Source organism: Streptomyces sp. 142MFCol3.1 (assembly GCF_000424945.1).
Lineage (GTDB): Bacteria > Actinomycetota > Actinomycetes > Streptomycetales > Streptomycetaceae > Streptomyces > Streptomyces siamensis.
Genome location: NZ_AUKV01000003.1, coordinates 343,706 through 401,150, shown reverse-complemented (window position 1 = coordinate 401,150; position 57,445 = coordinate 343,706). Strand labels below are relative to the sequence as shown.

The following is a 57,445-nucleotide window of genomic DNA, read 5'->3' as shown; positions in this document are numbered from 1 at the left end:
GGTGGCGGTCGGACGGTGCGGTGGAGTTCCTGGGCCGGATCGACGATCAGGTGAAGGTGCGTGGGTACCGGGTCGAATTGGGTGAGATCCGGGCGGCGTTGACGGCTCATGCGGATGTCTCGGACGCGGCTGTGGTGGTGACCGACGACCAGCGCCTGATCGCGTACGTCGTCGGCCGCGTCGACGACCTTGCGGGTGCCCTCGGTTCCGTGTTGCCGGAGTACATGATCCCCTCGGTGTTCGTCGAGATCGACGCGATTCCGTTGACGGCGAACGGCAAGCTGGACCGGCGCGCGCTGCCGGACCCGGAGGCCGTCGCCACCGACACCTACGTGGCTCCCCGCAGCGCGGTGGAGGAGGGGATCTCGGCGGTCTGGGGTCAGGTCCTGGGCCTGGACAAGGTCGGAGTCGAGGACAACTTCTTCGACCTCGGCGGTCACTCCATCAAGGCGATCGCGCTGGTCGGTGCCCTGCGGGCCGAAGGGTTCGAGGCAGCCGTCAGTGACGTGTTCCGTCACCGGACCGTCGCCGGACTCGCCACCGCGCTCGGCGACGACAGCGGAGCCGGCGCGGGCGGGGCGCACCGGACCGACCGCACGGCACCGGTGGCCGTGGCCCCGTTCGCGCTGGTCTCCGAGAGCGTCAGGGAATCCCTTCCCGACGGCGTCGTAGACGCGTACCCGCTCTCGCAGGTGCAGCTCGGCATGGTCCTGGAGATGCTGGCCGACGACGGCCTGAACAAGTACCACAACACCTCGACGTTCCGGATCAAGGACGGGCGGCCCTTCGACGAGGGCGCCCTGGCCCGTGCGGCACAGGCCGTCGTCGAGCGGCACGAGATGCTGCGCACCTCCATCGAGCTGGCGGACTTCGAGGTCCCGCTGCAACTGGTCCACGCGACCGCCGATGCGCCCGTTTCGGTGCGGGACCTGCGCGGCGGCTCCGCCGAGGAGTTCGAGGAGGCGCGGCGGGACCACATCGTGCGGGAGCGCGGCGACCTGTTCGACCTCGGGCGCGCACCACTGCTGCGGATCTCCGCACTCGTCGAGTCGGACGAGGCCTGGCACCTCGGGTTCACGCACTGCCATGCGATCACGGAAGGCTGGAGCCAGCAGTCACTCCTGATGGAAGTGCTCGGCCTCTACCACGCGTTCGCGGCGGGGGAGGAACCCACCACTCCCGAGCCCGTGCCGGTCCGCTACGCGGACTTCATCGCGGCCGAACTCGCCTCGCTGGACTCCGAGGGCGACCGCGCGTACTGGCGGGGCATCGTGCACGAGCACGCTCCGTGGAGCCTGCCCGCGGACTGGGGCACCGGGCCCGGGACACCCCGGGAGGACTTCAAGCTGTCGGTGGAGTTCCGCGACCTCGAGCCAGAGTTGCGGGCCCTCGCGGCGGAGACCGGCACGTCCTTCAAGGCGGTGCTGCTGGCCGCGCATCTGAAGGTGCTGAGCACGCTCACGCACGAAGAGGCCTTCCACACAGGTGTCCTGTACAGCGCGCGCCCCGAAGTTCCCGGCGTCGAGCGGGTGTACGGCATGTACTTGAACACGCTGCCGTTCGCCCACCGGCGGGGAGCCCGCACGTGGGGCGAACTCGTCCGCCAGGTCTTCGACCGCGAGGCCGAGGTGTACGGGCACCGGCGGCATCCCCTGCCCGCCGTGCAGCGGCTCGCCGGCGGACGCCGGCTGTTCGACGTCATGTTCCGCTACCAGGACTTCCACCAGGTGGACACCGGAACGGTCGACGTGCGGGCAGGGGCCGGAGACAGCTCGAACGAGTTCACGCTGTCCCTCGCCAACGTGCCGGGGCGGCTCGTGCTGCGCGCGATCAGCACCGGCCTGAACCGGGCCAACGCCGAGCGCCTCGCGGGAATGTACCGGGCCGTGCTCGAAGCCATGGCCGCGGGCCCGGACGGCGACGCGCAGGCGGCGGCCGTCCCGGAGGCGGAGCGCGTACAGATCCTCCAGGACTGGAACGACACCGAGGTGGAGTGGGAATGAGCAATCCGCGACAAGGTCCGCGCCGCGTGCACGAGGTGTTCGCAAGCGCCGCCGCCGCCCGCCCCGACGCCGTCGCCGTCGAGGCACGGGACGGATCACTGACGTACGGAGAACTCGACCGGCAGGCCAACCGTGTCGCGCACCGGCTGCGCGCGGCGGGCGTCGGCACCGACGCGGTGGTCGGTGTGCTGCTGCGCCGTCGCCGGGGACTGCTGCCCGTGCTGCTCGGCATCTGGAAGGCGGGCGGTTCCCACCTCCCGTTGGATCCGGCACTGCCCCGCGAACGGCTCACCTACATGCTGCGAGCGGCCGGCGCCCGCCTGGTGGTCACGGAGACGGACCTGGCGGACCGGATCGGCGACGCCCTCACCGGCGTATCCCGGCCGGGCAGGGCGGCCGACGGACCCGAGGCCGGCGCCCCGGCCGCCGACGGCGGGGCGTACGAGGGCGTGCTCCTCGACCTCGAGGCGCCGGGGGAGCGGGAGGAGATCGGCAGGCAGCCGGGCACCGCTCCCGACCTCGGCGCGCCGGACGCCCTGCAACTCGGCCTGGCCTACACGCTGTTCACGTCCGGCTCCACCGGGCGCCCCAAGGGTGTGCAGATCGCGCACCGTTCGCTGCTGAATCTGCTGTTCTCGATGCGCGAGCGGTTCGAGGCCGGGCCCGCGCACACCTGGCTCGCCGCCACCTCGCTCTCGTTCGACATCTCGGCGGCCGAGCTGTACCTGCCGCTCGTCACCGGCGGCCGGATCGTGCTGGCCGGCGACGAGGAGACCGGTGACTCCGGGGCGCTGCTGGAACTGATCGACGGCCGGAGCGTCACCCACGTCCAGGCCACCCCCGCGGGGTGGAAGCTGCTGCGTGCGGCGGGCTTCGCGCACCGGCCGGTCACCGCGATCACGACCGGCGAGGCCTGCCCGCCGCCCCTCGCCCGGGAGTTGTACGGGCACGTGGACCGTCTCGTCGACCTGTACGGGCCGACCGAGACGACCATCTGGGCCACCGGCTGGGAGGTCGAAGGCGGCGCGGACACCGTGCCGATCGGGCGTCCGATCCACAACATGCGGGCCTACGTGCTCGACGCGGCCCTGCAACCCGTACCCGTCGGGGTGGTGGGCGGGCTGTACCTGGGCGGTGCCGGTGTGGCGCGCGGCTATGTGGGGCGGCCCGCGCTCACCGCCGAGCGGTTCCTGCCCGAACCGTTCGGCGGCCCACCCGGCTCGCGCATGTACCGGACGGGGGACCTCGCCCGCCACCGTGCGGACGGCCAGCTCGAATACCTGGGCCGCGAGGACCACCAGGTGAAGATCCGGGGCTATCGCATCGAACTCGGTGAGATCGAGGAGCGGTTGCGGCGCCGCGAAGGTGTCCGGGACGCGGTCGTCGTGGTCCGTGAGGACTCCGGGGGCGAGAAGTGGCTGGCCGCGTACGTCGCCGTGGACCCCGCCTCGGGCCCGGACCAGGAGGCGTTGCGGGGCGGCCTCGCGGCGGAACTCCCCGCGTACATGGTGCCTACAGCCTTCGTCCTCCTCGACGAACTCCCGCTCAGCGCCGCCGGGAAGATCGACCGCAAGGCACTCCCGGCTCCCGGCCGGTCGGCGCTCGTCGCCGACCGCGCGTACGTGGCCCCGCGCACGCCCGTCGAGCGTCTCCTGGCGGACGTCTGCACCGAGGTGCTGGGCGTGCCCGACGTCGGCGTCCGGGACCGGCTGGCGGATCTCGGCGCCGACTCCATGCGGATCGTCCATGTCCTCGCCGCCGCCCGCCGGGCGGGCCTCGCCCTGAGCCTGCGCATGCTCCTGGACAACGGGACGATCGAGGACCTCGCGACCGTGCTCGAGGCCGGAGCGTCCGACGGCGCGTCGTCGGCCACGGCGGACGGAGCGCCGGAAGGCATCGCCCGGACGACGACCGCGCGTACGTCCACCAAGACGCCGCCCACCACGAGGAAGACGACCATGATGACGACAGCCGAGACCCGTGCCCTGTCCGCGGGCGAGGTCGAGCGGGTCATGGCGGAGCACCGCGTCCCGGGCGCGGCCGTCGCGGTCCTGCGGGACGGCGAGGCCGTGGCCGTCGGCGCCCACGGTGTGCGCTCGACGGAGACCGGCGCTCCTGTGACCCTGCGTACCCGCTTCCAGGCGGGCTCCATCAGCAAGCACGTCACCGCGTACGCCGTCCTGCGGCTCGTCGACCGCGGTGTCCTCGACCTCGACGCGGACCTGGACAGCGTGCTCATCGGCCGGACGCTGCCCCGGTCGGCCGGCGGCCGGCCCGTCACGCTGCGCCACTGCCTGTCCAACACCTCGGGTCTCGCCGGGACCAGCCCCACCTGGTGGCGTCCCGACGAGGCGATGCCGAGCCTCGGCGGGATCCTGGACGAGGTCCGTGCGGAGCACGAACCGGGCGCGCAGTTCCGCAAGGACGGCGCCCAGTGGGCCGTCGTGGAACAGGTCCTGGCCGATGTCATGGGCCGGGACTTCGACAAGGCAGTCCAGGAGCTGGTGTTCGAACCGCTGGGCATGCGGGACAGCGCCTTCGGGGTGCCCGGGACCCCGGACGCCGCGGCCGGACACGACCAGCACGGACGCGAACTGTCCGGCGGCCACCGGGTACGCCCGGTGCGGGCCGGCAGCGGCCTGTGGTCCACCGCCGCCGACCTGGCGGCCTTAACGGGGGCGTTGCGCCGCGCGCACCAGGGCCTGTCCGACCTGTTGTCCACACGGCTGGCCGGCGCGATGCTCACAGAGGCGTTCCCCGGCAGCTTCTACGGGTTGGGCACCGTCGTCGACGCGTCGCCGGGGGAACCCGAGTTCGGGCACGGTGGACAGACCGCCGGTTTCCGCGCGCTCACCTCGGTGCGGCTGCGGTCCGGCACGGGCTGCGTGGTGATGACGAACTCCGACAACGGCAAGGAGGTCCACCGGGCCGTCGCCGCCGCCCTCGGAAGGATCATCTCCGCCTAGCGCAAGGTACCGGCAAGCCAAAGAGGCCGACGGATAACGCAGGAATAACGGTCCTCCATAGTTTCTCCACCGAGCCAAGTTCCGCACATGTCAGAACGGGGGGTGCCGAATGGACTTCCAAGTCCTCGGCCCGGTGGAAGCCCGCAAGGGTGGCGTCAGAATCGCATTGTCCGGATCCAAGGTGCACACGGTCCTCGCGAGCCTGCTGCTCGCACGGGGGCGGGTCGTGTCCGACGAGCGCCTGAGCTCCATGCTGTGGGGGTGGGAGCCGCCCGCCACGGCCGGAGCGCAGATCTACACCTACATGTCGCGCCTGCGCAAACTGCTCGGCGACGACGTCGAGATCGACCGGCGCCCGCCGGGCTATGTCCTGCGGGCGCCGCACAGCACGTTCGACCTCCTGGAGTTCGAGCAGCTGGACCGGGAGGGCCGAGCGGCCCTGGGCCGAAAGCGTCACAGGGACGCCAGCACCCTGCTGAGCCGGGCACTCGGACTGTGGCGGGGGGCCGCACTCGGCAACGTGACCGAGTACCTGGCGGGCGCGGAGCTGGCCCGCCTCGAAGAGCAGCGGCTGCATGCCCTGGAGAGCCGCGTGGAAGCGGACCTGGAGCTCGGCAGGCACGAGCAGCTCACCTCCGAACTCACGGGTCTGGTGGCGGAGTTCCCGCTGCGCGAGAAACTCCGTGCGCAGCTCATGACGGCCTTCTTCCGCTGCGGCCAGCAGGCCGACGCGCTGCACACCTATCACGAGGGCCGCAAGGTGCTCGACGAGCAGCTGGGAATCGAGCCGGGTGAGGCGCTCGGCGCCACCTACCAGGCCGTCCTGGTCGGCAGCCTCGGCGCCAGGAGCGCCGGCTCGACCCGGACCGCCGTCACCGTCTCCTACGGGGACGAGGAGCCGTGCGGCCCTTACGAGCCGCGTCCGGACACCCTGCCGCCGGACATCGAGGATTTCATCGGGCGGGGGGAGGAACTGGGCACGTTGTGCGCGCAGTTGGCCGAATCGCGCAAAGGCGGCGGGCCGCGCGCCCTGCTGGTGACCGGCATGGCCGGTGTCGGCAAGACGGCGCTCGCCGTGCGGGCCGCGCACCGCAGCGCCGAGCACTTCCCGGACGGACAGCTCTTCGCCGAGCTCGCCCACCCGGACGGCCGTCCCAAGAAGCTGGCCGAGGTCCTCACGGTCCTGCTGCGAGCCCTGGGCGCGGCGGCCGACGGTCCGGGCCGGGGCGCCGACCTGGACGAGCTGATCCGCCGCTACCGCACCCGGACGGCGCGCAGACGGCTCCTCGTCGTCCTCGACGGCGCCGTCGACAGCCGGGAGCTCGACCTCCTGCTGCCGGGGTCGGCCGAGGCGGCGGTCCTCATCACCGGCCGGGCGAGGCTGACCCGGGTGGCCCAGGCACGGACCACCGTCCTCACCCCCTTCGGCAGGGACACCTCGTACGAGCTGCTGGCGGCCGGAGTGGGACGGCGGCGGCTGCTCGCCGAGCCGGACGCCACGTACCAGGTGCTCGCGCACTGCGGAGGGCTGCCGCTCGCGGTGCGTATCGCGGGCAGCAGGCTGGCCGCCCGGCCGCACTGGCCGGTCTCCTGGCTCGCCGCCCGCCTCGCCGACCCCGACCAGCGACTGCGGGAACTTTCCTACGGGGGACTGGACCTGCGGCGCGTGCTGGTGCCGTCGGTGCGGCAGCTGCCGAGTCCGGCGGGGCGGACACTCGTGCGCCTGGCGGGGATCGGCACGGAGCCCTTCCCCGCCGAGCGCGCTGCCCGGCACCTCGCCGAGCCCGAGTCGGCGGCGGAGGAGAGCCTGGAGCACCTGGTGGACGCGGCGCTGCTCGACATCTGCGGCGTCGACCGCCTGGGCCGTCCGCTGTACCGCTTCCACGAGCTGGTACTGCTCTTCGCACGGCACCTCGCGACTGCACATCGCGAACGGGAAAGGTCGGTCGCGGCCCGCTGACGAAGCGGGTGACGCGGTCCCCGGGCCCGGCTCGGACCGGTCCGGCCCCGCGGCGGCGGGGCCGGACCGGTCGCTCTGCGCCGGAGCGTTCAGTGCCAGTCCTCCTCGTCGGGGCCGACGACCGCCGTGCCGGCCGATCCCGCGCTGGTGGAGACGGCGGCCGCCAGGGAACCCGCCGCGCCGAGTGCGCAGAGCGCGATGATCCAGGCCACCAGGATGTGACCGGCCGTCGTGCTCCGGATGTTCTGCATTGCGACTCCCATGTCTGCGCCGTAGCGGGTGCGTGAGGGGCGACGCGCGGCGCCGCCTCCTTCGTTCGCATTCGAAACTAGGGACCTGTGGCTTCGGACCACTATCGATCCGCCTTCGCCCCGCACACAACGAGGATCGGCGGCGTACCGCGGGACCGGCGGCCTACCGCCGGCGACGATGACGTCCCCCGGCCCCGGTGGCGTCCCCCTCGCCCTCGCGTCGTACCACCGTGGTCGTCGCCCGCTCCCTCCCGGCGCACTGAGCCATCCGCCGGAGCGTCGTGGCGACACCCGTTCCGCCGGCCGCGACACCCTCCCGGAGCGGTTCCGGTCGTCAGGGCATCGCGTCGCGACCCGCGACCCGCGCCGCCGGCTCAGCGGCGACGCAGCGACGTCGCCGCCGCGGCCCGTGCCGTGCTCCCGCGGTCGTGCGCGCCATCGGCATGGGACGGCTGTGCCGTGTCCAGCGCAGGTGCCCGCTCCGTGCTCAGCGCTTCGAGGGCCTGGTCGACCCGGTCCAGCCACGGCTTCACATCGATGCGCGCGAAGCACTCGCGGGCCTCCGCGAGATGGCGCAGCGCACGGGTGCGGTGACCGGACTTCGCGCAGGTCTCGCCCAGCGCCAGCTTGATCTTCCCCTCCACCAGGGGATTGCTGACCTGGGACGCGGCCTCCAGCGCCTGCGTCAGCGTCATCCGGGCCTGCTCCCAGCGTCCCGCCCCGAGGCGCGCCTCGCCCAGCGCCAGCAGCCCGTGCGCGAGCCCCAGCGTGTCGGAGTTGTCCTGCACGATCCGCACCATGCGCAGCAGGGCCTCCTCGGCCCGGACGAAACGCCTCTGGGCCAGCAGGACCCGGCCGAGCCGGTGCGTGGCCAGCGCCACGCTGCGCGAGCCGCCCTCCCCGATGGCCTCGGCGACCCGCACGGACTCCCGGCCCAGCTCGGCCGCCTCGTCCACATGGCCGCGATCGAGCTCGATCTGCGCCATGTTGTTGAGCACATGGGCCTCGGAGGAGAGGTCGCCCACCTCCCGGAAGACCTCCAGGGCCTCCGTGCTGCGCCGCATCGCGCGCGTCAGTTCGCCGCGCATCTCGTCGATCATCGCCATGCTGCGCAGCACGAGTGCGCGTCCGTGCCGCTCCCCGGCCCGCGCATGCAGGGACAGTGCGGCGGCGAAGCAGTCGTCGGCCTCCGGGAACCGCCGCAGGCGCATCTCCAGCGCGCCCAGGATGTGCAGCATCGCGCCCTGCCCCCGGACGTTCCCGGCGGCCCGTGTCGCGCCGAGGGCACGTTCCGCGCAGGCCCGCCAGTCGTCGGTGTGGTCACGGGTCTCGAACAGCACCACCGTCGACATGGTGAGGTCCCACGCCAGTTCGTCCATCCCGTGCTCCGCCGCCTGCTCCACCACGGCGGACAGGGCCAGCCGTTCCGCCTCCAGCCATTTCAGCGGCCGGGCCGCGAGATCACGGGCGAGGTCGGCCGGCAGCGGACGGCGCGCGGCGGTGCCGTGGATGATGCTGAAGTCACCCCCGTAGAAGCGGCGGTGGGCGAGCTCCGCCAGGGAGAGCGCGCTGCCGAAGGCCCGTTCGCGGCAGGCCCGCAGCTCCTCGTCGGGCTCCTCCCGGTGGGCGCGCTCATGGGCGTACAGGCGCAGCAGGTTCTGGAACCGGTAGCGGGGGCCTCCGGTGGCGTCCGCCGCGGTCACGTCCAGGAACTGCGCGTCGACGAGCTGTTCCAGGAGCCGTTCCGCGGTCGCGGGATCCGTGTCGAGCACCGCGGCGCCGAGCCAGGGAGCGAAGTCCGGCACCTCCAGCAGTCCGAGGAGCCGGTAGAGCCGTGCCGCCTCGTCGCTCAGGTACCGGTAGCTCACCGCGAAGCCCGCTCTGACCTGTGACTCGCCCTCGCTCAACTCGTCGAGGCGGCGGCGCTCGTCGCTGAGCAGCGCCACCAGACGCGCCACCGTCCAGTGCGGTTTGGCGGCGAGTCGAGCCCCGGCGATCCGCAGGGCCAGCGGCAGCCGGTCGCACAGCTCGGCGACCCGGGCTACGGAGGCGGGGTCGTCGGCGACGCGCCGCTCCCCGACGATGCGGCCCAGCAGTTCCACGGCCTCGGGCCCGGTGAGCCGGCCCAGCTGCACCCGGCACTGCGGCGGCCAGGCGACCAGCTCGGCGAGCTGTTCCCGGCTGGTGATCAGCACACAGCAGCCCGGACTGCTCGGCAGCAGCGGCACGATGTGGGGGTAGGAATGGACGTTGTCGAGCACCACGAGCACCCGCCGCTCGGCGAGGATGCTGCGGTAGAGCGAGGCCCGCTCCTCCAGCCCCACCGGGATGCGGTCGCCGGGGACGCCGAGCGACCGCAGGAACCGGCCGAGGATCTCACCGGCCGGGGTGGGCTCGTGGTGCTCGTCGTAACCGCGCAGGTCGGCGAAGAGGTGGCCGTCGGGGAAGTGCTCGGAGACGCTGTGCGCCCAGTGCACGGCGAGGCAGGTCTTGCCGAGCCCGCCGACCCCGGTGACGAGGCCCGCCGTCGGGCCGCGAACCTCCTCGGTACGCTCCAGCAGGGCGTCCAGCAGAGCCATTTCCCGCACCCGTCCGGTGAACCCCGGTACGTCCGGGGGTAGTTCGAAGGGCTTGCCCACAGGATCGCGGGGTTCTTCGGGCTCCGTCGCGGCGGGCTCCCGCTCACCGGCGGCCGGCTGCACCTCGTCGTGCAGGATCGCGTCGTGCAGCTCGCGCAGCGCCGGGCCCAGCTCCAGGCCGAGCTCGTTGATGAACAGCCGGCGCCCCAGCCGGAACGTCTCCATCGCCTCGGCGCGGCGGCCGGAACGGTACTGCGCGGTGATCAGATGGTGCCGGGTGCGCTCGCGCATGGGGTGCGCGCGCACCGTGGCGGCCAGTTCCGGGATGATTCTCTGGTGGTTACCGAGCTCCAGTTCGACTCCGATGGCGTCGTCGTAGGTGTTGAGCCGTAACTCCTCCAGGCGGCGCGCCTCGTCCTCCACGGCGGCGCCGGTCACGCCCGCCAATGCGGGGCCGTGCCACAGGCGAAGTGCCTCGGCGTAGTGCTCGGCGGCGTCGGGCAGTCGATTCTCCCGGGCGGCGTGCTCCGCGCCGGAGACCAGCGCGGAGAATTCGAGGCTGTCGAGTTGATGCTCGCTCACCCGCAGGAGATATCCAGGGTGAGCCGTGACGATGACTTCCTCGGAGAATCCAGCTTTCCTGAATGATTTGCGCAAGGCGGCAATGCAAATCGATACCTGGGTGCGTGCCGTGGCGGGTGGTTGGTCGCCCCAGACCGCGTCCACCAGCCTGTCGACCGATACGGTCCTCTCCGGATTGAGCAACAACAGCGCCAGAATGGTCCGGTGGCGCGGCCCGCCCACCTTCACCTGTCCGTCGTCCGCGAGCACGCTCAGCGGACCGAGAATCTTGAAGCGCAACCGCTTCTCCACTTGCCCTCCCCTGCTCCGAAGTCCCTGCCGGAGCTCGCGGGTGCCCCGTGACGGGCCATGGTTGATCCATTCTATGCATCAGCCGATGTGGAATTGTTAATTCCAGCGGAAGGGCTGGATTTGGTTGTTTCTGAATACGTGTCAGTAAGTTTGATGTTGAGTAAAGGGTGTTGTTTTCGGATCAATAATTGCAGCGAAAGTCAATTCCTGAACAACGCTCAGCTTTCCCTGAACGGAGTTCAATTCCCTCGACGCCGCCCGCCGGCCTGTCCAACGCCCCCCTACCGGTCCCGGCGGCCGCCGTCTCGCCCCGCCCTCCGTCGGCTCCGCTCCCTCGCGGCCCCTCGGCGCGGCCCGCCCGAGCCGGCAGGGGACGGGGAGGGCCGGCGTCGGCGCCGTGACCCTCGTGCGACGGTCAGGGCCGGTAACGCAGCGGATGGTCCCCGGGGACCTCCACGACCACGATCTCCGTGCCGTCCGGGTCCGCGATCCACATCTCGATCAGCCCCCAGGGCTCCCGGACCGGCGGGCGCACCACCTCGACCCCGGCCGCGGAGAGCTCGTCGTGCGCCGCGGCGACATCCGCGACCTGGAGCCACAGCTTGAGGGCGGGGGACGGAGGGGTCTCGCAGCGCCCGGAGACCTCCAGGAAGCCGCCGCCGAGGAAGTAGACGGTGCCGCGCTCGGGGCCCGTGCCGAATTCCCGGTAGACCTCCAGGCCCAGCTGTTCGCCGTAGAAAGTGCGGGCGCGCTCCGGGTCGGTGGGGCGCAGGAGGGTTCGGCTGCTCAGTACATGCACCATGCACCAGGAGCGTAGGGGAGGGTTAGGCTCATCGGTGCCTCAGCCGCGCCACCGAACGGAGATACGTTCCATGGACACCGCCGCCTCCACCGCACTCACCTTCCGCGACGCCACCGACGGCGACGTGGACGCCCTGGTCGCGCTGATCGAGTCGGCGTACCGCGGGGAGTCCAGCCGGGGCGGCTGGACCACGGAGGCGGACATCCTCGAAGGTCAGCGGACCGACCCCGAAGGTGTGCTCGCGGTCGTCAAGGCGCCCGACAGCCGGCTGCTGACCGTGGAGCGGGACGGCGCGATCGTCGCCTGCTGCCAGCTCGAACACCGCGGTGACCACGCCTACTTCGGCATGTTCGCGGTCAGCCCCGACCTCCAGGGCGGCGGCCTCGGCAAGGTGATCATCGCCGAGGCGGAGCGGACCGCGCGTGAGGCCTGGGGGATCACCGAGATGCACATGACCGTGATCTCGGTGCGCGAGGACCTCATCGCCTGGTACGAGCGGCGCGGCTACCGCCGTACGGGGAGGATGACGCCCTTCCCGTACGGCGACGAGCGCTTCGGCATCCCGCAGCGCGACGACCTTCAGTTCGAGCTGCTGGTCAAGCCGCTCGTCTGACCGGGCCGTGCCGCGGCACACGCGGACGGCCGGGCGGCGGCCCTCGGGTCGGAGTCCTCAGGCCCGGCCGTGACGTCGTGGCCGGGCCGTGGGCGCGCGGCGGCCGTCACGCGGTGAAGCGGCCGGTGCGCTTGATCTCGGGGTAGTCGGTGGTCGCGCCGTCCAGTTCCAGCGCGCGCACCAGTCGCAGATGTTCCTGGGTGTTCACCACCCAGCCGATGATCCGCAGGTCGGCCTTGCGGGCGTGCTCGACGACCTCCAGCGTCAGCCTGCGGATGTTCAGGCACACGGCCGCGGCGCCGACGGCCGTGGCCCGCTCCACGACATCGATGCCGTACCGGCTCGCGACGAGGGCGGTACGCACGCCGGGCACGAGCCGGGCGATCTCGGCGATCGCCTCGTCGTGGAACGACGACACCTCGACCCGTCCGACCAGGTCGCGCCGGTGCATGACCTCGGCCAGCGCCCTGGCCGCCGCCACGTCCTTGATCTCGGCCTGCAGCGGGGTGCCGACTGCGTCCAGGACCTCCTCGAAGACGGGGACGCGCTCCCCCCTCCCCGCGTCCAGGGCGCGCAGCTCGTCGAGGGTCATCTCGGCGATCGGCCCCGAGCCGTCGGTCGTACGGTCCACTTCGGCGTCGTGCATGACGACGAGAGCGCCGTCCTTGCTCAGATGCAGATCGAGTTCGATCAGGTCGAGGCCCGCTTGCTGGGCGGCGACGAAGGAACGGAGAGTGTTCTCGGGTTCGACACCCATCACTCCACGATGACCGATGGTGAGGAAGTTCAAGATTCGACTCGCTTCCGTCGACGGCGGCTCGGCTCGCGCGTGGTGGCGACGGGGCCGGCCACGCGACTCCGCAGCCTAATGGTCCCGTCGCCCCGTGTACCCGTTCGTACACGGGCCAATGAGGGTGGTCGGCAGGGGTACGGCCTCTTTCCACCCGATGGGGGTCACTCGCGGGTGGGCGAGTCCTGCGGTGGTTGACCGGGGACGTCTTGCGGTCCGAAGGTCTGACGACTAGTCATGTTCCCTGCCGACGGAAGCCGTGAGACCGCGTAGTCCATGTCGGCCGTGCCAGCCGTGCCAGCGGCGAAAGCCGTGCAAACCCCATGACAGTCGGCGACCGCCCGCGACCGTCCGTGAACACCGGTGGACATCCGTGAGCGCCTGCCGGTGGGCGGCGGTGCGTACGGCGAGTTCCCCCGACCGACCCGACCTTGACCGCCCGGAGTCCGATCGCCCGGAGTCCGATCGCCCGGAGTCCGATCGCCCGGAGCCTGATCGGCCCGGGCCCGACCGCCCCGAAGAGGAACCGTGATGCCCACCCGACCCGCGCCCGACGTCCTCGTCCTCCTCGACGCCATCAGGCTCCACTTCCCGGACCTCGGGGGTGCCGTCAGGGACGCGGCCGAGGCCCGGCGCCTCCTCGCCGCCGCGCCCGCCTGGCCGTTCGAGCCGCCGGCCGTGGGCTCGGTCGAGGACCGCGCGATACCGGGACCGCAGGGTGCCCCGGACATCCCCGTACGTATCTACCTGCCACCGTCTCGTCGGCCCGCCCCGGCGGCGGACCGGGCCGGGTCGCCGGCGCCCCGCCCCACCGTCGTCTTCCTGCACGGCGGGGGCTGGGTCATCGGGGGCCTGGACTCCCATGATCCCGTCGCACGTGCCCTGTGCCGGGACGCCGACGCGGCCGTGCTGTCGGTCGACTACCGGCTCGCGCCCGAGGCGCGCTTCCCGGCCGCCGTGGACGACGTGTACGCCGCGCTGTGCTGGGCCGCGGGGCACGTCGGCGAACTGGGCGGTGACCCGAGCGCGCTGGTCGTCGCGGGCGACAGCGCGGGCGGGAACCTGGCGGCCGTCGCCGCGCTCGTCGCCCGCGACCGGGGTGGCCCCGCACTGGCGCTCCAGGTGCTCGTCTATCCGGTGACCGACGTCCGGCCGCGCACGGAGCTGCCGGGCCGGGGCGGCCCGGGCTACTTCCTCACGCCGGCCCACGGCCGCTGGTTCGCCGAGCAGTACTTCGGGGCCGACGGCGACCGGGCGCACCCGCACGCCTCGCCCCTGGTGGCCGACCTGCACGGTCTGCCGCCCGCCCACGTCGTCACCGCGGGCTTCGACCTCCTCCACGACGAGGGCCGTGCGTACGCCGCGAAACTTCGGGCATCCGGTGTGCGGGTGACGGAGAGCGTGCACCCGGGCATGTTCCACGGGTTCTTCGGCTTCCCCGAACTCCTCGAGGATGCGCGCACCGCCCAGCGCCGCGTAGCGGAAGTAATCGCCCGCACCATGTCCGGCAGGAAAAAGAACGGTGATGATGGGGGTGGTGCAGGATAATCTCCCGAGTCTCCTCTTGCGAGAAGGAACCTCGCTTACATACGGTGTCCACACGCGAGGTTCTCCCGTGGAGGATGGGACATGACGGAAATTCTTGTGCAGGTGGGTACGGAGGAGCGGGTTCCTCCCGTGGGCAGGGTGGTGGAGCACCCGGCATGGCCCGTGCTCAAGGATGCCGTGGAGGAGATCCGCCCCTGGCAGTCCAAGGACGGCTCCATAGACCTCGACGCCGAGGGCGCCCCCGAGGCGGCCCAGGTGGAGGCGGTGGTGCGCCGTGCCACGGAGGCCATCGAGCAGCTCGCCCCGCTGCTGCCGCACGACGCCGCGTACCACGAGGCGCTCGTGAAGGACCTTCGGCGCTGGGCCGACGGCGGCTTCCAGGTGCCGGACTTCCTCGACTCGCTGCTGGCCTTCCAGCCCGCCGCGAGCCGCGAGGACGGCCTTCAGCACCTCGTCGTCTTCCCGATGTACACGCAGAACGGCAACCCGGACCGCAACTTCGAAGCGGTCGTCCTGCGCATGGTGTGGCCCGACTGGCTGGCCGAACTGGAGCGCACGCGCTACGACAATCCGCTGTTCTGCGGCATCGCTTTCGAGGACTTCACCGCGGGTTACGACACCAATTCGGCCGTTCTCTTCCCCGAGACCATCGCCGTCCGTGAGGCACCGGAGCGCTTCACCTGGGGCGGCATCTTCTGCGACCGCGAAGCCGCTCGCTTCCGCGCCGTCACCGACGCGGCCGTGGACATCCTGGGCCTGGAGCTGCCCGAGGACATCGCGGCCATGGTCCACGACCAGGAGCGCTGCGAGCAGGCCTTCGTGCTGTGGGACATGGTCCACGACCGCACCCACAGCCACGGCGACCTGCCCTTCGACCCGTTCATGATCAAGCAGCGCCAGCCGTTCTGGATGTACGGCCTGGAGGAGCTGCGCTGTGACCTCACCGCCTTCAAGGAGGCCGTGAAGCTGGAGGCCGAGGGCAACGCGCACGGCCGTGACGTGCAGTACGCCGTGCTCTTCGACCGGATGTTCCGCTTCCCGGTCTCCGGCGACCGCGTCCGCAACTACGACGGCCTCGGCGGCCAGCTGCTCTTCGCCTACCTGCACAAGCACGACGTCGTCCGCTGGACCGACAACAAGCTGCACATCGACTGGCAGCGTGCCCCGCAGGTCACCAACCAGCTCTGCGCCGAGATCGAGGACCTGTACCGGGCCGGCATCGACCGCCCGAAGCTCGTCCACTGGTTCAAGGCCTACGACCTGGTCGCCACCTACCTCGCCCCGCACCCCGGCTCGCGCTGGGCCAAGGGCCCCGACGCGCTGGACCTCTCCCAGCCCCCGCGCAAGCTCGTGGACGACGTGCTTGCGGACGAGTTTCCGCTGAGCATGTTCTATGAGGCACTGTCCAAGAAGCTCAAGAACGTGATCGCCGCCACGAAGGGGATTCGCGCGGACGGCGCCGAGCGGGTCGCCGCGTGAGCGACCGCGCCGGGAACATCGCTCACCAGGAGGCGAAGATGAGGAACGGGAACGGGGCACTGAGCGGTGCGGTGATCGCGGTGGCCGGTGCGGGCGGACCCGCCGGCCGGGCGGCGCTGCTCCGGCTCGCCGAGGAAGGGGCGACGGTCGTCGGGGCGGACAACGACCCGGAGCGTCTCGCCGAGGCCGTGGACGCGGCCCGCTACGCGTCGGGCGGCGCTACCGTCACCGGAGAGCCGGTCGACCTGCTCGACCTGCAGTCCACCCGTGACTGGGCCACGCACATCGAGAAGGAGTTCGGGCGCGTCGACGGGCTCGTGCACCTGGTGGGCGGCTGGCGCGGCAGCGAGACCTTCACCAAGACGAGCCTCGACGACTGGGACTTCCTGGAACTGCTGCTCGTCCGTACCGTGCAGCACACCTCGCTGGCCTTCCACGAGGCGCTCCAGCGCAGCGACCGCGGCCGCTACGTCCTGATCAGCGCCGCCGGCGCCAGCAACCCCAGCGCGGGCAACGCGGCCTATGCCGCCGCGAAGGCCGCGGCCGAGGCGTGGACGCTGGCCATGGGCGACTTCTTCCGCAAGGCCGGGGGCGCCGAGGGGCCGACGTCGGCGGCTGCGATCCTGGTGGTCAAGGCGTTGGTGCACGACGCGATGCGCGCCGAGCGCCCCAACGCGAAGTTCGCGGGCTTCACGGACGTCAAGGACCTGGCCGATGCCATCGCCGAGGTCTGGAGCAAGCCCGCCGCCGAAGTGAACGGAAAGCGTCTGTGGCTGACCGAGAAGCCGTGAACCCTCCCAGGACCGATGCGCGTCGTCACCACGACCCGGAGGTCCGCGGTTTCGCCAGTGACAACTACGCCGGGGCCCACCCGGAGGTGATGGCCGCCCTCGCCGTGGCCAACGGCGGCCATCAGGTCGCCTACGGCGAGGACGACTACACCGAGAACCTCCAGCGGATCGTCCGCAGCCACTTCGGGGCGACCGCGGAGGCCTTCCCGGTCTTCAACGGCACCGGCGCGAACGTGGTCGCGCTCCAGGCGGTCACCGACCGCTGGGGTGCGGTGATCTGCGCGGAGAGCGCGCACATCAACGTCGACGAGGGCGGCGCCCCCGAGCGCATGGGCGGCCTCAAGCTGCTCACCGTGCCCACGCCCGACGGCAAGCTCACCCCGGAACTGATCGACAAGCAGGCATGGGGCTGGGAGGACGAGCACCGCGCCATGCCACAGGTGGTGGCGATCACCCAGAGCACCGAGCTGGGCACGCTCTACACCCCCGACGAGATCCGCGCGATCTGCGACCACGCGCACGCCCGTGGCATGAAGGTGCACCTGGACGGGTCCCGGATAGCCAACGCGGCCGCCGCCCTGGACGTCCCGATGCGGACGTTCACCAACGCGGTCGGCGTCGACATCCTGTCGCTGGGCGGCACGAAGAACGGCGCGCTGTTCGGCGAGGCCGTCGTCGTCCTGAACCAGGACGCCGTCAGCCACATGAAGCACCTGCGCAAGCTGTCCATGCAGCTCGCCTCCAAGATGCGCTTCGTCTCCGTCCAGCTGGAGGCGCTGCTCGCCAAGGACCTGTGGCTGCGCAACGCCCGTCACGCCAACGAGATGGCGCAGCGCCTGGCCGAGGGCGTGCGCGCGGTGCACGGCGTGGAGGTCCTCTACCCGGTGCAGGCCAACGCGGTCTTCGCGCGTCTGCCGCACGAGGTCAGCGAGCGGCTGCAGAAGCGCTTCCGCTTCTACTTCTGGGACGAGGCGGCGGGGGACGTCCGCTGGATGTGCGCGTTCGACACGACGGAGGAGGACGTCGACCGGTTCGTGGCCGCCCTCAAGGAGGAGATGGCCCACCGGTAGGCAGTCCCCGAGTGTGTATAGATATGCGACCACCCGAAAAGTCATTGACGCTCGGGTGGTCGCATTCCTATGCTCTGCGCGCATGGAGCTGATCCAGAACACCGCAGATCTTTCCGCCTACTTGGCTGCCGACGAGGTGGTCGACCACCATCATCCGAAGGTGCGCGAGACGGCGGCGCAACTCGCCAAGGATGCCGTCGACTCGTATGACTATGCGCGATCGGCCTTCGAGTTCGTGCGCGACGCCATTCCGCACTCGTACGACTCGGGTGATCTCCGGGTCACCTGGCGCGCCTCCGACGTCCTGGAGCGGCGCACCGGCATCTGCTTCGCCAAGGCTCATGCCCTGGCCGCGCTGCTGCGCGCGGAGGACATCCCGACCGGGTTCTGCTACCAGCGGTTCGAGGAGGTGCACGGGCTCGTCGCCGTCCGGTTCGACGGAGCGTGGCACCGGCAGGACCCCCGGGGGAACAAGCCCGGTGTCGACGCCCAGTTCTCCCTGGACGGTGAGCGGCTTGCCTTCACGCCCGACCCCAAGTCCAATGAGTTGGACTATCCGGTGTTGTACGCTGAACCTCACCCGGTCGTGCTCGACGTCCTGAAGGCCGCACCCGACCGGCCGACCTTGTGGAAGACGCTCCCCACCGCACTCTGAGGCCAGGCAGACGATGACTCCCACGCTCACCGTGTCCGACGAGGTGCGCGCCCTCGCACCCGGTTTCACCCATGTCGCCGTCGAGGCCCACGGACTGGTCAACGGGCCGAGCACCGACGCGACTTCCGCGCTCCTCGACGACGCCGGACGGCGACTGGCCCGGCGGCTGGACGGACGGTCCCCGCACGAGGACCCGCACATGGCGGCCTGGCGCGAGGTCTACACGGCGTTCGGCTCCAAGCCCTCCCGCACCCGCAACTCGGCTGAGGCGCTGGCGCGGCGCGCCCTCGCCGACTCCGGCCTGCCCCGGATCAACGTGCTGGTGGACCTCTACAACGCTGTCAGTGTCGCCCGTCTGATTCCGGTCGGCGGCGAGGACACCGACCACATCCGGGGCGCGATGCGGCTCGTACGCGCCACGGGCGACGAGGACTTCGTCACCGTCGCGGGCGGCGCGGAGGTCGTCGAACACCCCGACGCCGGTGAGGTGGTGTGGTGCGACGACGAGGGCGTGACCTGCCGCCGGTGGAACTGGCGGCAGGGGCCGCGCACCAGGCTGACCGAGGAGTCCGTCTCCGCGCTCTTCCTGCTGGAGAGCCTCGCGCCGATGCCGGTCGCCGACGTCGAGAGCGCCGGAGCCGAACTCGCCGGACTCCTGGAGAAGTTCAGCCCCGGGGCGCGCATCACCGTGCACGCCCCGGAGTGACGGTTCAGCGGGCCTCGGCCGCGCGCACCTGCTCGGGGGTCGGTGCCGTGCCGCCGAGGTGGGCGGGCATCCACCAGGTGTCGTCCGCGCCCTTGGGCCGCACGGGATAGGCGCGCTGGCCGGCCTCCAGGAGTTCCTGGACGCGCTCGCGCAGCCGCCGCGTGATGGCCCCCGCGTACTGGTCCTTGGGGGCCTCCACCGCTTCGCCGACCCGGATGGTGACCGGGGTGTGGCTGCGCTTGAAGTTGCGCGGCTGGCCCTTGGTCCACAGGCGCTGAGTGCCCCACAGGGCCATCGGGATCAGCGGGACGCCGGCCTCCTGGGCCATGCGCGCGGCACCCGACTTGAAGCTCTTCAGCGTGAAGGACTGCGAGATGGTCGCCTCGGGGAAGACACCGACGATCTCGCCGGAGCGCAGCGACTCCAGCGCGTGCTGATACGCCGTCTCGCCCTGCTTGCGATCCACGGGGATGTGCTTCATCCCGCGCATCAGCGGGCCGGAGATCTTGTGCCGGAAGACGGACTCCTTCGCCATGAAACGCACCAGGCGCTTCTGCGGCAACGCGGCCAGGCCGTCGAAGATGAAATCGAGATAGCTGATGTGATTGCTCACCAGCACGGCGCCGCCCGAGCGCGGAATGTTCTCCGATCCCTTGCAGTCGATCTTGAGATCCCAGACCTTGAACATCGTTTTGGCGAGACCGACGACGGGACGGTAGACAAGCTCTGCCATGGAGGCGGTGGACCCTTCTCTCTGCCAGGGAAGGGGTCTCCCGGCGGGAAGTTACGCAGCCGTAGGTTTACGGCATTGCGCAGATCGTGCCCCAAGAACGGGCGAGGGGCCAGTCCTGGTGCCGGAAGGCGGCGAGATTCTCGTCACGTCCATCGTCAGTTCCACCTCGGACTTTTAACTCGCCTTTACTCCGTGCGTGCCGTGACCCGCCGTATGACCAGGTACATCTCGCACCCCAAGCAGTACCCGAATGCGGCATTGAGGAAGGCGGCCGCGAGCGCGCAACCGGTCGCCGCCTGCCCCAGCCACTCCGGTCCGATCGCATAGCCGGCGAGTCCGACGATCGCGAAGAAGAGCCCCACCGTCTGTGCGAACCGCGGCGGTTCGGGCGCCTCGAAGTCGGTCGGCGGCCCGAGCCGAGGGCGCACGGCGCGCCGGAACAGCCACCCGTACGGAGAGCGGGCCACCCCGCCCGCCGCCCCGAGCGCGAACGCCAGCGCCTGCCAGGCCAGTAGCCAGGCGCTCCCGGTGACCAGCACCACCGCCAGAACGACGGCCGTCACGGCCGCACCGAACCGCGGTCCCCTCACATCGATGTCCATGAATCAAGCATTCCGCACCGGAGGCGATCCGAGGGGCCGGGAATCTTTGCGGTCTCGTGAATGCTTGTGCAGACGATGACCGGACTTGTGGTGTGCGTGGTGGTGCTCGCGGCGGCGAGCGCCTACGGAGTGCTGCATCGGCGGCGAAGCGGGAGGGTGAGAGTGCGCGGGCGCGACGGCGGAAAGAGGCTCGGCGCGGCGGAGTTGGGGGAGGGGCTCGGTGAACGGGCCACGCTCGTCCAGTTCTCGAGCGCCTTCTGCGCCCCCTGCCGGGCGACCCGCAGAGTCCTCGGCGAGGTCGCGCACATGGTCCCGGGCGTGACGCACATCGAGATCGACGCCGAGAACCGGCTGGACCTCGTACGCGAGCTCGACATCCTCAAGACCCCCAGCGTGCTGGTGCTCGACGCGCAGGGGCGGATCGTCCGACGGGCCACCGGCCAGCCGCGTAAGGCCGATGTGATCGCCGCACTGGGGGAGGCCGTCCGAGACCGTGACGATCATGGTGACGCATCTCCCAGATGACGGGACGCACTTGACTGCACGTGCCACCTATCGTCAGCCTGACCGTATGCCCCCGGAACTCCTTCTCTTCGAGCGCGTCCACGTGGACCTGGCCCGCACGGCGAGTGCGCGCTGTCCGGGCTGTTGAGCAGTCACGGCCCCGCCCCTCACTCCCGGCTTCGCGCGAGCGGGGGGACTCCCACGTCACTCCCGCAGAAGGACAACATGACGGCCACGCCCGACCTGGGTACCGCCCGGCTCGCCTCCCCCGACCTGTTGCGCTCCGTCTTCCGGCGACACGCCGCGGGAGTGGCCGTGATCACGGCCTCCGGTGACTCGGGACCCGTCGGCTTCACCGCCACGTCGCTCACCTCGGTCTCCGCCGAGCCCCCGATCGTCTCCTTCGGGATCGGCACCGGGGGTTCCAGCTGGCCCGCGATGTCCGAGACCGGCCATGTCGGCGTCCACGTGCTCGGCGAGCACCAGCAGGAGTTGGCGGCCACCTTCGCGAGGAGCGGCGCGGACCGTTTCGGCGCGCCCACCCGGTGGCGCGAGGGCCCGGAGGGGGTGCCCGTGCTGGACGACGTGCTCGCCTGGCTGGTGTGCCGGGTCGTGGCGCGCGTGCCCGCGGGAGACCATCGCATCGTGCTGGCCGAGGTCGTCGTGGGCGACCACTCGGGTCCGGGCCGTCCGCTCGTGTACCACCAGGGTCGCTTCAACGGCCTGCGGGACTGAGCGGGCGATCCGGGGGCAGGGAGTTACCCGTTGGTGCTACTCGCTGGTTCTACCCGCCGGTTACGCAGCGTTGCCAAGGTCACAGTCCAAAGCGCTTGCTTAGTGGGCGTCCGGTGGGTGTACTGACGAGTAATATTTCGTTCGGAGCGCGGCCCGCCCCGACCGGGATCGGCCGCTTCAGGCGCCTATGCTGCCTGAAAGCAGGCAGCCCAGAAATGACGATGCAGTAGGAGAGCCGGCGTGAGCTTGAGGATCGTTGTCACTGTGAAGTACGTGCCCGACGCCACTGGCGACCGGCACTTCGCCGATGACCTGACCGTCGACCGTGACGACGTGGACGGCCTGCTGTCCGAGCTCGACGAGTACGCCGTCGAGCAGGCGCTGCAGATTGCCGAGGACGCGGACGACGCCGAGATCACCGTGCTGACCGTCGGTCCGGAGGACGCCAAGGACGCGCTGCGCAAGGCGCTGTCGATGGGCGCGGACAAGGCGATCCACGTGGAGGACGACGACCTGCACGGCACGGATGTCATCGGTACCTCGCTGGTGCTGGCCAAGGCGATCGAGAAGGCCGGTTACGACCTGGTGATCTCCGGCATGGCGTCCACGGACGGCACCGCCGGTGTGGTCCCCGCTCTGCTGGCGGAGCGCCTGGGCGTGCCGCAGGTGACGCTGCTGTCCGAGGTGAGCGTCGAGGACGGCGTGGTCAAGGGCCGCCGTGACGGTGACACCGCCTCCGAGCAGCTGGAGGCCTCGCTTCCCGCGGTCGTGTCGGTCACCGACCAGTCGGGCGAGGCTCGCTACCCGTCCTTCAAGGGCATCATGGCGGCCAAGAAGAAGCCGGTGGAGTCCTGGGACCTGGAGGACCTGGAGATCGAGGCGGACGAGGTCGGCCTCGAGGGTGCCTGGACCAAGGTCGACTCCGCGGCCGAGCGTCCGGCGCGCACCGCCGGCACGATCGTCAAGGACGAGGGCGAGGGCGGCAAGCAGCTCGCTGAGTTCCTCGCGGGCCAGAAGTTCATCTGAGCCCAGCAGTCGCTGACCGCCCCTCAACTCATCCAAGCAGGAGAGCAATCCCATGGCTGAAGTTCTCGTCTACGTCGACCACGTGGACGGTGCCGTCCGCAAGCCCACCCTGGAGCTGCTGACCCTGGCCCGCCGCATCGGCGAGCCGGTCGCCGTCGCGCTGGGTTCCGGTGCGGAGAACACCGCCGCCGCGCTCGCCGAGCACGGCGCGGTCAAGGTCCTGACGCACGACGCCGCCGAGTACGCCGACTACCTGGTCGTGCCGAAGGTCGACGCCCTTCAGGCTGCCGTCGAGGCCGTCTCCCCGGCCGCCGTGCTGGTCCCCTCCTCCGCGGAGGGCAAGGAGATCGCCGCCCGTCTCGCCGTCCGCATCGGCTCGGGCATCATCACCGACGCGGTCGACCTGGAGGCGGGTGACGAGGGTCCGGTGGCCACGCAGTCCGCGTTCGCCGCGTCCTTCACCACCAAGTCCCGTGTCTCCAAGGGCACCCCGGTCATCACGGTCAAGCCGAACTCGGCCGCCGTGGAGGCCGCTCCGGCCGCTGGTGCGGTCGAGGCCCTGGCCGTGTCCTTCTCGGAGAAGGCGACGGGCACGAAGGTGACCGCGCGCACGCCGCGTGAGTCGACGGGCCGTCCGGAGCTGACCGAGGCCGCGATCGTGGTCTCCGGTGGCCGTGGCGTCAACGGCGCCGAGAACTTCTCGATCATCGAGGCTCTCGCCGACTCCCTCGGCGCGGCCGTGGGTGCCTCGCGTGCCGCGGTGGACGCCGGCTGGTACCCGCACACCAACCAGGTCGGCCAGACCGGCAAGTCGGTGTCGCCGCAGCTCTACATCGCGTCCGGCATCTCGGGTGCGATCCAGCACCGTGCCGGTATGCAGACCTCGAAGACGATCGTGGCGATCAACAAGGACGCGGAAGCCCCGATCTTCGACCTGGTCGACTACGGCGTGGTCGGCGACCTCTTCGACGTCGTCCCGCAGCTCACCGAGGAGATCAAGACCCGCAAGGGCTGAGCGACTTCGTGACGAGGAGGCCCCCGCGACCGTACGGTCGCGGGGGCCTCGCCTCATCCCAGGGTCAGCGAGGCCCGCACCGGCAGATGGTCGCTCGGGAACTGTCCGTCCCGGGAGAACGTGTCGACCGAAGCCCGGTGCACGGCCACCGCGGGCGTCGAGAGGATCCAGTCGATGCGGTCGCCGTCCGGCACCAGCGGCCGGTAGCCGTGGAAGGTGGCGTACGACGGACCGCGTTCGGCCGCCGCGTCCCAGGTGTCGACCAGGCCCGCGCCCAGCAGCGAGTCGTACACCGGGTCCCGGTGGGCCGCGACATTGAAGTCACCGGTCACGAGCAGCGGCAGAGAACGGTCGAGTCCAGCGATCCGCTGCCCGATCAGCGCGGCGGCCCGGGCGCGCGCGCCGCCGCTGCGGCTGTCCAGGTGGGTGTTGAGCAAGTAGAACTCGCGCTCCCCGTCACGCAGGTCACGGAACCGGACCCAGGTGACCATGCGGACGCAGACCCCGCCCCAGGTGTTCGAGCCGATCACCTCGGGCGTGTCCGAGAGCCAGAAGTGCTCGTACTCCACGGGAGTGAGCCGGCGTGTGTCGTAGAAGACGGCCATGAACTCGTCGCGGCTGCCGCCCGCGCGGCCGGTGCCGATCCACTCGTGGTGCGCGCCGAGGTCGGACGCGATGTCGCGTACCTGGTGGTAGAGGCCCTCCTGGGTCCCCATGACGTGCGGCGTCCCGCGGTGCAGCAGCTCCCGCATCGCCGGGCGACGCGCGGCCCAGCTGTGGGGCTCGGCGGTGCCGGCATAGCGGAGGTTGAACGTCATCACGTCCAGGGGCCGGCCGCCGCGCCGGGATGCGGCGGCCCGGGCCGTGCTGAGCAGGGGCGTCGCGAGCGCCGTGGCCGCCGCGGTCCTGAGCCCCGTACGCCGGGTCACTCTGCTGGAGTCCGACACGCCGTCTCCTTCGGTCGCGAGTCAGGATGAGGGGTGCGCACCACAGTGTGGAAGCAGGAGGCGAGACAGGAGTGGACTCGGCGCGGTGCCGGAGCGTCCCGCGATCCAAGAGGGTGTTGACCGGCGGGAAGGTCCCCGGATAACTTCGCTCTACGGATTGTTGATTCCGTAGTGCGGAAAACTGGAGGGTGTGGGATGGGTCAGGGTCAGCAGGAGCAGGTGGCGACGAGCCTGGCGGGCGCCGTCAGCGACGAGATCAGCGCCTCTCTCGCCCCGGTCGACACCGAGTTGGAGCGCCGCTACCCCGGGGACCCGGGCACCCGGCAGCCCGTCCACACCGTCTACGTCCCCGGTGACGTGTTCGCCGCCGACACCGTCCGCACGTGGGGCGACCGGGCCCTCGCCGCGCTGGACGAGCACGCCCCCGACGCCGCCTCGTTCGCCGCCGTCCTCGGTCTCGCCGACGAACTCGCAGAACCCGTCTACGACCGAGTGCGGGCCAAGCTGGAGCGCGAACCCGTCGAGGACCTCCGCATCGACTTCGAGGACGGCTACGGCTCGCGCCCGGACACCGAGGAGGACGAGGCGGCGGCCCGCGCGGCCAGGCTGGTCGCGGAAGCCCACCGGGACGGCACGGCGGCTCCCTACATGGGCATCCGCATGAAGTGCATGGAAGCCCCGGTGCGCGACCGCGGCATCCGCACCCTCGACGTCTTCCTGACCGGTCTGATGGAAGCCGGCGGCCTGCCCGGCGGACTCGTCCTGACCCTGCCCAAGGTGACGTACGCGGAGCAGATCACCGCGATGGTCCGCCTCCTGGAGGAGTTCGAGAAGGCGCACGGGATGGAACCCCGCCGGATCGGTTTCGAGATCCAGATCGAGACCAGCCAGTCCATCCTCGCCACCGACGGCACCGCCACCGTCGCGCGCATGATCCAGGCCGCCGAGGGCCGGGCCACCGGACTGCACTACGGCACCTTCGACTACAGCGCCTGCCTCGGCGTCTCCGCCGCCTACCAGGCCAGCGACCACCCCGCAGCCGACCACGCCAAGGCGATCATGCAGGTCGCGGCCGCCGGCACCGGCGTACGCGTCTCGGACGGCTCGACGAACGTCCTCCCGGTCGGCCCCACCGAGAAGGTGCACGACGCCTGGCGCCTGCACTACGGCCTCACCCGCCGGGCCCTGGCCCGCGCCTACTACCAGGGCTGGGACATGCACCCCGGCCATATCCCGACCCGCTACGCCGCCGTCTTCGCCTTCTACCGCGAGGGTTTCGAGCAGGCAGCGGCCCGCCTCGCCCGCTACGCCAACCACGCCGCCGGCGACGTCATGGACGAACCTTCCACCGCCAAGGCCCTCAGCGGCTATCTGCTCCGGGGCCTGGACTGCGGCGCCCTCGACGTCGACGAGGTCGCCGCCCTGACCGGCCTGACCAGAGCCGACCTGGAGGGCTTCGCGTCGCCGAGGCGGGCGGATCTGACGATCTCGGGCACCTGAGCGACCCGGTTCCGGTACGCCGTCGCCCCGCCGAGCACGGGCGGCGGCGCACCCGGCGCCGCACTCCGGCGGCGCTTCACGACCGCCGCGGGCCGATCCGCCTGGCTCGCTGATTGAGCCGGCTCCGCAGACGCACGTTCACCACGAACCCCACGAGCAGCACGAGTACGGCGAGGCTGGCCGCCTGCCAGACAACGCTGTTCAGCACGGTCACCACACCGATGAACGCGATGCCCAGCAGGAAGACCATCTCCCGCAGTTCCTTCTTCAGTTGGTAGGAGCGGCTGCACCGGATCCGTACGGTCGCGAGCCACTGACCTTCCAGGCCCAGCCCCGACCACAGCCGACGGTCGAGGAACACCCACGGCAGATCGGGAAAGGTGCCCAGCGCGTCCAGGGAGCTGGGATAACGGCTCGTCATGTCCCCGCCGTGCAGCTCCTTGCGGCGCGCCTGCACCTCGTCGCTGGTGCGGATGGCCTTCAGCTGGAGCACCGGCACGACACCGTCCGCACCCGGAAAACCCTCCAGCACGACCATGTCGCCGCTGGTGACACCGAGGAGTTCCAGCGTCAACGTGTCGAGCAGGCAGACCTCCTGCTCCGCACTGGCGCGGTCGCCGTCCTGCACGCGACAGGTCAGATAGCTGACCGGGCCGAAGAAGCGCTCCTGCCATCGGCTCCGCACACGGGGCAGCCGCGCGGCCCGAACGGAGACGGCCTCTCCCGGCTCCAGGCCGACCCCGACACGCAAGGAGTGGTCGACCTGGACGCTTCGGTCCTCCTGCGCCGGTATGTCCGCGGCGACGATCACCGTGGCCAGCGCGCCGAGACGCTCGTGACGCGCGGCGGGGATCTGCGTGTTCTGCACGATGGCGAACTGGGGGTCTCCCAGGGCGGCCGACACCGCGCGCGATAAGCGCACCACCCCGGCGCCGCGCTGGTCGAAGGCGTCGGGCGTGCGCCCGGTGTGATAGCTGCCCGTGGGAAGGGAGTTGGCGGGGTGGATGTCGTCGTACACGGTGCGCGCGGGTTCACCGGTGACGTACTGGCGCAGCCCGGAGTCGGTCAGCCGCCCTTCGTCGGCGAACAGACGCGTGCCCTTCTCGCAGAGCTGCTCGTTCCCCCGCGCCCGTGCGCTGAACTCCTCGGGGGTGTCGCCGAACCACTCCCTCAGCTGACGGGACTCCGAGAGCAGTTCGGTCAGCAGTCGGCGTTCACCGGGGTGCGCGCGCGGGGCCCCGGAACCGTCGTGGATGACTCCATAGCGATGCACGTAGAGATAGGCGCCGCCGAGGAGTTCCCCCGACGCCAGTTCCATCGGGAAATCCTCGGGCGGCAGCAACACCCGGTCGTACTCGCCGTCCGGGTCGAAGATCCCCTCACTCGCGTCGACGATCTCCAGCTGGGCGGCGTCCAGCCAGGTGATGAACAGATCCCGGGAGACGCCGGGGGTGCGGAAGGGGGACGACGAGACGTACCCCAGTGGGCTCACGTACGCCGACACGCCGATGCCGATCCCCGTGACCCGGGCCTTCACCAGGGGGATCGTGGAGGACACGCCGAGCCCCTCCATCTTGTGCCGCAGCTGAGCCGGGCAAGCGTTGGAGCCCACCGAGATCACGGGGAAGCGGTCGCCCACCAGGGTCTGGTTGGCGCACATGAGGGCGTAGTTCAATGGCACGGGGCCGTGGCCCGCCGCACCCGCGCGGAAGCCGCCGGGAGGCTGCTCCACCAGCCACTTGGCCAGCCGCCGGTTCGGGATGGCCCGCAGCCGCAGGAACCGGTTCCCGTGCAGCAGACCGGACTCGGTGGGCCAGACGCCTGGGTAGCTGAGGGGATGCTCGCGAGGAGCTTCGGAGAGGCCGAGTGCTTCGAGCGTACGATCGTCCACTGTTCCGTCAGGCCTTTCGCCGTCGGATGGCTGACCGGGGATGACGCGTGCGCGGTCATCGTAAGGAACGGAGAGCCGTCCTCATAGAGGGCCCGGACAGCCCGGCGTGTTCAGCTCGCCGGCGGCAGTTCCCCCGAGCCGCGGGTGATCAGGCGGGTGGGGAGTTCGATGCGTTCCGGCGTGACGAGGGTGCCGTCGAGCTGGCGGAAGAGGCGTTCGGCGGCGGTGCGGCCGAGGGCGGCGGCGTCCTGGGCGACCACGGTGACACCGGGGTTCAGGAGATCGGCGAGTTCGATGTCGTCGAAGCCCACCAGGGCGACGGGGCGGCCGATCTCGGAGATGACACGGACCACGGTGACGGTGACACGGTTGTTGCCGGCGAAGATCGCGGTGACGGGGGAGGGGCCCGAGAGCATCTCCTCCGCCGCCTCGCGCACCCGCTGCGGATCGGTGACCCCGAGGGACATCCACGCGTCCTCGACCGGTATGCCGGCGTCCTCCATCGCCGCCCGGTAGCCGCGCAGTCGCTCGGCGGCCGTGTGGATGCGCGGCATGTCGCCGATGAAGCCGATCCGGCGGTGGCCGTGGGCGATGAGGTGGGCGACACCGTCGCGGGCGCCGCCGAAGCTGTCCGACAGGACGACGTCCGCGTCGATCTTCCCGGCCGGACGGTCCACGAAGACGGTCGCGACACCCGCCTTGATCTCGGGCTCCAGATAACGGTGGTCGTCACCGGCCGGGATCACCACCAGCCCGTCCACCCGGCGCGCGCACAGGGCGAGGACCAGCTCCTGCTCCCGGTCCGGGTCCTCGGCGCTGGAGCCGTTGATCAGCAGCGCGCCGTGGGCGCGGGCCACCTCCTCCACCGCCCGGCTGAGCGGACCGTAGAAGGGGTCGGCGAGATCCTCCAGGACGAGGCCGATGCTCGCGGTGCGCCCCTTGCGCAGCACGCGCGCGCTGTCGTTGCGGCGGAAGCCCAGCGCCTCGATGGCCTCCTGGACGCGGCGCTCGGTGTCCGGGGTGACCCCCGGCTCGCCGTTGACCACGCGCGAGACCGTCTTGAGGCCGACTCCGGCGCGCGCCGCCACGTCCTTCATGGTCGGACGGTTTCCGTAGCGGCTTCCGGTGAGGCGGTCTGCTCGGCGGGCGGTCTCTGCCACGATGTACTGTCCTGTCCTGTCGTCCACGGGGATGCGCCGGTCCATGGGGTTGTATGAGGATGTGGCGTCGAGCATAGAGCCTGGACAACGTTGTCAGATGCGGGAGACACTGTCCACCGCAATCTCCGGCCTGCGCCTTCCCCTCGAGGCGTGCGGTCCTTGCCGTCGTCACGGCGCCCTGAGCGCGGCGTCCGGCAGGGTCCGGTCCTGCCCGCACCCGGCCGGAGACCCGGACCCGCAGCGCGGCGGGCCCGGCACGACACCGCCTTGGGAGTTCTGACACTGATGCACACCGACCTCGTGGCCGCGCTCGACATCGGCGGCACCAAGATCGCCGGAGCGCTGGTGGACGGCCACGGCCGGATCCTGCTGCGCGCGCAGCGCGCGACGCCCGCACAGGAGGACGGCGACACCGTGATGCGCGCCGTCGAGGACGTGCTCGGCGAGCTCACCGTCTCACCGCTGTGGAGCGGAGCACGGGCGGTCGGCATCGGCAGCGCGGGACCGGTGGACGCCTCCGCCGGCACGGTGAGCCCCGTGAACGTGCCCGGCTGGCGCGGCTACCCGCTGGTCGAGGGGGTCCGCAGGGCCACCGGTGGGCTCCCCGTGGAGCTGATCGGTGACGGCGTGGCCATCACGGCGGCCGAGCACTGGCAGGGCGCCGCCCGCGGCCACGACAACGCGCTGTGCATGGTGGTGTCCACCGGAGTGGGCGGCGGACTCGTCCTCGACGGGCAGCTGCACCCCGGCCCCACCGGCAACGCGGGCCACATCGGCCACATCAGTGTCGACCTCGACGGCGACGCGTGCCCGTGCGGCTCCCGCGGCTGCGTGGAGCGCATCGCCAGCGGCCCGAACATCGCGCGCCGAGCACTGGACGCCGGCTGGCGGCCCGGCCCGGACGGCGACACGACGGCCGCCGCGGTCGGCGAGGCCGCCCGAGCCGGCGACCCGGTGGCCGTGGCCTCCTTCGAGCGGGCCGCGCAGGCCCTCGCCGCGGGCATCGCCGCGACCGCCACGCTCGTCGAGATCGACATCGCCGTCATCGGCGGGGGAGTGGCCAAGGCCGGCGAGGTCCTCTTCACGCCGCTGCGCAGGGCGCTGGCCGACTACGCGACGCTGTCCTTCGTGCAGCACCTGACCGTGGCGCCCGCGCTGATGGGCACGGACGCGGGTCTGGTCGGCGCGGCGGCGGCCGCGCTCACCCGCAGGACGAGCGCGACCGCGGCCGGGGTCTGAAGGGCTGACGCCGCGGCGTCGCGCCGGGGCACAGCCGGAGGAGCGAGGGTCCGGCTTCGTGGGCTCCTGGGCGGTCCGGGGGTTCTGCGAGCGGTCCGCCCCTGCCGTGTCCGCGGCCCGGGGCCGAGGTTCCGGCGTCGTGGGGTCCTGCAAGCGGTCCGCCCGTGCCGTACCCGCGGCCGGGACCTCCTCGCGGCGTTGCCCGCACGCAGGTGGCCCTCCATCCCCTGGTCCGCGGTGGGGCGTCGCGCTCTGCCGCGAAGGGCCGGCGCCCCTGCCCGAGACGGCCCCCGCCCCGGTCCCGAGCGAGGGCGGGCGCCGCGTCGGCCGGTCCGCCGTCGTACGCCCCGCCCTCGCGCTGTCACGGCCTCAGCAGCTGAGCTTCGCGTCCGCCCAGTCCGCGTGGTCCGAGTCGATCCCGTCGCCGCCGTCGGTGACGACGAGCCGGACCACCTGGGCCCCGGTCACGTCGGCCGTGACCGGCTGGGCCGGCATCGCGTTGGTGAGCACGCCGGTCGAGGCGACCTTGACGTCGTCGGCCCAGATCTCGAAGGCGACGGTGCCCTTGGCACCCTTCTCGTCGTCCACGCCCACGTCGGCGGTCACCTTCCCGCACGCCTTGCCGGTGTAGTACTCGACGACGCTCTCGGCGTGCACACCGAGCCCCTTGGCGTAGGCGACGCCTCCGAGAGTGATCGGACGACCGTCCCCGGCGGCGCTCTCGCCGTTGCTGGTGTCGCGCTCGACCGGCCCCCACCCGTTGGTCGTCGACAGCCACGGCAGGTCGCCGAGGGAGGAGATGCCCGAAGGGGCTGCCACGACGACGGACGCCTTCAACGGCAGTACGGTCCGGGCGCGTACACCGGTCGGCGAGCGGTACGCCGTCGTCAGCGTGAGGTCGTACGAGCCCGTGGGCGTGCCCTCGGGCGCGGTGACCCGCCACTGTGTGCGCAGGGCACGGCCGCTCGGCAGTACGGCCTGGGTGGTCGGACCGGTGGCCCGCACCGTCCAGCCCTCGGGCCCGCTCATCGTCACCGAGACGTGCCGCGCGGGCGTGCGGCCGAGGTCGGTGACCGTCGACGTCAGCGTGGCGGCCTTTCCGGCCTCCACCAACGGGTTTCCGTCCAGGCCGAGTTCGACGGCGGGCGGGTTCGCGGCCCACCGGGGGTCGGCCGCGACGCGGAACAGGACCGTGCCGTGCGCGGGTACGGTCGCCGAGATCGTGCCGGCGGTGTTGTAGCTCTTGTGCCGCCACAGGTCGCGCTGGGTGAACGCGTCGGCCGCGGGCAGGCCGACGGCCTGCGCGGTCGTGGCGATGCGCTGCGCGCTGCCGGTCTCGTTGAACAGCGCCACGGTGCGGCTGCCGTCCTTCATCTCCTTGGAGACGACCCAGCGTCCGCCCGAGGAGGACACCACCGTGCCCTGCTTGCCCAGCGGGTCCTGGTCGACGGCGATGACCTCCTTGTTGTCGAGGATGTCGAAGGTCGGCGCGGAGGCCTCGCGCAGGTCCGAGCCGATGAGCAGCGGGGCCGCCATGACCGACCACATGGAGAAGTGCGAGCGGTACTCGGTGTCGGTCATGCCGCCGTTGCCGACCTCCAGCATGTCCGGGTCGTTCCAGTGCCCGGGACCGGCGTGCGGGGCGAGGGGCAGGTTCTGCTTGAGGATCGACAGCATGGAGCCCCAGCTGTCGCTGATGTCCCCGGTCGTGCGCCACAGGTGGCCGACGTCGGCGGCCCACTCCCAGGGCTTGTTCTCGCCCCATTCGCAGATGCTGTAGACGATCGGCCGCCCGGTCGCCTTCAGCGCGTCACGCATGGTCGTGTAGCGCTGCCGGGCGTCGACGCCCTGGTTGTTGCAGTTGTCGTACTTGAGGTAGTCGACTCCCCAGTCCGCGAACTGCTGGGCGTCGCTGTACTCGTGGCCGAGAGCACCGGGGAATCCCGCGCTGTTGCAGGTCTTCGTGCCGGCGCTGGTGTAGATGCCGAGCTTGAGCCCCTTGGCGTGCACGTAGTCGGCGACCGCTTTGATGCCGCCGGGGAACCGCACGGGGTCGGGCACCAGTTTGCCGTTCGCGTCCCGGCTGGGCAGGGCCCAGCAGTCGTCCAGGTTGACGTACTGGTAGCCGGCGTCCTTGAGGCCCTTGGCGACGAAGATGTCCGCGATGCCCTTGACCATGTCCTCGTTGAACTCCGCTCGGCAGTGCGTGGAGTTCCAGTTGTTGAAGCCCATCGGAGGGGTGAGGGCGAGACCGTCGGTCAGAGCCGGGGAGGCGGGGGAGGCCGTGGCCGGTGCGGCCGGGGTGCTCCCGGGGGCGGCGAGAGCCGGTGAGGCGAGGCCGGCCGCACACAACAGTCCGGCGGCTAGCGCTCCGACCACTCTTCTGCGGGTTGTGCGGGTGTGAAGGTGACGCATCGTTACGTTCCTCCGAACTCGCGAAAGATGGGATGACGACATGTCCGCGACAATGATGCGCGTTTACGGTAGGACGTGTCGGACTCTGTTGGAAGAGAAGTGGTAACGGTTGTTCGATATCTCGTCAGAACCCTTGACGCTGCCTCCACATGGGAGTGAGATCCAAGCCTCGCGTTCGGTTGTGTTGGATGGCACCCCGAGGAGGGGGACATGGCACAGTCATCGTCGGACGGGCTTGTCGTGCCCGAAGGTTCCACAGGACATCGGATGTCCCGGCGAAATCTCCTGCGAGGCGCGGCCGTCGGAGTCGGCGCGGTCTCGCTCCCCGCCCTGCTGACCGCGTGCGGCGACGGGCCGGGAGGCGACAAGAACGAAGTCACCGTGGGGTCCAACGCGTCGGACGAGGTCCCCAAGAAGGCCTACGCGGCGGCCTTCGCGGCGTACGAGAAGAAGACCGGCAAGAAGGTCAAGGTCAACACCAAGGACCACAACGACTTCCAGGAGAACATCAACCGCTATCTCCAGGGCACGCCCGACGACGTCTTCATGTGGTTCGCCGGATACCGCATGCAGTACTTCGCCGAGAAAGGGCTGTTGCACGAGATCAGTGACGTCTGGAGCGGCTTCGACGGGTTCTCCGACGCGCTCAAGGAGCAGTCCACGCACGAGGGCAAGCAGTACTTCGTGCCGTACTACTACTATCCGTGGGCCGTCTTCCACCGGAAGAGCCTCTTCGCGAAGCAGGGCTACGAACAGCCCGCGAAATGGGACGAGTTCGTCGCGCTCGCCAAGAAGATGTCGAAGGACGGGACCCCCGTCGCGTTCTGCGACAAGGACGGCTGGCCCGCCATGGGCACCTTCGACTACATCAACATGCGGCTGAACGGATACGACTTCCACAAGTCCCTGATGGCGGGCGAGGAGACGTGGACCGACATCAAGGTCAAGAAGGTCTTCGACACCTGGCGCGAACTCATGCCGTACTACCAGAAGGGCGCCCTCGGCCGTACTTGGGAAGAGGCCGGCCAGAGCCTTCAGCAGCGCAAGACCGGCATGGCTGTGTTCGGAATGCCGCACCCCGGGACCCAGTTCCCGGAGAACGAGCGCGACGACATCGACTTCTTCGCCTTCCCCGAGATCGACCCGCAGTACGCGCAGGACGCCGTGGAAGCCCCCATCGACGGATTCCTCGTCGCCAAGAAGTCGAAGAACGCCGACGGGGCCGCAGCCCTGCTGAAATGGCTGGGCACCCCCAAGGCCGAGGACACCTATCTCGCGCTCGACCCCAACAACGTGGCCGTCAACGACGGCGCCGACACCTCCAAGTACACCGCCCTGCAGAAGAAGTCGGCCGAACTGGTGTCCGGAGCCAAACAGATCTCACAGTTCATGGACCGCGACACCCGGCCCGACTTCGCCTCGACCGTCATGATCAAGGCGATACAGGACTTCATCGGAAACCCGAAGGACGTCGACGGTCTCTGCAACAGCATCGAACGACAGAAGAAGACCATCTTCTCGTCGCCCGTCGGCTGAACCTGGGGGAAGACGTTCCGTGGCGCTCAACATCCCACGGCGCGCGGGACGACGACGGCTGCGGCGGTTCACCCGCCGCGACGTCGTCGTCCTCGGCGTGCTCCTCGGCATACCCGTCCTGCTCGACATCGCCATCGTCTGGGGCCCGACCCTCGCCTCCATCGGACTCTCCTTCACCTCCTGGGACGGCATCGGCGACATCCACTGGGTCGGCGGCGACAACTACAAGAACATGGCCGAGAACTACCCGGTCTTCTGGCCGGCCGTCCGCCACAACATCCTGTGGCTGCTCTTTCTCGGCCTGATCGCCACGCCCTTCGGCCTCTTCCTGGCCGTCCTCATCGACAGAGGCGTCCGCTTCAGCCGCTTCTACCAGTCGACGATCTACCTGCCGGTCGTGCTCTCCCTCGCCGTCGTCGGCTTCATCGCCCAACTGGTCCTGGGCACCGACCAGGGCGTGGTCAACACCATTCTGAACAACCACGACGACCCCGTCGACTGGCTCGGCGACTCACACCTCAACCTCTGGATGATGATGATCGCGGCGAGCTGGCGGCACACCGGCTACGTGATGATCCTCTACCTGGCCGGACTCAAGTCCGTGGACCCGCAGTTGAAGGAAGCGGCTGCGATCGACGGCGCGAACGAGCGCCAGACGTTCTTCCGCGTGGTCTTCCCGACGCTGCGCCCCGTCAACGTCATCGTCGGCGTCATCACCGTCATCGAGGCGCTGCGCGCCTTCGACATCGTCTACGCCGTCAACAAGGGCCGAAACGGCCTGGAACTTCTCTCGGTCCTCATCACGGACAACATCATCGGCGAGGCCAGCCGCATCGGATTCGGCTCGGCGATCGCGGTCGTCCTGCTCACCGTCTCCCTGGGGTTCATCGTGACGTTCCTGGTCCAAGAGCTGCGAGGTGCGCGCGACCGATGACCGCCGACATCCGCACCGACGCGCCCGTCCGAACGGAGCCCGCCACGACACGACGGCCCACTCCCCGCCGCGGGCCGCGCCCCGGCCGCTTCGGCGTGCACATCTTCCTGATGGGCGTGTCCCTGGCCTTCCTCGCCCCGCTCCTGCTCGCGGTCTACGCCTCGCTGCGGCCGTACGAGGAGACCGCACAGCGCGGCTACTTCTCGTTCCCGAGGCATCTGTCCTTCGACTACTACCGCCGGGCCTATACCGAGTCCGGCATGGGCAAGTACTTCACCAACACGCTGCTCATCGCCGTCCCCGGGGTGCTCGTCACCCTGTTCCTGGCGTCCTTCGTCGCGTTCGCGGTCTCCCGCCTCAAGCTGCGGGGCGGCCTCGTCCTGCTGATGTTCTTCACGGCGGGCAACCTGCTGCCCCAGCAGGTGATCGTGACTCCGCTGTACGTCCTGTTCAACAAGATCCCGCTGCCCTGGTGGATGTCCGACTCCCTCACGATGTACGACTCCTACTGGGCCGTGATCATCGTCAACGTCGGCTTCCAGCTGGGCTTCTGCGTCTTCGTGCTCGCCAACTTCATGCGGACCCTGCCGCAGGAGATCCTCGAGGCCGCGGTGGTCGACGGCGCCGGGGTCTGGACCCAGTTCTGGCGCATCACGCTTCCGCTGTGCCGGCCCGCCCTCGCCGCCCTCGGCACCCTCGAATTCACCTGGATCTACAACGACTTCCTCTGGGCCCTGATCTTCATCTCCAACCCCGACAAGCTCCCCGTCACGTCGTCCCTGAACAACCTCCGGGGCCAGTTCTTCACCGACTACAACCTGCTGGCCGCGGGCTCGGTCCTCGTCGCTCTCCCGACGATCCTCGTGTTCCTGCTCCTGCAGCGGCACTTCATCGCGGGACTGACGCTGGGGTCGACGAAGGGGTAGGGCTCGCCGTGCGCGCACGGTGTCCGGCAGGGCCTCCCGGCAAGCGCGCCGAGAGGCCCCGCCGGCTCGTCCACAGCAAGTCGTGAAGGGAAGTCGCCGCCCCTGGCACCCCCTGCTCCGCGTCAGGACGGGGCGAGGACACAGAACCCGGGCCCTCCGGGCCGGCCAGGCACGTTCCACGGGACGTCGCCCTGACCGAGGTCGAGGTCGGTGGCGCCGAGAGCACGCACCCGACCGACGCACGAGGCAGCCCGGCCGTGGGTTCTCAGCCCGTACCGAGGGCCGCCGCCTCGCCGCCGTCGTCGTCCGACTCCGCGTCCGGCGAGGGGACCGCGCCCTCGACCGCTCTTCGCCGCGCGGACTTCTGTCCCTTGGTCACGCACGCGGCCGAACGGGCCAGCTGCGCCTGCAACTGCTCGAACGCCGCCGGCCCTGCCAGATCCCGCAACCTGCGACTTCTGCTCATATCTGGAGAAACGATCCACCGCCCGGTCCGTAACCGGCCGCGCCCGAACGGAGCAATGGCGACGCCGCGTCCGGTGCCTTCCGGCCCGGACGCCGCTCCTGCACCCGTCGGGATCACATGCCGTCCAACAGTGACCGGCCCAGGTCACCCGGTACGCCCGCCTCCGGCGACTCCGCCCACAGCCGGGCGGCGATCTCATCCGCCTCGTCCTGCGGCGTACCCGCCTCGACCAGGATGACCCCCTTGCTGCCGTCGGGGAACTTCACGGCCCGAGCCTCTTTGCCCAGCCGGTCCAGCTTCGCCCTCTCCGGCATCCTCACTCCTTCCGTCGGGGAGGCCACGCTAGAACGCCTTCACCAGGGCCGACAGTCGAGTTCGGCCGTACGGCCTACTGCTCGGCCGCCCCACCGGTGAGTGCCAGGGGTGCCGGTGGGAAATGCTCGGCTTCTCGGGCCGCGCGCGTGACCCTTCGGCGGTTTGCCAGTTGAACCGGGCATGAAGAAGCGCAGCATGCTGGCCATTGCCTCTCTCGCCACCGGGTTCGTCGTCGCGGCGATCACTCCCTCCCACGCCCTGGACGGGGAAGCGCTGGGTGATCTGAACGTCGGTGACTCCCTCAGCACGGTCGATCACACGATCAGCAGCGACAGCCTGGCCGTCGACCAGGACGCGCTGGGCGGCGAGACCGGCTGAAGGGTTCCTTCCATGGCGCCGGTGCCCGGGGACGGGGCACCGGCGCCATGCTGTGGGCGCCCTCATCAGGGGCTGGTTTCCGTGGCAGGGTGGAGCGGGCAAGCCACAGGGGGCCAACAGAAGAGGGGGAATCGTGATCGTCTGGATCAACGGTGCGTTCGGTGCGGGGAAGACCACCACCGCACGGGAACTGATCGAGCTGATCCCGAACAGCACGCTCTTCGACCCCGAGGTCATCGGCGGCGCACTCACGCACCTGCTGCCGGCCAAGCACCTCGCCGAGGTCGGCGACTTCCAGGACCTGCCGATCTGGCGACGTCTGGTGGTCGACACCGCGGCGGCGATGCTCGCCGAGCTGGGTGGAGTCCTCGTGGTCCCGATGACCCTGCTCCGACAGGAGTACCGCGACGAGATCTTCGGCGGTCTGGCCGCGCGCCGTGTCTCCGTACGGCATGTGCTCCTCGCCCCGGCGGAAACGATCCTGCGCGAGCGAATAGCCGACCGTGAGGTGCCGCCGGAGCTGCCCGACGGCGAGATCAGGGTGCGCCAGTGGTCCTACGACCACATCGAGCCCTACCGTGCCGCGCTCGGCGCCTGGCTGACCGCGGACGCCCATCCCGTGGACACAAGCGCCCTCACCCCGTACGACGCGGCGGTCCGCATCGCCGAGGCCGTACGGACCGGGGAGGTTCCCGTCTGCGACATCGTGCAGACCCCCGAACCCACCGCGGAGACCGTCGCCGCCGGAGTGCTCCTCTTCGACGAGCAGGACCGGGTTCTCCTCGTCGACCCGACGTACAAGCCCGGCTGGGAATTCCCCGGCGGCGTCGTCGAGCCCGGTGAGGCCCCCGCCCGAGCAGGCATGCGCGAGGTCGCCGAGGAGACCGGCCTTACGCTCGAGGACGTGCCCAGGCTCCTGGTCGTCGACTGGGAGTCGCCCAGGCCGCCGGGATACGGGGGCCTGCGGCTGCTGTTCGACGGTGGCCGCCTCGACGTGGCGGCCACCCGGCGACTGCTGCTCCCCGGACCCGAGCTCCGCGACTGGCGTTTCGCCACCGAAGAGGAGGCGGCCGACCTCTTGCCGCCCGTGCGCTACGAACGGCTGTGCTGGGCCCTGCGGGCGCGCGAGCGGGGCGCGGCGCTCTACCTGGAGTCAGGGGTCCCCGTGGGGTGACACGGGGGAGTCGGGTCGGCCCGTGCGTGGTCTTCTCCGGCCGGATGCCGGATGCCGGATGCCGGATGCCGGATGCCGGATGCCGGATGCCGGATGCCGGATGCCGGATGCCGGACGCCGGGCGATGGACGCCGGACGCCGGGCATGAGCGGTCGGTGTCGACCGCTGCCCGGCACCCGGCCTGAAGAGCGGTCAGCTTGCCGCGTAGTTCCGCAGGAACAGCGCCTCGGCGACCGACAGACGCTCCAGCTCGTCCGGTGAAACGCCCTCGTTCACCGCGTGGATCTGTGCCTCCGGCTCGCTCAGGCCGATGAGCAGGATCTCGGCCCGCGGGTACAGCGAGGCGAGGGTGTTGCACAGCGGGATGGAGCCGCCCAGGCCCGCGTACTGCATCTCCTGGCCCGCGTACGCGACCGACATGGCATCGGTCATCGCCGCGTACGCCGGGCTCGACGTGTCGGCGCGGAACGGCTGGCCCTGGCCGATCTGCTCGGTGCTCACCCGCGCGCCCCACGGCGTACGCGTCTCCAGGTGGGCCTGGAGCAGCTTGGTCGCCTCGGCGGCGTCCGCGCCCGGCGGCACCCGCAGGCTCACCAGCGCGCGGGCGCCCGCCTGCACGGAGGCCGTCGCGCCGACCACCGGCGGGCAGTCGATGCCGAGGACGGTCACGGCCGGACGCGCCCAGATGCGGTCGGCGATCGTCCCGGAGCCGATGAGTTCCACCCCGTCGAGCACCTTGGCGTCCTTGCGGAACGACTCCTCGTCGTACTGCAGCCCGTCCCAGGCCTCGTCGCCCGCGAGACCGTCGACCGTCGTCGAACCGTCCTCGGCCCGCAGCGAGTCCAGGACGCGGATCAGCGCCGCCAGCGCGTCGGGCGCCGCCCCGCCGAACTGCCCCGAGTGCAGGTTCCCTTCGAGGGTGTCCACCTGAATGCGTACGAGGGTCATGCCGCGCAGCGTCGCGGTCACCGTCGGCAGCCCGGCGCGGAAGTTGCCGGCGTCGCCGATGACGATGGTGTCGGCCGTCAGCAACTCCGGGTGCTCCTCGGCGTACCGCTCGAGGCCGCCGGTGCCCTGCTCCTCCGAACCCTCGACGATCACCTTGACGTGCACCGGGACGCCGCCGTTCGCCTTCAGCGCCCGCAGGGCGAGCAGGTGCATGATGACGCCGCCCTTGCAGTCGGCGCTGCCGCGCCCGTACCAGCGGCCGTCGCGCTCCGTCAGCTCGAACGGCGGCGTCACCCAGCCCGCCTCGTCCAGCGGTGGCTGCACGTCGTAGTGCGCGTAGAGCAGGACCGTCTTCGCACCCTCCGGTCCGGGCAGGAAGCCGTACACCGACTGCGTGCCGTCAGGGGTGTCGAGCAGCGCCAGGTCCTGGAAGCCCTCGGCGCGCAGCGCGTCGACTATCCAGTTCGCCGCGCCCTCGCTCTCGCTCCTGGGATATTGGTCGAAGTCCGCCACCGACTTGAAGGCCACCAGCTCGGCGAGCTCCGCCTTCGCACGGGGCATGAGCGAGGCGACGGTCTCGGCGACCGGATTCGACGACATGGGCACGCTCCTTGTGGGTGCGACGTTGACTTCTGTGTACAGGTGATCAGGTGGTGCGTACGCGCTTACTGGTGTGCAGGGCGCATACGCTGCCGATCCTCCCACAGCGGCCTGCGGCGATGCCCGCCGTAGGATGCGGGGGACAGGTGCGGCAGACGGCTGGACTGGGAGCAGTAGACCATCGTGAGCAGCGAGAACACTTCGGCGGACGACGGGCAGCGGGTGTGGGACGTCGTCGTGGTCGGCGCGGGCCCCGCAGGGGCATCGGCCGCCTACGCGGCAGCGGTCGCGGGACGCAGTGTCCTGCTGCTGGAGAAAGCGGAGCTGCCCCGCTACAAGACGTGCGGCGGTGGCATCATCGGCCCGTCGCGCGACGCGCTGCCACCCGGCTTCGAGTTGCCGTTCCGTGACCGCGTGAACGCGGTCACGTTCTCGCTCGACGGCAGGTTCACCCGCACCCGGCGTTCCAAGCAGATGCTGTTCGGGCTGATCAACCGGCCGGAGTTCGACCAGCAGCTCGTCGAACACGCTCAGAAGGCGGGCGCCGAGCTGCGCACGGGCGTCACGGTCTCCCGAGTCGAGCAGCACGGCTCGGCCGTCCCCGACCGGCGCACCGTCGCCGTCGTGCTCCAGGGCGGCGAGACGGTACTGGCGCGGGCGGTCGTCGGCGCCGACGGCAGCGCCAGCCGCATAGGAGCTCACGTCGGTGTGAAGCTCGACCAGGTCGACCTCGGCCTGGAGGCGGAGATCCCGGTCCCGCAGACCGTCGCCGAGGACTGGCAGGGCCGGGTCCTCATCGACTGGGGCCCCATGCCCGGCAGTTACGGATGGGTGTTCCCCAAGGGGGACACGCTCACCGTCGGCGTGATCTCCGCGCGTGGCGAAGGGGCCGCCACCAAGCGCTACTTGGAGGACTTCATCGCCCGCCTCGGCCTCGCCGGCTTCGAACCGGCGATCTCCTCGGGTCACCTCACGCGCTGCCGCGCCGACGACTCCCCGCTGTCGCGCGGCCGGGTCCTGGTGTGCGGGGACGCGGCCGGGCTGCTCGAACCGTGGACGCGTGAGGGCATCTCCTTCGCGCTGCGCTCCGGGCGGCTCGCGGGGGAGTGGGCGGTACGGATCGCCGAGGCGCACGACGCGGTGGACGCGCGGCGCCAGGCGCTCAATTACGCCTTCGCCGTCAAGGCGGGCCTCGGCGTCGAGATGAGCGTCGGCAAGCGCATGCTCAACGCCTTCGAGCGCCGCCCCGGTCTGTTCCACGCGGCGCTCACGACCGTCCGGCCCGCGTGGAGGGCCTTCACCGGGATCACCCGTGGGTCGACGTCGCTCGGCGAGCTGGTACGTACCCATCCGATGGCCGGCCGGGCTCTGACCGCGTTCGACCGCGGAGCGGCGGGCACGGTCGAGGGCTGAGTGTCGGCGCCGGCAACCGGTGAGTTCGGGGCGGCGGCAGAGCTCGGCATGAGGGCCGAGGCGGGTACGGGGGTCGGTACGCCCTGGACGCCGGGGTGCGCGGGCCTCTTGAAGGCCGGACGCCGCCGACGGCTCAGTGCCCGGCCCTGGCCGACGCGCCCACGGCCGGGTCCGTGGTGAACCGCTGCCCGCCGGCGGCCGGGCGGCCGCCGGTCGGCAGGGTCAGCCGGTGACCGTGACGCGGAAGACCGGGTGGTCCGGGGCGATGCGCAGCAGTTCCTCGTTGGACGAGTCGGGGCCGACACCGTTGAAGAAGACGCCGACTTCCGCCTTCCAGCGCTTGAGGTAGGCACGCAGCAGCGGGACCTTGTCCGCGTCGGCGACCTCGGTCGCCGTGAACACGTCCACGTTCTTGCCGAGTCGCAGCTCGCCGCCGCCCGCCGCCCGCATGTTGTGCGTCCACTGGACATGTCCGCGCGGGGCCACCAGGTACTGCTGCCCGTCCACGACGAGCAGATTGACCGGGGTCGTCCGCCACTCGCCGCTCTTGCGGCCACGCACGGCCAGCACGCGGGAGCCCCAGACGCTGAGCCCGCGACGCGTGATCCAGGCGACCGCGCGGTTGAAGACGTTCACGGTGAACCAGCCGGGCTTCTGGACGTGAGTGGACATGATGACCCCCATCGATCGAGAGAGCGACGCTCTCTGTTGTGAGCACTGCTCTCGTTCGAGAGCAGTCTGCTCCAGATCGGTGCACCAATGCAAGAGCGGTGCTCTCTTTTCGGAGCGCCGTTCTTCAATCAGGGCGCCGATCTGGCTTGGAAGCATCGCTCCGGTTTCGGATCGATGCTCTCCTTTGTGTGCAGTGCTCTGCGAACGTGTCAGACTGCCCGGCATGAGTACCGCACGAGGGACGCGAGCATGAGTACGGCACGAGGGGCGCGAGCCCGGGCCAGGATCGAGGTCACCGCGGCCATCAAGGACGAGGCGCGCAGACAGCTCGCCGCGGACGGTGCCGCCAAACTCTCGCTGCGGGCCGTGGCCCGCGAACTCGGCATGGTCTCGTCCGCGCTGTACCGCTACTTCCCCAGCCGTGACGACCTGCTGACCGCACTCATCATCGACGCGTACGACTCGCTCGGCGAGACCGCTGAGGCGGCGCACGCCGAGGTGGCAGGGGCGGACCCCCGGGAGCGCTGGATCACCGTCTGCACGGCGGTACGCCGCTGGGCGCTGGAGCATCCCCAGGAGTACACGCTGATCTACGGCTCGCCGGTCCCCGGTTACACCGCCCCGGAGACGACCATCCCGGCCGCTGCCCGGGTGGGGCTGCTCCTGATCTCCATCGTCAGGGACGCGTACCGGGACAAGGGGCTGGCCCGCACGCCGCTGCCCGCCGAGCTGAAGCCGGAGGCGCGGCGCATGGCCGCCGAGCTCGCGCCGGACCTGCCGCCCGAGGCGGTGACGGCGCTCGTGGCCGCATGGGCGCAGCTGTACGGGCTGATCGGTTTCGAGCTGTTCGGGCAGTTCCACCGGGTCGTCGAGGACCGGGAGGCGTTCTTCCGGCACGCGGCGGGGCGACTGGCCCACGAAGTCGGTCTGGTGTCCCCGCGGACGGCCGGTTCCGCGGGCTAGTACAGCTGGTCGGGCGGACTGGCCGGGCTGTCCGGTCGGACGGGCTGGTCGTCCACCGCTCCGCGGGGCGCCCCGGTACTCCCCGGGGAGTACGCCTGATCACCTCGCCCGGCGGACGCGGTCGCCGTCCGGGGAGGTCTAGCGTGGCCGTCATGGAAGAGCAGCGCACCCCCAGGTTCCCGGGGTGGGGAGGGCCGCACCTGTGGTGGCGGCACGGGCCGCCCGGCTGGAGCCGCTGGGGCGACCCGGAGCGTGCCGCCCGCCTGCCGTGGCGGTCCACGCTCGCGCTGACGGTCTTCGTCCTCATCGGCTCGAACGTCGCGGCCCACTCCCAGACCGGCGATCGCGTCCAACTCGACCTCTTCGGGCGGGCGCTGTTGCTCGCGGCCTGCGGGCTGCTGCTCTGGCGGCAGAGGTGGCCGGTGCCCGTCGCGTTCGGCACGGCGGGGGCGGCGCTGGTGTATCTCGGCGCCGGATACCCGTACGGTCCCGTCTTCCTCACCGTCGCGCTGGGCTGCTTCAGCGCGGTCGTCAGCGGGCACCGCCGGGCCGCCTGGACGGCGGTCGGCATGCTCTGGGCCGGGCATGTGCTGGTGGGGCACTGGCTGTACCGGTGGCTGCCGCCCGCCGGGGACCGGTCGGCGTCCTGGGGGCAGGAGATCGTGACCGCCACCTGGATCGTGGCGATCGTCGCGCTGTCGGAACTGGTACGGGTGCGCCGAGAGCAGTGGGCCCGTGACCGGGCCGAACGGGCGCAGGCCGCGCGGCGGCGTGCCGACGAGGAACGGCTGCGGATCGCGCGTGAGCTCCACGACGTGCTGGCGCACAGCATTTCGGTGATCAACGTCCAGGCCGGCGTCGGCCTCGCGCTGCTCGACTCCGACCCGGAACAGGCGCGCACGGCGCTGACGACCATCAAGGCCGCCAGCAAGGAGGCGCTCGGCGAGGTCCGGCAGGTGCTCGACACACTGCGTGCCCCGGGGGAGGCGCCGCGTGCCCCGGCACCGGGACTCGACCGCCTCCCCGAACTGGTCGAGCAGGCGGCGGGCGCGGGCCTCACGGTGGAGGTCGAGGGCGCGGACGCGGTGCCGAAGCTGCCGCCCGGGATCGACCTGGCGGCGTTCCGCATCGTCCAGGAGGCGCTCACCAACGTCGTACGGCATTCGGGCTCGCGGCGCGCGCGGGTGCGGCTCGACCATGGGGAGAGCGCGCTGCGTCTGCGGATCGACGACGACGGACCGTCCACCGGCGCCGACGCGGGCGGAAGCGGTAACGGTCTGGCCGGAATGCGGGAGCGGGCCGCGGCCCTGGGTGGCACGATCGAGGCGGGCCCTCGTGGGGACGGGGGCTTCCGCGTGCTGGCCGTACTGCCGTCGAAGGTCGAGGAGGACCGGTGATCCGCGTACTGCTCGCCGACGACCAGGCACTGGTGCGGGCGGGGTTCAGGGCGTTGCTCGACGCGCAGCCGGACATCGAGGTGGCCGGTGAGGCGGCCGACGGCGAGGAGGCGCTGCGCAAGGTGTGCGAACTACGGCCGGACGTCGTCCTGATGGACATCCGGATGCCGCTGCTGGACGGCCTCGCCGCGACGCGCCGGGTCACCGACGACGCGGATCTGAAGGACGTCAAGGTGGTCATGCTCACCACGTTCGAGCTGGACGAGTACGTCTTCGAGGCGATCCGCTCGGGGGCCTCCGGCTTCCTCGTCAAGGACACCGAGCCGGAGGAACTCCTGCGCGCCGTACGGGCGGTGGTCGAAGGTGACGCCCTGCTGTCACCGGGGGTGACGCGGCGGCTGATCTCGGAGTTCGCGGCTCGTTCCAAGGAGCCGGCGGCCGCGGAGTCCCTGGCCGAACTCACCGAGCGGGAGAGGGAGGTGATGGCCCTGGTCGGCATCGGCCTCTCGAACGACGAGATCGCCCGCCGTCTGGTCGTCAGCCCGCTCACGGCGAAGACCCACGTGAGTCGCACGATGGTGAAGCTGGGGGCCCGGGACCGGGCCCAACTGGTCGTTCTCGCCTACGAGTCGGGGCTGGTGCGGCCGGGCTGGCTGGGCTGAGCGACGGTCTCGCGTCCGAAGCGGACCAGCACGGTGACCACCCGTACGGCGAAGACGAGGACGGCCGTGCCGACGCCCGTCATGGCGAGTGCCCGCACGGCGGTGTCCGGCAGGGCGAGGAACAGCGCCGGGCCGGCCACCGTCCCGAAGGCGACGGCCGCCACGAACGCGGCGCTGAGCAGCGCGTATCCGATCTCCACGGTCATCGCGTCCCGCTGAGCCTGGGTGCGCCGCTCGGGCGTGGTCCGGGCCTCGTCCGCGGTCCGCGTCCCGGGCGTGGAGCCGTCGGTGTGCGTGCCTTCCGTGCGTTGGCCGCGTGAACGCCCAGGCGATCCCCCGTGGTTCTTCATCCGGCGAGTGAAACAGGTGTGCGTCCGGCGGGGCAAGGGGCCTCGCCGGACGCACACCGTGGGGAGCCGTCGCCCTAGTCGCGGAGCGCCACGGGCTCCTTCTCGGCCTCCCTCTCAGGGGACTTGGCGACCAGGACCGAGTGTCCGGTGCGCCGTGTCCGCAGTCCCGGCAGGGTGATCAGCAGGCCCGCCACCGCGATGCCCGTCACCACGATCAGGCCGGGACGGTAGCTGTCGAGGACGGCTTGGGGCGAGGCGCCCTCGGACGAGTTCGCGGTCACGACCGCGGTGACGACGGCCAGGAAGATCGCGCCGCCGACCTGCACCGAGGTGTTGAGCAGACCCGAGACCATGCCCTGCTCGTGGTCCTCGACACCGTTGGTGGCCTGGATGTTGAGCGAGGGGAAGACCAGCGCGCAGGCCGCGCCGATCAGCAGCATGGTCGGCAGGATGGCCGCAGCGTACCCGGGGTCGAGGTCGACGCGCAGGAAGAGCGCGTAGCCGGCGACCATCAGGGCGAAGCCCGTCGCGATGAGCCGTGGTGTGCCGAACCGGTCGACGACGGCGCCCACCTTCGTGGAGGACAGCGCCACCAGCGCGCCGGCGGGCAGGAAGGCGAGTGCCGTGTGCAGGGCGGACCAGCCCAGCAGCGACTGCATGTACAGCGTCACCAGGAACTGAAAGCCGACGTACGAGCCGAAGAAGGCCATCGCGCCGAGCTGGGCCCGGATCTGGCTGCCCGAGCGCAGCACGCCGAGCCGGATCAGCGGGCTCGGGCTGCGTCGCTCGACAGCCACGAAGACGGTGAGGAGGACGGCGACCGCGGCGAAGGAGAGCAGCGTGCGGGCCGAGCCCCAGCCCGCTTCGGGGGCCTGGACCACGGTGAAGACGAGCAGCAGCATCGCGCCGGTGCCGAGGATGGCGCCGGGTATGTCGTACCCGCGGTGGTCCTTCTCGCGCTCGCTGCGCGGGATGAGCCTCAGTCCGGCGAACAGGGCGATGACTGCGATGGGTGCGGGCAGCAGCATGGTGAGGCGCCAACTCGCCTCGGTGAGCAGGCCGGACAGGACGAGGCCCATGGAGAAACCAGTGGCCGCGCAGGTGGTGTAGATGGAGAGCGCGCGGTTGCGGAGCGGGCCCTCGGCGAACGTCGTGGTGATGATCGACAGGCCGGCCGGGGCGGTGAACGCCGCGCTGAGGCCCTTGATGAAGCGGCTGGCGATGAGCAGCGGGCCCGAGTCGACGAGACCGCCGAGCAGGGAGGCGAGCGCGAAGACCGCGAGAGCGACCAGGAAGACCTGGCGCCGGCCCAGCAGGTCGGCGGTGCGTCCGCCGAGGAGGAGCAGTCCGCCGTATCCCAGGATGTAGCCGCTGACGATCCATTGGAGCGTCGAGGTGGACAGGTCGAGTTCGGAACCGATGGACGGCAGGGCGACGCCGACCATCGACACGTCCAGCGCGTCCAGGAACATCGCGGCGCAGAGCACCAGCAGAGTGCCCCACAGCCGAGGGATCCAGCGCCCCTGTGACGCGGAGTGGGTGAGCGGAGAGGTCATGCGGTCAGACTACATGCACATGCATTGGATGCAAGCGCATTTAATTCCGATGCAACAAAGCGGATTCTTTGCTACGGTGCGGCCATGGCGGCGAAGAAGGCCGAGCAAGGGCTCGTCAACGAATGGCGCGACATCCTGGCGGTGCACGCCCGCACCCTGTGCGAACTGGACCGCGAGCTGCATCAGCACGGTCTGGGCGCCAGCGACTTCGAGGTGCTCGACGTCCTCGCCGAGGGCACCGCTTCCGACGGCGGCGCCTCCTACCGCGTCCAGGAGATCTCCGAGCGCGTCCACCTGAGCCAGAGCGCTCTGTCCCGGCTCATCGGCCGCCTGGAGAAGGACGGTCTGGTCACGCGGGGTATGTGCGAGGAGGACCGCAGGGGCGTCCGCGTGTGCCTGACGCCGAAGGGGCGCACCCTGCACGGTGAGGTGCTTCCCGTGCAGCGCGCGGTGCTGACCCGGATGCTGGCCGGTGGCGCGCCCTCCGGCTGCGAGTGACCGGACCGGTCGCCCGGGGCCGTGGTGCGGCGCCTCGGATCTGGTTGATCTTCAGCTCCAGGTGATCCCGGACTTCGCCCGCCACACTTCGGCCGTCGAGGCGTCGCCCGTCAGGCCCGGGAACGACTGGCGGTTCCACAGGGACAGGTAGAGCTCGTCGGCAGGGCCGGCCAGCTCGCAGTCCGCCGCTCCTCGCCCCTCCCGCTCGCAGACCGGCGGCTCCTGCGAGAGCCGTAGGGTCCAGACCGCGTCCGGGACGTCAGTCGCCCGCACCCGCAGGACGCGCGGCTCCTGTGTCCGCACCTTGCTCCGCGTCCTGCCGTGGAAGCCGCGCAGCAGCTCGTCGATGCCGTCCACCGCGAACTGAGCCGCGACGGCGCTCCGTTGCGGGCCGAGTGCCGACTCGGCGTCGACCCGGTGCACCGTCGTCTCGTGGGCCTGCCGCCGCGCCCAGAAGGCGAGCGGTGAAGGGGCCGGCAGAAAACTCCAGCACTGTACGTCCGGCGTGGCGCCCGCCAAGGTGTCGACGAGCCGTCGGTGTCCGTCCCTGAACCAGCTCAGGAGGTCGGCGCCGTCGAGATCCGGCAGGCCACCGTCGGGGTGGTACGAAGTGTGCCCCTCGGCGACGAACGAGGTCGCCCACCGGTGCACCATGCCCGTGTGCCGCACCAGGTCCCGCACCTGCCAGCCGGGACAGGTCGCGACCTTGGCGTCGGCACCCGCCTCCTCCGCGGCCCCTGCCAGCAGCCGGCCCTCACGGTCCAGGGTCTCCACGAACTCCGTAATCTCCATGCGGCGAGTCTGCCCGACGGGGCGCGGCCGAGACAGGCGGCACGGTGGTGCGGCCCGGTGTGCACAGGGCGTTCGCATGGCGGCGGCATCGCCCTCGCCGGGCGTTCGTGTCGTGGCGGGGTCAGCCCACTGCCGCCCGCCGGGTCGCGAACCCGATGACGGCGGCCACGGCTGCCAGCGCCGCCACACTCGTCAGGGCGGTGGGCAGCGAGTACCAGTCGGCCATGAATCCGATCGCGGGCGGTCCGAGGAGCATGCCGCCGTAGCCGAGCGTGGACGCGACGGCGACGCCGCTCGGACCGGCGAGCGACCCCGCGCGTTCCACGGCGACCGGGAAGATGTTGGCGAGCCCGAGCCCGGTGACGGCAAAGCCGAGCAGGGCCGCCCAGACCGAGGGGGCGAGCGAACCCAGCAGCATGCCGAGCGCCGCCGTGGTGCCGCCGGCGACGAGGGTGCGGGTCCGCCCCAGGCGTTCGAGGAGGGTCGTGCCGCTCAGCCGCCCGATCGTCATGGCGAGGGCGAAGCAGGAGTAGCCGGCCGCCGCGACGCCCGGGTGCGCGTCCAGGTCCTGTTCCAGGTGCAGTGCGCCCCAGTCCGCGAGGGCGCCCTCTCCGTAGGCGGTGCACAGGGCGATCAGACCGAAGACGATCACCAGCAGGCGGACCCGGCCGTCCATGGTCCGACCCGCGTCCGCGTCCCGGTCCTCGCGATCGGGTGGCGTCGGCACCTCCTGGCGGAGCAGGGTCCGTCCGGCGAGAGCCGTGACGAGCAGGCCGATCAGACTGAGACCGAACAGATGGCGGGTGGCGGACAACTGGCCGGCCACCAGACCGCCGAGTCCCGCCCCGATCATGCCGCCGAGGCTGAACGCCGCGTGGAAGCTCGGCATCACCGGACGGCGCAGAGCGGCCACGAGGTCGACGGCCGCACTGTTCATGGCGACGTTGATCCCGCCGTAGGCGGCACCGAACACCAGCAGTACGGCGGCGAGTGCGCCCGCGGAATGCGTCAGCGGAGGCAGCATGACGCTGAGCGACAGCAGGACGCCGCACACCACGGTCATCGGGTGGCTGCCGAAACGGCGGCACAGCCGTCCGGTGAGCATCATCGTGATCACGGCGCCCGCGGAGACGCCGAGCAGGGCGAGGCCCAGGGTGCTCGCCGAGGCGCCGGTCTGTTCCTTGACCGCGGGAATGCGGACGACCCATCCGGCGAAGACGAAGCCGTCCAGGGCGAAGAAGGTGGTGAGGGCCATACGGAGCCGGGTGAGGTCGTGACCTGGCGTGATGTGAGGGGTGAGGGGTTTGTTTATTAGCGGCACAAATTCAGGCTAGGTGGGTGGGTCGGCGGAGGCAAGAGAGTTGACGGCTGAACGATCGGGGGTGGCCGGACGGACGGTCGGCCGTATGCGGCGGTCCTCGCCTGTTCCTGTGACTCCGTCGCGCCTGTTTCTGTGAGGCGTCGCGCAGCTTCGGTCGCCTCGTCGCGCGGACGGACGGGCGGGAATGCCCCGTCGCTGTCCGGTCGACGGCGTTCGAGGCTGCCGAGGCGTCGAACCGGTGTGGCCGGTGGGCCTCCGGTGGGGGAGTGCGGCCATGGTGGCGAGTGGGGCGTGCGGGGTGGCCTCCGGTGTCTTCGGAAGGCGCGAAAACCCGGGATGTGCGGGTCGGACGGCCCTGAGCGGACCGGTCCGCCCGATCCGCCGACTTCCGTTGCGGTAGGTGCCCTTGACAGCGTGCGTACTGTTTCGCGACGTTTGAGCCCTGCCGAACCGTTCAGGTCTCGGCCGCCGGTCGAGTGGGGAGCGTGTACACGGCGGGATCGGCAGATACCAAGGAATGGCAGCACGCGGACAGCGCGTCATGGGGGGAGAGCGGTCGTCCATGCGTTCCATGAACAGTGATCCACACGCCTCACCGGCCTGCGTCGCGACCGGTACGTCCCTCGCGGAGTCTCTGGAAGGGCGGTTGATCTGAGGTGGACATAACGATCCACGGACTCGACGAACTCGGTGCCTCGCTGTCCAAGGCGTGGCATCAGGCCATGGACGAGTCGCCCGTGTACGCCAACCCGTTCCTGGCGCCGGAGTTCGCGATCGGGGTCGGCAGGCACCGCTCGGGGGCGCAGGTGGCGGTCCTGTGGGAGGACGGGGAGGCCGTGGGCTTCTTCCCGTACGAGCGCAACGTCTTCGGCGTCGGCCGGGCCGTCGGGCTGGGGCTCTCCGACTGCCAGGCCCTCGTGCACCGCCCCGGTGTCACCTGGAACGCTCAGGAACTGCTGCGGGCCTGCGGCCTGTCCATCCTCGAATTCGATCATCTCGTCGAGGAGCAGAGGCCTTTCGCCAAGCACGTCACGGGGACCTTCGCCTCGCCGGTCATCGACCTGGAGCGCAGCGACGGCGACTACGCGCGCTGGCTGCGCGCCACGTACCCGGGGCTGGCCAAGACGACACTGAAGAAGGAACGCCGGATCGGGAGAGACGCCGGCGAACTGCGGTTCGTCTTCGACGAGCGCGACCCGCGGATGCTGCGCCGGCTCATGGAGTGGAAGTCCGCGCAGTACCGCAGGACGGGGCGGATGGACCGGTTCGCGCGGCCGTGGATCGTCGATCTGGTGGACCACCTGTTCGACGTCCGCGAAGAGCATTTCACCGGCGTGCTGTCCGTGCTGTACGCGGGGGACCGGCCGGTGGCGGCCCACTTCGGGCCGAGGTCGCGGACCGTGCTCGCGGCGTGGTTCACCGCGTACGACCCCGACTTCCACTACTACTCACCCGGGTTGATCATGCATCTGCGGACCGCGGAGGCGGCCGGCCGCGACGGGGTGCGGATCATGGACCTGGGGCGCGGTGACAAGGAGTACAAGGACTGGCTCAAGACCCGTGAACTGCGCGTGGGCGAAGGCTTCGCGGCCCGTCCCCATCCGGTGGCGGCGGCGCACAGAATGTGGCGCAGACCGGTGCGCGGTCTGCGCAACACGGTCCTCGCGCATCCCGCGCTCAGGGAGAGGGCCGACCGTCTGCTGAAGACGGCCGGCTCGATGCGTACGTCGCGTCGGCGGGGCTCCGGCGGAGCGGGGGCGCGGTGGCGCTGAGCGCCGCCTCCCTGTGAGGGGCCTGCGTGCGGGGCGGGCGTCCGGTGCGGCTGCGTCTCCGTCGTGCTGTCGACGGGTTCGCGGGCGGGCCGGGTGTGCCTGCGACGGCCGCGGCGTCCGCGGCCGGGTGGATGGGGTCGCGAGGGTGGTGCCGTACGCCCACCGCGACGTCCTTGTTCCTGTCGGGGCGGGGGCGAGTTGTCCGTGCGCCGACCGCGTCGCTGCGACGAATGCGTCGCGAGAGCGCGGCGCCGACGGCAGGTGGGTGGGCCGCGCCATCCCAACTCCTCTTCGTGAGCCGCCTCCTGATCCCGGACGGCCCGTGACGGCGACGGCGTCTGGACCGCGCGCTTCCTCCGGCTCGGCCGCCCGGTATGTAGTGATATGGCCGAACAATTCACCGTGGCGATGCCTCAAGTGGTCCTGCCCGCGTGACCGGAAGAGGGTCGGGTTAGCATATGAGCACCGCCTAGCTCGAAAGATAAACCTGTGACTGTCAATGACGACTCGTTCACCAACTGGAAGAACCGCGAGGAGATCGCGGAGTCGATGATCCCGATGATCGGGAAGCTGCACCGGGAGCGTGACGTCACGGTCCTGCTGCATAGCCGGTCGTTGGTGAACAAGTCGGTGGTCAGCATCCTGAAGACCCACCGATTCGCACGGCAGATCGCCGGTGAGGAACTCTCGGTCACCGAAACCCTGCCTTTCCTGCAAGCTCTCACCGCGCTCGATCTCGGCCCCTCCCAGATCGACATCGGCATGCTCGCCGCGACGTACAAGGCCGACGACCGCGGTCTGTCGGTGGCGGACTTCACTGCCGAGGCCGTCGCCGGTGCGATCGGCGAGAACAAGCTCGACCGCTCCACCGGCCGTGACGTCGTCCTCTACGGCTTCGGCCGCATCGGCCGCCTCGTCGCCCGTCTGCTGATCGAGAAGGCCGGTTCCGGCAACGGCCTGCGCCTGCGTGCCATCGTCGTCCGCGGCGGCGGTGACCAGGACCTCGTCAAGCGCGCCTCGCTGCTGCGCCGCGACTCGATCCACGGTCAGTTCAACGGCACGATCACGGTCGACGAGACGAACAGCACGATCGTCGCCAACGGCAACGCGATCCGGGTGATCTACGCCAACGACCCGTCGGACGTCGACTACACGGCGTACGGGATCAAGGACGCCATCCTCATCGACAACACCGGCAAGTGGCGCGACCGGGAGGGTCTCTCCAAGCATCTGCGCCCCGGTATCGACAAGGTCGTCCTGACCGCCCCTGGCAAGGGTGACGTCCCGAACATCGTCCACGGCGTCAACCACGACATGGTGAAGCCGGACGAGCGCATCCTGTCCTGCGCCTCCTGCACCACCAACGCCATCGTCCCGCCGCTGAAGGCCATGGACGACGAGTACGGCGTCCTGCGCGGCCACGTGGAGACCGTCCACTCGTTCACCAACGACCAGAACCTGCTGGACAATTACCACAAGGCCGACCGTCGCGGCCGCTCCGCGCCGCTCAACATGGTGATCACCGAGACCGGTGCCGCCTCCGCCGTCGCCAAGGCGCTGCCCGACCTCAAGGCGCCGATCACCGGCAGCTCGATCCGTGTCCCGGTGCCCGACGTCTCGATCGCGATCCTCAGCCTGCGGCTCGGCCGAGAGGCCAGCCGCGAAGAGGTCCTCGACTACCTCCGCAACGTCTCGCTGCACTCGCCGCTGAAGCGGCAGATCGACTTCACCACCGCCCCCGACGCCGTCTCCATGGACTTCGTCGGTTCGCGCCACGCGTCGATCGTGGACGCCGGCGCCACCAAGGTCGACGGTGACAACGCGATCCTCTACCTCTGGTACGACAACGAGTTCGGCTACTCCTGCCAGGTCATCCGCGTCGTCCAGCACGTCTCCGGGGTGGAGTACCCGACCTACCCGGCCCCGGTGGCCTGACTCGTAGGTCTCTGACGGACACCCGGAACGTTCCGGACAACCCTGGACACCGGGGAGGTCCACCGGGTCCTCGCGACGGGCGGGGTGGTCGGAGAGGCGGTCGGACTCGTCGCGAGTCCGGTCGCTCTCCCACCATCCCGCCCGTCGTCGTGCGCGGGGAGACCTGGTCCGACGGGTTCGCCGAGCCGCTCCGTGCGGGCGTCAGGATGCGCCAGAATTGGCATCATCCATGCGTTGGCCGCGCGTCAGATCGTCCAATTCCTCGTTGAATACCCGGGGTTGCATCCGACGGGGCGGCGAGTCTTGCTATCGTCCTACTCGTCGGTAGCAAGCTGCACGGGGGTAGCGAGGCACCTGCGCGCACAACGCGGCTGCTCCTCGGGCGGGTTGGCCGAGACGGACGTTCTGGCAAGGGGGCCAGGCGGCCACGGTCACCACGCGGACGCGTCGAGGCGTCCCTCAGACATGCCTTCGAACGCCACTTCTCCCATCCTCCAGCTCGACGGACTTCATATCTCCGGACCTCATCACCCGGTCCCCATTCCACGGACTTCGCTTTCCGCGCCCCATGATCCGAACAGGTGAGACTCGTCAAATGGCCCGTTCCCTGGTCGACTTACTGACCGTGCACGCCTCGCAACAGCCCGAGGCGACCGCCTACCGCTACCTCCTCACGGGCGACGCTGACGGGGAGGTCCAGGACATCACGTACGCGAGGCTGGCCCGTCGTTCCCGTGCCGTCGCCGCCTGGCTCCAGGACCGCGGTCTCGCCGGTGCGCGCGCCGTGCTCCTCTATCCGCCCGGCATCGAGTTCATCTGCGGCTACCTGGGCTGCCTTTCGGCCGGAGTCGTCGCCGTGCCCGGCGTGCCCCCGCAAGGGCGGTCCAAGAACCACCGCGCGCTGATCCGGACGAAACGCCTGATCGCCGACGCGGACGCCACGGTCGTCCTCGGCGGACGGGAGGTGCTCGCCGCCCTGAGCGCCATGGCCGAGCACCTGCCCGAACTGGCCGGTATCACCTGCGTCGCCACCGAGGACATCCCCGACGAGGCGGCCGACGCCTGGCACGAACCCGACCTCGCCCCCGATCAGGTCGCCTTCCTCCAGTACACCTCCGGCTCCACGTCAGTCCCGCGCGGAGTGATGGTCACCCACGGAAACCTGCTGGACAACGAGCGGATCATCACGGAGCGGATGGGGCACACCCCCGACGCGATCGCCGAGCACCGCCGCGAGATGTTCGTCAGCTGGCTGCCCGTGTACCACGACATGGGCCTGATCGGTCCGGTCCTGAACACGGTCTACCTCGGCGTCACCGCGACGCTGTTCTCCCCGCTGCACTTCCTGCAACGGCCCGGTCGCTGGCTCGACGCCGTGACCCGGTACCGCCCGCACACCAGCGGCGGCCCCAACTTCGCGTACGAGCTGTGCCTCAAGCACGCCACGCCCGAGCTCCTCGACGGCCTGGAACTCAGTTCGTGGAAGGTGGCGTTCAACGGTGCCGAACCGGTGCGGGCCGCCACACTGCGGCGCTTCGCCGACACCTTCGGCCCGGCCGGCTTCCGCCGCGAGGCCTCCTACCCGTGCTACGGACTGGCCGAGACGACCTTGATGGTCACCGGCGGATCCATGCCGGCCCCTCCGGTCCTGGTCGACGCGGCACCCGGCGGACCGCACGCGGGAGAGGCGGACGCGGCGGCGGTGGGCTGCGGCCGGCCCGGCCCCGGCACCACCGTGGTGATCGCCGACCCCGAGCTGCAGGAGGAACTGCCGGACGGAGAGGTCGGCGAGATCTGGGTGGCGGGCGCCAGCGTCGCCAAGGGCTACTGGCGCAACGCCCTCGTCACCCGCGAGACCTTCCGCGCCACACTGAAAGGCCGCCCGGACCGCTTTCTGCGCACCGGCGACCTCGGCTTCCTGCGCGACGGCGAACTGTTCGTCACCGGTCGCCTCAAGGACCTGATGGTCGTCGACGGACGCAACCACCACCCGCAGGACCTGGAGCTCTCCGCCGAGATGTCCCACTGGGCGCTGCGTCCCGGGTGCACTGCGGTGTTCTCCGTGGACGGCGGGACCGCGGGTGAACAGCCTGTCGTCGTGGCGGAGTTGTCCCCCGAGGCGGCAGGCGAGTCCGAGAAGATCACCGACCTGATCCGCAGCGCGGTAGGCCGGGCGCACGGGGTGCCGGTCCGCGCCATCGTGCTGGTGCACCCCGGCTCCATCCCCAAGACGTCCAGCGGCAAGATCCAGCGCCACGCCTCCCGGGAGGCGTATCTCGCCGGAACCCTCTCCGTGCTCGACGCCGCCGCTTTCGGGTGACGCGGCGGCCCCGACGCGACGCGCGGCGCCCTCGGTCGTAAATGCCCTGCGTGGGGGCCTGTTGCCTCACCGTCGTCCCGCCCTGCCGTTCGTGCGGAACCAGCCCGACCGTACGGAACCCATCCTGATCGTCCGGAACCCAGCCCCTGGTCGTACGGAGCCCAGACGGGTCGTACGGAACCACGCTGAGCCCGAGTTCACGAGGACACCTCTTCAGATGCCTTCGCACGAATCCGAGAAGCCGTCACCCGAGACGCCCGTCACGACCCCTGAGGAAGCACGGGCCTGGCTCACCTCGGCCGTCGCCCGGGCGGCCGGGATCGACCCGCTGAGCGTGGACACCGACCGGCCGATCGCCGAACTCGGACTGGGTTCACGGCAGTTGGTGACCTTGGTGGCGGAGCTCTCCGCACGGACGGGCCGGATCCCCGAGCCGTCCCTCGCCTTCGACCACCCCACCATCGCCGCACTCGCCGAGGCGGTCCTCGGCGACGGGACCCCCGGCGCGACGACTGCCTCGCAGGGCACGGCACCGGACCGGCTGCGGACGCGGGGCGACGACGACGTCGCGATCATCTCCATGGCCTGCCGCTTCCCCGGCGGTGCCGACGACCCCGAGGCGCTGTGGCGGCTGCTGGCCGCGGGCGAGGACGCCGTCACCGAGGTACCGGCCGGCCGCTGGGACACCCGGGACCTCTTCGACCCCGACCCCGACGCCGTCGGCAAGACGTACACCCTGCGTGGTGGCTTCCTCGCGGACATCGACCGCTTCGACGCCTCCTTCTTCGGGATCTCACCGCGGGAGGCGGCGGCCATGGACCCGCAGCAGCGGCTGCTGCTGCAGACCGCCTGGGAGGCCGTCGAGCGCGCCGGGATCGTGCCCGGGACCCTGAACGGCAGCTCCACCGGTGTCTACGTGGGCCTGTACGACAGCGGGTACATGGCCTCCGCCCAACTGGGCCTGCTCGACGGGCACGTCGGCACGGGATCGGCGTCCAGCGTCGCCTCCGGACGGATCGCCTACACCCTCGGCCTCCAGGGTCCGGCGGTGACCCTGGACACCGCCTGCTCCTCCTCCCTCGTCGCCCTGCACCTGGCCGCGCGGGCGCTCGCCGCGGGGGAGTGCGACATGGCGCTGGCCGGCGGTGCCACCCTGCTCGTCACCCCGCGCGGCCATGTCGAGTTCAGCAAGCTGCGCGCGCTGTCGCCGTCCGGGCGGTGCCGCCCCTTCTCCGCAGACGCGGACGGAGTGGTGTGGGCCGAGGGCTGCGGTCTGGTGCTGCTCAAGCGACTCGCGGACGCACGCCGGGACGGCGACCGGGTGCTCGCGGTCGTCAGGGGCTCGGCCGTCAACCAGGACGGCCGCAGCCAGGGACTGAGCGCCCCGAGCGGCCCCGCCCAGGAACGAGTGCTCCGCGCGGCGCTCGACGCCGCCGGACTCGGACCCGACGACCTCGACCACGTAGAGGCGCACGGCACCGGAACGCGGCTCGGCGACCCCATCGAAGGCCGGGCCCTGGCCGCCGTCTTCGGCCCCGGGCGCCCCGCCGACCGACCGCTCCGCGTCGGATCCCTGAAGTCCAACATCGGTCACACGCAGGCCGCGGCGGGCATCGGCGGCGTCCTCAAGACCGTACTGGCGCTCGGCCACGAACTGATCCCGG

Annotated in this window: 47 protein-coding genes and 2 pseudogenes (1 of these 49 only partly in view); 30 read left to right on the top strand and 19 right to left on the bottom strand. The window is 70.9% G+C overall.

Annotation, left to right across the window (positions count from 1 at the left end; translation table 11 throughout):
* From H305_RS49240 to H305_RS0106345, 3 genes are all read left to right on the top strand, one after another.
* On the top strand, window positions 1-2,003 hold a 2,003-nt coding region (locus H305_RS49240), incomplete at its 5' end, for a condensation domain-containing protein (protein WP_028799680.1).
* Window positions 2,000-4,969, top strand: coding sequence for an amino acid adenylation domain-containing protein (locus H305_RS49235; protein ID WP_078628896.1), 2,970 nt, complete (start codon window positions 2,000-2,002; stop codon window positions 4,967-4,969). The genes H305_RS49240 and H305_RS49235, both read left to right, overlap by 4 nt.
* Before the next feature lie 166 nt (window positions 4,970-5,135).
* The gene (locus H305_RS0106345; RefSeq protein WP_234020630.1) at window positions 5,136-6,929 is read left to right on the top strand and encodes an AfsR/SARP family transcriptional regulator; all 1,794 of its coding nucleotides are present in this window, start codon (window positions 5,136-5,138) and stop codon (window positions 6,927-6,929) included.
* 89 nt (window positions 6,930-7,018) lie between these two features.
* Here the strand turns inward: H305_RS0106345 and H305_RS53235 are convergent, their stop codons facing one another.
* The 3 genes from H305_RS53235 to H305_RS0106330 form a co-directional block, all read right to left on the bottom strand.
* Complete coding sequence (locus tag H305_RS53235) at window positions 7,019-7,180, bottom strand: hypothetical protein (RefSeq protein WP_158690477.1); 162 nt, start codon at window positions 7,178-7,180, stop codon at window positions 7,019-7,021.
* A gap of 374 nt (window positions 7,181-7,554) precedes the next feature.
* Window positions 7,555-10,632: an AfsR/SARP family transcriptional regulator gene (locus tag H305_RS44635; RefSeq protein ID WP_063611256.1), complete on the bottom strand. Its 3,078-nt coding sequence runs from the start codon at window positions 10,630-10,632 to the stop codon at window positions 7,555-7,557.
* Between the two features lie 415 nt (window positions 10,633-11,047).
* On the bottom strand, window positions 11,048-11,434 hold the full coding sequence (locus tag H305_RS0106330; RefSeq protein WP_028799677.1) for a VOC family protein: 387 nt from the start codon (window positions 11,432-11,434) through the stop codon (window positions 11,048-11,050).
* A gap of 70 nt (window positions 11,435-11,504) precedes the next feature.
* On the opposite strand from H305_RS0106330, the gene H305_RS0106325 reads away from it, so the two are divergent.
* Window positions 11,505-12,047, top strand: a complete 543-nt coding sequence (locus tag H305_RS0106325) for a GNAT family N-acetyltransferase (protein WP_028799676.1) — start codon at window positions 11,505-11,507, stop codon at window positions 12,045-12,047.
* Between the two features lie 106 nt (window positions 12,048-12,153).
* Here the strand turns inward: H305_RS0106325 and H305_RS0106320 are convergent, their stop codons facing one another.
* Window positions 12,154-12,837 (bottom strand): glycerophosphodiester phosphodiesterase, encoded by a 684-nt coding sequence (locus tag H305_RS0106320; RefSeq protein ID WP_028799675.1) that lies wholly within the window; start codon window positions 12,835-12,837, stop codon window positions 12,154-12,156.
* Between the two features lie 531 nt (window positions 12,838-13,368).
* Here H305_RS0106320 and H305_RS0106315 point away from each other — a divergent pair.
* From H305_RS0106315 to H305_RS0106290, 6 genes are all read left to right on the top strand, one after another.
* Window positions 13,369-14,385: an alpha/beta hydrolase gene (locus tag H305_RS0106315; protein ID WP_028799674.1), complete on the top strand. Its 1,017-nt coding sequence runs from the start codon at window positions 13,369-13,371 to the stop codon at window positions 14,383-14,385.
* An 81-nt stretch (window positions 14,386-14,466) separates the two neighbouring features.
* Window positions 14,467-15,864, top strand: coding sequence for a DUF6421 family protein (locus tag H305_RS0106310; protein ID WP_028799673.1), 1,398 nt, complete (start codon window positions 14,467-14,469; stop codon window positions 15,862-15,864).
* 38 nt (window positions 15,865-15,902) lie between these two features.
* The gene (locus tag H305_RS0106305) at window positions 15,903-16,655 is read left to right on the top strand and encodes an SDR family oxidoreductase (RefSeq protein ID WP_037762659.1); all 753 of its coding nucleotides are present in this window, start codon (window positions 15,903-15,905) and stop codon (window positions 16,653-16,655) included.
* Window positions 16,652-17,725, top strand: a complete 1,074-nt coding sequence (locus H305_RS0106300) for a threonine aldolase family protein (protein WP_028799671.1) — start codon at window positions 16,652-16,654, stop codon at window positions 17,723-17,725. The genes H305_RS0106305 and H305_RS0106300 overlap by 4 nt, the downstream gene beginning before the upstream one ends.
* Window positions 17,726-17,807: 82 nt before the next feature.
* Complete coding sequence (locus H305_RS0106295) at window positions 17,808-18,380, top strand: transglutaminase-like domain-containing protein (protein WP_028799670.1); 573 nt, start codon at window positions 17,808-17,810, stop codon at window positions 18,378-18,380.
* A gap of 13 nt (window positions 18,381-18,393) precedes the next feature.
* The gene (locus H305_RS0106290; protein ID WP_028799669.1) at window positions 18,394-19,086 is read left to right on the top strand and encodes a B3/4 domain-containing protein; all 693 of its coding nucleotides are present in this window, start codon (window positions 18,394-18,396) and stop codon (window positions 19,084-19,086) included.
* A gap of 4 nt (window positions 19,087-19,090) precedes the next feature.
* On the opposite strand, the gene H305_RS0106285 is transcribed toward H305_RS0106290, so the two are convergent.
* Both H305_RS0106285 and H305_RS0106280 read right to left on the bottom strand, forming a co-directional pair.
* Window positions 19,091-19,819: a lysophospholipid acyltransferase family protein gene (locus tag H305_RS0106285; protein ID WP_028799668.1), complete on the bottom strand. Its 729-nt coding sequence runs from the start codon at window positions 19,817-19,819 to the stop codon at window positions 19,091-19,093.
* A gap of 185 nt (window positions 19,820-20,004) precedes the next feature.
* Complete coding sequence (locus tag H305_RS0106280; RefSeq protein ID WP_028799667.1) at window positions 20,005-20,421, bottom strand: DUF4395 domain-containing protein; 417 nt, start codon at window positions 20,419-20,421, stop codon at window positions 20,005-20,007.
* Between the two features lie 75 nt (window positions 20,422-20,496).
* On the opposite strand from H305_RS0106280, the gene H305_RS44630 reads away from it, so the two are divergent.
* The 4 genes from H305_RS44630 (at window position 20,497) to H305_RS0106260 (ending at window position 23,701) form a co-directional block, all read left to right on the top strand.
* The gene (locus H305_RS44630) at window positions 20,497-20,946 is read left to right on the top strand and encodes a TlpA family protein disulfide reductase (protein ID WP_051370394.1); all 450 of its coding nucleotides are present in this window, start codon (window positions 20,497-20,499) and stop codon (window positions 20,944-20,946) included.
* A 204-nt stretch (window positions 20,947-21,150) separates the two neighbouring features.
* Window positions 21,151-21,660 (top strand): flavin reductase family protein, encoded by a 510-nt coding sequence (locus H305_RS0106270; protein WP_028799666.1) that lies wholly within the window; start codon window positions 21,151-21,153, stop codon window positions 21,658-21,660.
* A 240-nt stretch (window positions 21,661-21,900) separates the two neighbouring features.
* Window positions 21,901-22,686, top strand: a complete 786-nt coding sequence (locus H305_RS0106265) for an electron transfer flavoprotein subunit beta/FixA family protein (RefSeq protein WP_028799665.1) — start codon at window positions 21,901-21,903, stop codon at window positions 22,684-22,686.
* Between the two features lie 52 nt (window positions 22,687-22,738).
* On the top strand, window positions 22,739-23,701 hold the full coding sequence (locus tag H305_RS0106260) for an electron transfer flavoprotein subunit alpha/FixB family protein (RefSeq protein ID WP_028799664.1): 963 nt from the start codon (window positions 22,739-22,741) through the stop codon (window positions 23,699-23,701).
* Between the two features lie 53 nt (window positions 23,702-23,754).
* Here the strand turns inward: H305_RS0106260 and H305_RS0106255 are convergent, their stop codons facing one another.
* Window positions 23,755-24,648: an endonuclease/exonuclease/phosphatase family protein gene (locus H305_RS0106255; RefSeq protein ID WP_028799663.1), complete on the bottom strand. Its 894-nt coding sequence runs from the start codon at window positions 24,646-24,648 to the stop codon at window positions 23,755-23,757.
* Between the two features lie 195 nt (window positions 24,649-24,843).
* Between H305_RS0106255 and H305_RS0106250 the strand changes: the two genes are divergently transcribed.
* Window positions 24,844-26,148 (top strand): DUF6986 family protein, encoded by a 1,305-nt coding sequence (locus tag H305_RS0106250; RefSeq protein ID WP_028799662.1) that lies wholly within the window; start codon window positions 24,844-24,846, stop codon window positions 26,146-26,148.
* A gap of 1,045 nt (window positions 26,149-27,193) precedes the next feature.
* Here H305_RS0106250 and H305_RS56295 read toward each other — a convergent pair.
* Window positions 27,194-28,039: pseudogene (locus H305_RS56295) on the bottom strand (hypothetical protein); the annotation flags it as partial.
* Window positions 28,040-28,149: 110 nt separating this feature from the next.
* A complete protein-coding gene (locus H305_RS0106240; RefSeq protein ID WP_037762650.1) occupies window positions 28,150-29,199 on the bottom strand; it encodes a LacI family DNA-binding transcriptional regulator in 1,050 nt (349 codons plus the stop codon).
* A gap of 285 nt (window positions 29,200-29,484) precedes the next feature.
* On the opposite strand from H305_RS0106240, the gene H305_RS0106235 reads away from it, so the two are divergent.
* Window positions 29,485-30,438: an ROK family protein gene (locus H305_RS0106235; protein WP_028799660.1), complete on the top strand. Its 954-nt coding sequence runs from the start codon at window positions 29,485-29,487 to the stop codon at window positions 30,436-30,438.
* 369 nt (window positions 30,439-30,807) lie between these two features.
* Here the strand turns inward: H305_RS0106235 and H305_RS0106230 are convergent, their stop codons facing one another.
* Window positions 30,808-32,853 (bottom strand): NPCBM/NEW2 domain-containing protein, encoded by a 2,046-nt coding sequence (locus H305_RS0106230; RefSeq protein WP_199791347.1) that lies wholly within the window; start codon window positions 32,851-32,853, stop codon window positions 30,808-30,810.
* 267 nt (window positions 32,854-33,120) lie between these two features.
* On the opposite strand from H305_RS0106230, the gene H305_RS0106225 reads away from it, so the two are divergent.
* Genes H305_RS0106225 through H305_RS0106215 form a run of 3 tightly spaced genes read left to right on the top strand, consistent with a single transcriptional unit; the run spans window position 33,121 to window position 36,249 of the window.
* The gene (locus tag H305_RS0106225; RefSeq protein WP_028799658.1) at window positions 33,121-34,389 is read left to right on the top strand and encodes an ABC transporter substrate-binding protein; all 1,269 of its coding nucleotides are present in this window, start codon (window positions 33,121-33,123) and stop codon (window positions 34,387-34,389) included.
* Window positions 34,390-34,408: 19 nt separating this feature from the next.
* On the top strand, window positions 34,409-35,323 hold the full coding sequence (locus H305_RS0106220) for a carbohydrate ABC transporter permease (protein ID WP_028799657.1): 915 nt from the start codon (window positions 34,409-34,411) through the stop codon (window positions 35,321-35,323).
* Complete coding sequence (locus H305_RS0106215; RefSeq protein ID WP_028799656.1) at window positions 35,320-36,249, top strand: carbohydrate ABC transporter permease; 930 nt, start codon at window positions 35,320-35,322, stop codon at window positions 36,247-36,249. Before H305_RS0106220 ends, H305_RS0106215 begins: the two co-directional genes overlap by 4 nt.
* A 122-nt stretch (window positions 36,250-36,371) precedes the next feature.
* Here the strand turns inward: H305_RS0106215 and H305_RS54455 are convergent.
* The 3 genes and pseudogenes from H305_RS54455 to H305_RS44620 form a co-directional block, all read right to left on the bottom strand.
* Window positions 36,372-36,497 (bottom strand): annotated as a pseudogene (locus H305_RS54455) (VOC family protein); the annotation flags it as partial.
* Between the two features lie 17 nt (window positions 36,498-36,514).
* Complete coding sequence (locus tag H305_RS53230) at window positions 36,515-36,697, bottom strand: hypothetical protein (RefSeq protein ID WP_028799655.1); 183 nt, start codon at window positions 36,695-36,697, stop codon at window positions 36,515-36,517.
* A 131-nt stretch (window positions 36,698-36,828) separates the two neighbouring features.
* A complete protein-coding gene (locus H305_RS44620) occupies window positions 36,829-37,029 on the bottom strand; it encodes a hypothetical protein (protein ID WP_037762543.1) in 201 nt (66 codons plus the stop codon).
* A 181-nt stretch (window positions 37,030-37,210) separates the two neighbouring features.
* Between H305_RS44620 and H305_RS0106200 the strand changes: the two genes are divergently transcribed.
* Both H305_RS0106200 and H305_RS0106195 read left to right on the top strand, forming a co-directional pair.
* Entirely contained in the window at window positions 37,211-37,408 is a 198-nt protein-coding gene (locus H305_RS0106200) for a hypothetical protein (RefSeq protein ID WP_028799654.1), read from the top strand.
* A gap of 130 nt (window positions 37,409-37,538) precedes the next feature.
* The gene (locus tag H305_RS0106195) at window positions 37,539-38,582 is read left to right on the top strand and encodes an NUDIX hydrolase (RefSeq protein ID WP_028799653.1); all 1,044 of its coding nucleotides are present in this window, start codon (window positions 37,539-37,541) and stop codon (window positions 38,580-38,582) included.
* 192 nt (window positions 38,583-38,774) lie between these two features.
* Here the strand turns inward: H305_RS0106195 and H305_RS0106190 are convergent, their stop codons facing one another.
* Complete coding sequence (locus H305_RS0106190) at window positions 38,775-40,130, bottom strand: dipeptidase (RefSeq protein ID WP_028799652.1); 1,356 nt, start codon at window positions 40,128-40,130, stop codon at window positions 38,775-38,777.
* A 183-nt stretch (window positions 40,131-40,313) separates the two neighbouring features.
* Here H305_RS0106190 and H305_RS0106185 point away from each other — a divergent pair, with 183 nt between their 5' ends.
* On the top strand, window positions 40,314-41,543 hold the full coding sequence (locus H305_RS0106185) for a geranylgeranyl reductase family protein (RefSeq protein WP_028799651.1): 1,230 nt from the start codon (window positions 40,314-40,316) through the stop codon (window positions 41,541-41,543).
* Window positions 41,544-41,765: 222 nt separating this feature from the next.
* Here H305_RS0106185 and H305_RS0106180 read toward each other — a convergent pair whose 3' ends face one another.
* Complete coding sequence (locus H305_RS0106180; protein WP_028799650.1) at window positions 41,766-42,215, bottom strand: nitroreductase family deazaflavin-dependent oxidoreductase; 450 nt, start codon at window positions 42,213-42,215, stop codon at window positions 41,766-41,768.
* A gap of 249 nt (window positions 42,216-42,464) precedes the next feature.
* Between H305_RS0106180 and H305_RS0106175 the strand changes: the two genes are divergently transcribed.
* From H305_RS0106175 to H305_RS0106160, 3 genes are all read left to right on the top strand, one after another.
* The gene (locus tag H305_RS0106175; protein ID WP_028799649.1) at window positions 42,465-43,178 is read left to right on the top strand and encodes a TetR/AcrR family transcriptional regulator; all 714 of its coding nucleotides are present in this window, start codon (window positions 42,465-42,467) and stop codon (window positions 43,176-43,178) included.
* Between the two features lie 152 nt (window positions 43,179-43,330).
* A complete protein-coding gene (locus H305_RS0106165) occupies window positions 43,331-44,575 on the top strand; it encodes a sensor histidine kinase (protein WP_028799648.1) in 1,245 nt (414 codons plus the stop codon).
* Window positions 44,572-45,237, top strand: a complete 666-nt coding sequence (locus tag H305_RS0106160; RefSeq protein WP_028799647.1) for a response regulator transcription factor — start codon at window positions 44,572-44,574, stop codon at window positions 45,235-45,237. Before H305_RS0106165 ends, H305_RS0106160 begins: the two co-directional genes overlap by 4 nt.
* Here H305_RS0106160 and H305_RS44615 read toward each other — a convergent pair.
* Both H305_RS44615 and H305_RS0106150 read right to left on the bottom strand, forming a co-directional pair.
* The gene (locus H305_RS44615; RefSeq protein ID WP_051370393.1) at window positions 45,198-45,443 is read right to left on the bottom strand and encodes a DUF6332 family protein; all 246 of its coding nucleotides are present in this window, start codon (window positions 45,441-45,443) and stop codon (window positions 45,198-45,200) included. The genes H305_RS0106160 and H305_RS44615 overlap by 40 nt on opposite strands.
* A gap of 218 nt (window positions 45,444-45,661) precedes the next feature.
* Entirely contained in the window at window positions 45,662-47,143 is a 1,482-nt protein-coding gene (locus H305_RS0106150) for an MFS transporter (protein WP_028799646.1), read from the bottom strand.
* A gap of 84 nt (window positions 47,144-47,227) precedes the next feature.
* Here H305_RS0106150 and H305_RS0106145 point away from each other — a divergent pair, with 84 nt between their 5' ends.
* Window positions 47,228-47,641 carry a MarR family winged helix-turn-helix transcriptional regulator gene (locus tag H305_RS0106145; protein ID WP_028799645.1) on the top strand — a complete coding sequence of 138 codons (414 nt, stop codon included), beginning with the start codon at window positions 47,228-47,230 and terminating at the stop codon, window positions 47,639-47,641.
* Between the two features lie 51 nt (window positions 47,642-47,692).
* On the opposite strand, the gene H305_RS0106140 is transcribed toward H305_RS0106145, so the two are convergent.
* Window positions 47,693-48,433 (bottom strand): maleylpyruvate isomerase family mycothiol-dependent enzyme, encoded by a 741-nt coding sequence (locus H305_RS0106140; protein WP_028799644.1) that lies wholly within the window; start codon window positions 48,431-48,433, stop codon window positions 47,693-47,695.
* A 121-nt stretch (window positions 48,434-48,554) separates the two neighbouring features.
* Window positions 48,555-49,688, bottom strand: a complete 1,134-nt coding sequence (locus H305_RS0106135) for an MFS transporter (RefSeq protein ID WP_037762535.1) — start codon at window positions 49,686-49,688, stop codon at window positions 48,555-48,557.
* A gap of 722 nt (window positions 49,689-50,410) precedes the next feature.
* Between H305_RS0106135 and H305_RS0106130 the strand changes: the two genes are divergently transcribed.
* From H305_RS0106130 to H305_RS44610, 4 genes are all read left to right on the top strand, one after another.
* Complete coding sequence (locus H305_RS0106130) at window positions 50,411-51,526, top strand: GNAT family N-acetyltransferase (protein ID WP_028799642.1); 1,116 nt, start codon at window positions 50,411-50,413, stop codon at window positions 51,524-51,526.
* Between the two features lie 489 nt (window positions 51,527-52,015).
* Complete coding sequence (locus H305_RS0106125; protein WP_028799641.1) at window positions 52,016-53,461, top strand: glyceraldehyde-3-phosphate dehydrogenase; 1,446 nt, start codon at window positions 52,016-52,018, stop codon at window positions 53,459-53,461.
* Window positions 53,462-54,056: 595 nt separating this feature from the next.
* On the top strand, window positions 54,057-55,781 hold the full coding sequence (locus tag H305_RS0106120) for a fatty acyl-AMP ligase (protein ID WP_051370386.1): 1,725 nt from the start codon (window positions 54,057-54,059) through the stop codon (window positions 55,779-55,781).
* A 217-nt stretch (window positions 55,782-55,998) separates the two neighbouring features.
* On the top strand, window positions 55,999-57,445 hold the 5' portion of the coding sequence (locus H305_RS44610) for a type I polyketide synthase (protein ID WP_078628893.1). It continues 13,058 nt past the right edge of the window; only the first 1,447 of its 14,505 coding nucleotides appear in the window; it begins with the start codon at window positions 55,999-56,001; the stop codon falls past the right edge of the window.

What these genes read in the sequence shown, in the direction of transcription:
- H305_RS49235 (WP_078628896.1), top strand. Translation starts at nt 2,000, where the DNA reads ATGAGCAATCCGCGACAAGGTCCGCGCCGCGTGCACGAGGTGTTCGCA.
- H305_RS53235 (WP_158690477.1), bottom strand. Translation starts at nt 7,180, where the DNA reads ATGCAGAACATCCGGAGCACGACGGCCGGTCACATCCTGGTGGCCTGG.
- H305_RS0106330 (WP_028799677.1), bottom strand. Translation starts at nt 11,434, where the DNA reads ATGGTGCATGTACTGAGCAGCCGAACCCTCCTGCGCCCCACCGACCCG.
- H305_RS0106325 (WP_028799676.1), top strand. Translation starts at nt 11,505, where the DNA reads ATGGACACCGCCGCCTCCACCGCACTCACCTTCCGCGACGCCACCGAC.
- H305_RS0106315 (WP_028799674.1), top strand. Translation starts at nt 13,369, where the DNA reads ATGCCCACCCGACCCGCGCCCGACGTCCTCGTCCTCCTCGACGCCATC.
- H305_RS0106310 (WP_028799673.1), top strand. Translation starts at nt 14,467, where the DNA reads ATGACGGAAATTCTTGTGCAGGTGGGTACGGAGGAGCGGGTTCCTCCC.
- H305_RS0106305 (WP_037762659.1), top strand. Translation starts at nt 15,903, where the DNA reads ATGAGGAACGGGAACGGGGCACTGAGCGGTGCGGTGATCGCGGTGGCC.
- H305_RS0106295 (WP_028799670.1), top strand. Translation starts at nt 17,808, where the DNA reads ATGGAGCTGATCCAGAACACCGCAGATCTTTCCGCCTACTTGGCTGCC.
- H305_RS0106290 (WP_028799669.1), top strand. Translation starts at nt 18,394, where the DNA reads ATGACTCCCACGCTCACCGTGTCCGACGAGGTGCGCGCCCTCGCACCC.
- H305_RS0106285 (WP_028799668.1), bottom strand. Translation starts at nt 19,819, where the DNA reads ATGGCAGAGCTTGTCTACCGTCCCGTCGTCGGTCTCGCCAAAACGATG.
- H305_RS0106280 (WP_028799667.1), bottom strand. Translation starts at nt 20,421, where the DNA reads ATGGACATCGATGTGAGGGGACCGCGGTTCGGTGCGGCCGTGACGGCC.
- H305_RS44630 (WP_051370394.1), top strand. Translation starts at nt 20,497, where the DNA reads ATGACCGGACTTGTGGTGTGCGTGGTGGTGCTCGCGGCGGCGAGCGCC.
- H305_RS0106270 (WP_028799666.1), top strand. Translation starts at nt 21,151, where the DNA reads ATGACGGCCACGCCCGACCTGGGTACCGCCCGGCTCGCCTCCCCCGAC.
- H305_RS0106260 (WP_028799664.1), top strand. Translation starts at nt 22,739, where the DNA reads ATGGCTGAAGTTCTCGTCTACGTCGACCACGTGGACGGTGCCGTCCGC.
- H305_RS0106250 (WP_028799662.1), top strand. Translation starts at nt 24,844, where the DNA reads ATGGGTCAGGGTCAGCAGGAGCAGGTGGCGACGAGCCTGGCGGGCGCC.
- H305_RS0106235 (WP_028799660.1), top strand. Translation starts at nt 29,485, where the DNA reads ATGCACACCGACCTCGTGGCCGCGCTCGACATCGGCGGCACCAAGATC.
- H305_RS0106230 (WP_199791347.1), bottom strand. Translation starts at nt 32,853, where the DNA reads ATGCGTCACCTTCACACCCGCACAACCCGCAGAAGAGTGGTCGGAGCG.
- H305_RS0106225 (WP_028799658.1), top strand. Translation starts at nt 33,121, where the DNA reads ATGTCCCGGCGAAATCTCCTGCGAGGCGCGGCCGTCGGAGTCGGCGCG.
- H305_RS0106215 (WP_028799656.1), top strand. Translation starts at nt 35,320, where the DNA reads ATGACCGCCGACATCCGCACCGACGCGCCCGTCCGAACGGAGCCCGCC.
- H305_RS44620 (WP_037762543.1), bottom strand. Translation starts at nt 37,029, where the DNA reads ATGCCGGAGAGGGCGAAGCTGGACCGGCTGGGCAAAGAGGCTCGGGCC.
- H305_RS0106200 (WP_028799654.1), top strand. Translation starts at nt 37,211, where the DNA reads ATGAAGAAGCGCAGCATGCTGGCCATTGCCTCTCTCGCCACCGGGTTC.
- H305_RS0106190 (WP_028799652.1), bottom strand. Translation starts at nt 40,130, where the DNA reads ATGTCGTCGAATCCGGTCGCCGAGACCGTCGCCTCGCTCATGCCCCGT.
- H305_RS0106180 (WP_028799650.1), bottom strand. Translation starts at nt 42,215, where the DNA reads ATGTCCACTCACGTCCAGAAGCCCGGCTGGTTCACCGTGAACGTCTTC.
- H305_RS0106175 (WP_028799649.1), top strand. Translation starts at nt 42,465, where the DNA reads ATGAGTACGGCACGAGGGGCGCGAGCCCGGGCCAGGATCGAGGTCACC.
- H305_RS0106165 (WP_028799648.1), top strand. Translation starts at nt 43,331, where the DNA reads ATGGAAGAGCAGCGCACCCCCAGGTTCCCGGGGTGGGGAGGGCCGCAC.
- H305_RS44615 (WP_051370393.1), bottom strand. Translation starts at nt 45,443, where the DNA reads ATGACCGTGGAGATCGGATACGCGCTGCTCAGCGCCGCGTTCGTGGCG.
- H305_RS0106150 (WP_028799646.1), bottom strand. Translation starts at nt 47,143, where the DNA reads ATGACCTCTCCGCTCACCCACTCCGCGTCACAGGGGCGCTGGATCCCT.
- H305_RS0106145 (WP_028799645.1), top strand. Translation starts at nt 47,228, where the DNA reads ATGGCGGCGAAGAAGGCCGAGCAAGGGCTCGTCAACGAATGGCGCGAC.
- H305_RS0106140 (WP_028799644.1), bottom strand. Translation starts at nt 48,433, where the DNA reads ATGGAGATTACGGAGTTCGTGGAGACCCTGGACCGTGAGGGCCGGCTG.
- H305_RS0106135 (WP_037762535.1), bottom strand. Translation starts at nt 49,688, where the DNA reads ATGGCCCTCACCACCTTCTTCGCCCTGGACGGCTTCGTCTTCGCCGGA.
- H305_RS0106120 (WP_051370386.1), top strand. Translation starts at nt 54,057, where the DNA reads ATGGCCCGTTCCCTGGTCGACTTACTGACCGTGCACGCCTCGCAACAG.